At 61.8% G+C, this 56,723-nt stretch carries 57 protein-coding genes (2 of these 57 only partly in view); 37 read left to right on the top strand and 20 right to left on the bottom strand.

The genetic code is table 11. The features are described from left to right. The 5 genes in view from M1L53_RS05625 to M1L53_RS05605 are tightly spaced (at most 7 nt apart) and all read left to right on the top strand, a layout consistent with a single transcriptional unit that may run on beyond the window. Positions 1–844: the 3' portion of an acyl-CoA dehydrogenase family protein gene (locus M1L53_RS05625; RefSeq protein WP_054187922.1), read on the top strand. Its footprint begins 197 nt before the window's first position; only the last 844 of its 1,041 coding nucleotides appear in the window; its start codon lies beyond the left edge, outside the window; it ends in the stop codon at positions 842–844. Continuing rightward, on the top strand, positions 829–1,980 hold the full coding sequence (locus tag M1L53_RS05620; RefSeq protein ID WP_007734012.1) for an acyl-CoA dehydrogenase family protein: 1,152 nt from the start codon (positions 829–831) through the stop codon (positions 1,978–1,980). The genes M1L53_RS05625 and M1L53_RS05620 overlap by 16 nt, the downstream gene beginning before the upstream one ends. A 7-nt stretch (positions 1,981–1,987) precedes the next feature. Beyond that, positions 1,988–2,980 (top strand): bifunctional MaoC family dehydratase N-terminal/OB-fold nucleic acid binding domain-containing protein, encoded by a 993-nt coding sequence (locus M1L53_RS05615; protein WP_054187923.1) that lies wholly within the window; start codon positions 1,988–1,990, stop codon positions 2,978–2,980. A 2-nt stretch (positions 2,981–2,982) separates the two neighbouring features. Next, positions 2,983–3,423 (top strand): MaoC family dehydratase, encoded by a 441-nt coding sequence (locus tag M1L53_RS05610; RefSeq protein WP_007734018.1) that lies wholly within the window; start codon positions 2,983–2,985, stop codon positions 3,421–3,423. After that, on the top strand, positions 3,420–4,589 hold the full coding sequence (locus M1L53_RS05605) for a lipid-transfer protein (RefSeq protein WP_003945661.1): 1,170 nt from the start codon (positions 3,420–3,422) through the stop codon (positions 4,587–4,589). Before M1L53_RS05610 ends, M1L53_RS05605 begins: the two co-directional genes overlap by 4 nt. 111 nt (positions 4,590–4,700) lie before the next feature. On the opposite strand, the gene M1L53_RS05600 is transcribed toward M1L53_RS05605, so the two are convergent. Continuing rightward, positions 4,701–6,005 (bottom strand): HNH endonuclease signature motif containing protein, encoded by a 1,305-nt coding sequence (locus tag M1L53_RS05600; RefSeq protein ID WP_261949206.1) that lies wholly within the window; start codon positions 6,003–6,005, stop codon positions 4,701–4,703. Between the two features lie 85 nt (positions 6,006–6,090). Between M1L53_RS05600 and M1L53_RS05595 the strand changes: the two genes are divergently transcribed. The 9 genes from M1L53_RS05595 (at position 6,091) to M1L53_RS05555 (ending at position 14,617) form a co-directional block, all read left to right on the top strand. Further along, positions 6,091–6,657, top strand: a complete 567-nt coding sequence (locus tag M1L53_RS05595; protein WP_054188038.1) for a GNAT family N-acetyltransferase — start codon at positions 6,091–6,093, stop codon at positions 6,655–6,657. Between the two features lie 31 nt (positions 6,658–6,688). Next, the gene (locus M1L53_RS05590) at positions 6,689–7,690 is read left to right on the top strand and encodes an AraC family transcriptional regulator (protein WP_007734026.1); all 1,002 of its coding nucleotides are present in this window, start codon (positions 6,689–6,691) and stop codon (positions 7,688–7,690) included. Between the two features lie 134 nt (positions 7,691–7,824). Next, the gene (locus tag M1L53_RS05585; protein WP_047269632.1) at positions 7,825–8,235 is read left to right on the top strand and encodes a VOC family protein; all 411 of its coding nucleotides are present in this window, start codon (positions 7,825–7,827) and stop codon (positions 8,233–8,235) included. A 180-nt stretch (positions 8,236–8,415) separates the two neighbouring features. Next, positions 8,416–9,555, top strand: a complete 1,140-nt coding sequence (locus tag M1L53_RS05580) for a serine hydrolase (protein WP_230793179.1) — start codon at positions 8,416–8,418, stop codon at positions 9,553–9,555. Between the two features lie 103 nt (positions 9,556–9,658). Further along, a complete protein-coding gene (locus tag M1L53_RS05575; RefSeq protein ID WP_003945658.1) occupies positions 9,659–10,507 on the top strand; it encodes a mycofactocin-coupled SDR family oxidoreductase in 849 nt (282 codons plus the stop codon). Beyond that, a complete protein-coding gene (locus M1L53_RS05570) occupies positions 10,504–11,964 on the top strand; it encodes an MFS transporter (protein WP_054188039.1) in 1,461 nt (486 codons plus the stop codon). Before M1L53_RS05575 ends, M1L53_RS05570 begins: the two co-directional genes overlap by 4 nt. Before the next feature lie 239 nt (positions 11,965–12,203). Then, the gene (locus M1L53_RS05565) at positions 12,204–13,160 is read left to right on the top strand and encodes an ATP-binding cassette domain-containing protein (RefSeq protein WP_054188040.1); all 957 of its coding nucleotides are present in this window, start codon (positions 12,204–12,206) and stop codon (positions 13,158–13,160) included. Next, positions 13,157–13,957: an ABC transporter permease gene (locus M1L53_RS05560; RefSeq protein WP_003945537.1), complete on the top strand. Its 801-nt coding sequence runs from the start codon at positions 13,157–13,159 to the stop codon at positions 13,955–13,957. Before M1L53_RS05565 ends, M1L53_RS05560 begins: the two co-directional genes overlap by 4 nt. Before the next feature lie 30 nt (positions 13,958–13,987). Continuing rightward, positions 13,988–14,617: a TetR/AcrR family transcriptional regulator gene (locus M1L53_RS05555; RefSeq protein WP_007734052.1), complete on the top strand. Its 630-nt coding sequence runs from the start codon at positions 13,988–13,990 to the stop codon at positions 14,615–14,617. On the opposite strand, the gene M1L53_RS05550 is transcribed toward M1L53_RS05555, so the two are convergent. Next, positions 14,608–15,402: a putative protein N(5)-glutamine methyltransferase gene (locus tag M1L53_RS05550; protein WP_047269628.1), complete on the bottom strand. Its 795-nt coding sequence runs from the start codon at positions 15,400–15,402 to the stop codon at positions 14,608–14,610. The genes M1L53_RS05555 and M1L53_RS05550 overlap by 10 nt on opposite strands. Before the next feature lie 209 nt (positions 15,403–15,611). Here M1L53_RS05550 and M1L53_RS05545 point away from each other — a divergent pair, with 209 nt between their 5' ends. Then, the gene (locus tag M1L53_RS05545) at positions 15,612–16,772 is read left to right on the top strand and encodes a lipase family protein (RefSeq protein ID WP_047269627.1); all 1,161 of its coding nucleotides are present in this window, start codon (positions 15,612–15,614) and stop codon (positions 16,770–16,772) included. 10 nt (positions 16,773–16,782) lie between these two features. On the opposite strand, the gene M1L53_RS05540 is transcribed toward M1L53_RS05545, so the two are convergent. After that, a complete protein-coding gene (locus M1L53_RS05540) occupies positions 16,783–17,349 on the bottom strand; it encodes a TetR/AcrR family transcriptional regulator (RefSeq protein ID WP_047269626.1) in 567 nt (188 codons plus the stop codon). A gap of 127 nt (positions 17,350–17,476) precedes the next feature. Here M1L53_RS05540 and zapE point away from each other — a divergent pair, with 127 nt between their 5' ends. Further along, positions 17,477–18,424, top strand: coding sequence for a cell division protein ZapE (zapE, locus tag M1L53_RS05535; protein ID WP_054188041.1), 948 nt, complete (start codon positions 17,477–17,479; stop codon positions 18,422–18,424). 9 nt (positions 18,425–18,433) lie between these two features. Here zapE and M1L53_RS05530 read toward each other — a convergent pair whose 3' ends face one another. Beyond that, positions 18,434–19,183 (bottom strand): AraC family transcriptional regulator, encoded by a 750-nt coding sequence (locus M1L53_RS05530; RefSeq protein ID WP_054188042.1) that lies wholly within the window; start codon positions 19,181–19,183, stop codon positions 18,434–18,436. Between M1L53_RS05530 and M1L53_RS05525 the strand changes: the two genes are divergently transcribed. Beyond that, positions 19,158–20,003, top strand: a complete 846-nt coding sequence (locus tag M1L53_RS05525) for an ABC transporter ATP-binding protein (protein WP_054188043.1) — start codon at positions 19,158–19,160, stop codon at positions 20,001–20,003. The two genes, M1L53_RS05530 and M1L53_RS05525, sit on opposite strands and share 26 nt — an antisense overlap. Next, positions 20,000–21,307 (top strand): FtsX-like permease family protein, encoded by a 1,308-nt coding sequence (locus M1L53_RS05520; RefSeq protein WP_054188044.1) that lies wholly within the window; start codon positions 20,000–20,002, stop codon positions 21,305–21,307. Before M1L53_RS05525 ends, M1L53_RS05520 begins: the two co-directional genes overlap by 4 nt. A gap of 18 nt (positions 21,308–21,325) precedes the next feature. Here M1L53_RS05520 and M1L53_RS05515 read toward each other — a convergent pair whose 3' ends face one another. The 4 genes from M1L53_RS05515 to M1L53_RS05500 form a co-directional block, all read right to left on the bottom strand. Continuing rightward, the gene (locus M1L53_RS05515) at positions 21,326–22,174 is read right to left on the bottom strand and encodes a sterol desaturase family protein (protein ID WP_054188045.1); all 849 of its coding nucleotides are present in this window, start codon (positions 22,172–22,174) and stop codon (positions 21,326–21,328) included. 82 nt (positions 22,175–22,256) lie between these two features. Further along, on the bottom strand, positions 22,257–23,066 hold the full coding sequence (locus M1L53_RS05510; protein ID WP_003945630.1) for a PE-PPE domain-containing protein: 810 nt from the start codon (positions 23,064–23,066) through the stop codon (positions 22,257–22,259). A gap of 188 nt (positions 23,067–23,254) precedes the next feature. Beyond that, a complete protein-coding gene (locus M1L53_RS05505) occupies positions 23,255–24,442 on the bottom strand; it encodes a serine hydrolase (RefSeq protein ID WP_054188101.1) in 1,188 nt (395 codons plus the stop codon). Positions 24,443–24,575: 133 nt separating this feature from the next. Beyond that, positions 24,576–24,863: a MerR family transcriptional regulator gene (locus M1L53_RS05500; RefSeq protein WP_003945791.1), complete on the bottom strand. Its 288-nt coding sequence runs from the start codon at positions 24,861–24,863 to the stop codon at positions 24,576–24,578. Between the two features lie 484 nt (positions 24,864–25,347). Between M1L53_RS05500 and M1L53_RS05495 the strand changes: the two genes are divergently transcribed. Then, positions 25,348–25,584 (top strand): hypothetical protein, encoded by a 237-nt coding sequence (locus M1L53_RS05495; RefSeq protein WP_007734072.1) that lies wholly within the window; start codon positions 25,348–25,350, stop codon positions 25,582–25,584. A 135-nt stretch (positions 25,585–25,719) separates the two neighbouring features. Here M1L53_RS05495 and M1L53_RS05490 read toward each other — a convergent pair whose 3' ends face one another. The 3 genes from M1L53_RS05490 to kstD all read right to left on the bottom strand — a co-directional run bounded on the left by M1L53_RS05490 (position 25,720) and on the right by kstD (position 30,124). Then, positions 25,720–27,483 carry a cholesterol oxidase substrate-binding domain-containing protein gene (locus M1L53_RS05490; RefSeq protein WP_042449392.1) on the bottom strand — a complete coding sequence of 588 codons (1,764 nt, stop codon included), beginning with the start codon at positions 27,481–27,483 and terminating at the stop codon, positions 25,720–25,722. A 69-nt stretch (positions 27,484–27,552) separates the two neighbouring features. Continuing rightward, positions 27,553–28,410 (bottom strand): MaoC/PaaZ C-terminal domain-containing protein, encoded by an 858-nt coding sequence (locus tag M1L53_RS05485; protein WP_003945880.1) that lies wholly within the window; start codon positions 28,408–28,410, stop codon positions 27,553–27,555. Beyond that, positions 28,400–30,124 (bottom strand): 3-oxosteroid 1-dehydrogenase, encoded by a 1,725-nt coding sequence (gene kstD / locus M1L53_RS05480; RefSeq protein ID WP_198165760.1) that lies wholly within the window; start codon positions 30,122–30,124, stop codon positions 28,400–28,402. Before kstD ends, M1L53_RS05485 begins: the two co-directional genes overlap by 11 nt. Positions 30,125–30,239: 115 nt before the next feature. Between kstD and M1L53_RS05475 the strand changes: the two genes are divergently transcribed. The 6 genes from M1L53_RS05475 to M1L53_RS05450 are packed head-to-tail and all read left to right on the top strand — an operon-like array spanning position 30,240 to position 35,819. Then, positions 30,240–31,838, top strand: coding sequence for an FAD-binding protein (locus M1L53_RS05475; RefSeq protein WP_042449394.1), 1,599 nt, complete (start codon positions 30,240–30,242; stop codon positions 31,836–31,838). A gap of 3 nt (positions 31,839–31,841) precedes the next feature. Beyond that, a complete protein-coding gene (locus M1L53_RS05470) occupies positions 31,842–32,627 on the top strand; it encodes a 2-keto-4-pentenoate hydratase (RefSeq protein WP_042449395.1) in 786 nt (261 codons plus the stop codon). 8 nt (positions 32,628–32,635) lie between these two features. Beyond that, positions 32,636–33,538, top strand: a complete 903-nt coding sequence (locus M1L53_RS05465; RefSeq protein ID WP_003945771.1) for an acetaldehyde dehydrogenase (acetylating) — start codon at positions 32,636–32,638, stop codon at positions 33,536–33,538. Continuing rightward, entirely contained in the window at positions 33,535–34,578 is a 1,044-nt protein-coding gene (gene dmpG, locus M1L53_RS05460; protein ID WP_007734084.1) for a 4-hydroxy-2-oxovalerate aldolase, read from the top strand. Before M1L53_RS05465 ends, dmpG begins: the two co-directional genes overlap by 4 nt. 3 nt (positions 34,579–34,581) lie before the next feature. After that, on the top strand, positions 34,582–35,334 hold the full coding sequence (locus M1L53_RS05455) for an SDR family NAD(P)-dependent oxidoreductase (protein ID WP_019746895.1): 753 nt from the start codon (positions 34,582–34,584) through the stop codon (positions 35,332–35,334). Further along, a complete protein-coding gene (locus tag M1L53_RS05450) occupies positions 35,331–35,819 on the top strand; it encodes a VOC family protein (RefSeq protein WP_054188047.1) in 489 nt (162 codons plus the stop codon). Before M1L53_RS05455 ends, M1L53_RS05450 begins: the two co-directional genes overlap by 4 nt. Here M1L53_RS05450 and M1L53_RS05445 read toward each other — a convergent pair. Beyond that, a complete protein-coding gene (locus M1L53_RS05445) occupies positions 35,806–37,413 on the bottom strand; it encodes an FAD-dependent monooxygenase (protein ID WP_054188048.1) in 1,608 nt (535 codons plus the stop codon). The genes M1L53_RS05450 and M1L53_RS05445 overlap by 14 nt on opposite strands. 813 nt (positions 37,414–38,226) lie before the next feature. Between M1L53_RS05445 and M1L53_RS05440 the strand changes: the two genes are divergently transcribed. From M1L53_RS05440 to M1L53_RS05415, 6 genes are all read left to right on the top strand, one after another. Continuing rightward, entirely contained in the window at positions 38,227–39,402 is a 1,176-nt protein-coding gene (locus M1L53_RS05440) for an alkane 1-monooxygenase (protein ID WP_003945652.1), read from the top strand. Next, entirely contained in the window at positions 39,399–39,569 is a 171-nt protein-coding gene (locus tag M1L53_RS05435; protein WP_007734092.1) for a rubredoxin, read from the top strand. Before M1L53_RS05440 ends, M1L53_RS05435 begins: the two co-directional genes overlap by 4 nt. 30 nt (positions 39,570–39,599) lie before the next feature. Beyond that, on the top strand, positions 39,600–39,791 hold the full coding sequence (locus M1L53_RS05430) for a rubredoxin (RefSeq protein WP_050655879.1): 192 nt from the start codon (positions 39,600–39,602) through the stop codon (positions 39,789–39,791). Next, positions 39,791–41,047 carry an NAD(P)/FAD-dependent oxidoreductase gene (locus tag M1L53_RS05425; RefSeq protein ID WP_054188049.1) on the top strand — a complete coding sequence of 419 codons (1,257 nt, stop codon included), beginning with the start codon at positions 39,791–39,793 and terminating at the stop codon, positions 41,045–41,047. The genes M1L53_RS05430 and M1L53_RS05425 overlap by 1 nt, the downstream gene beginning before the upstream one ends. A 74-nt stretch (positions 41,048–41,121) precedes the next feature. Next, positions 41,122–41,748 (top strand): TetR/AcrR family transcriptional regulator, encoded by a 627-nt coding sequence (locus M1L53_RS05420; protein WP_007734097.1) that lies wholly within the window; start codon positions 41,122–41,124, stop codon positions 41,746–41,748. Between the two features lie 197 nt (positions 41,749–41,945). Next, positions 41,946–42,779, top strand: coding sequence for a hypothetical protein (locus tag M1L53_RS05415; protein ID WP_054188050.1), 834 nt, complete (start codon positions 41,946–41,948; stop codon positions 42,777–42,779). Between the two features lie 70 nt (positions 42,780–42,849). Here the strand turns inward: M1L53_RS05415 and M1L53_RS05410 are convergent, their stop codons facing one another. Both M1L53_RS05410 and M1L53_RS05405 read right to left on the bottom strand, forming a co-directional pair. Next, entirely contained in the window at positions 42,850–43,221 is a 372-nt protein-coding gene (locus M1L53_RS05410) for a hypothetical protein (RefSeq protein ID WP_054188051.1), read from the bottom strand. Positions 43,222–43,223: 2 nt separating this feature from the next. Further along, positions 43,224–44,384, bottom strand: coding sequence for a Rieske 2Fe-2S domain-containing protein (locus M1L53_RS05405; protein WP_003945847.1), 1,161 nt, complete (start codon positions 44,382–44,384; stop codon positions 43,224–43,226). Between the two features lie 195 nt (positions 44,385–44,579). Here M1L53_RS05405 and hsaA point away from each other — a divergent pair, with 195 nt between their 5' ends. The 4 genes from hsaA to hsaB are packed head-to-tail and all read left to right on the top strand — an operon-like array spanning position 44,580 to position 48,127. After that, positions 44,580–45,755 carry a 3-hydroxy-9,10-secoandrosta-1,3,5(10)-triene-9,17-dione monooxygenase oxygenase subunit gene (gene hsaA / locus M1L53_RS05400; protein WP_039973406.1) on the top strand — a complete coding sequence of 392 codons (1,176 nt, stop codon included), beginning with the start codon at positions 44,580–44,582 and terminating at the stop codon, positions 45,753–45,755. A 10-nt stretch (positions 45,756–45,765) separates the two neighbouring features. Beyond that, entirely contained in the window at positions 45,766–46,644 is an 879-nt protein-coding gene (hsaD, locus tag M1L53_RS05395; protein ID WP_003945808.1) for a 4,5:9,10-diseco-3-hydroxy-5,9,17-trioxoandrosta-1(10),2-diene-4-oate hydrolase, read from the top strand. Continuing rightward, positions 46,644–47,546 carry an iron-dependent extradiol dioxygenase HsaC gene (hsaC, locus tag M1L53_RS05390; RefSeq protein ID WP_003945585.1) on the top strand — a complete coding sequence of 301 codons (903 nt, stop codon included), beginning with the start codon at positions 46,644–46,646 and terminating at the stop codon, positions 47,544–47,546. Before hsaD ends, hsaC begins: the two co-directional genes overlap by 1 nt. Continuing rightward, on the top strand, positions 47,543–48,127 hold the full coding sequence (hsaB, locus tag M1L53_RS05385) for a 3-hydroxy-9,10-secoandrosta-1,3,5(10)-triene-9,17-dione monooxygenase reductase subunit (RefSeq protein ID WP_003945677.1): 585 nt from the start codon (positions 47,543–47,545) through the stop codon (positions 48,125–48,127). Before hsaC ends, hsaB begins: the two co-directional genes overlap by 4 nt. Before the next feature lie 68 nt (positions 48,128–48,195). Here the strand turns inward: hsaB and M1L53_RS05380 are convergent, their stop codons facing one another. After that, a complete protein-coding gene (locus tag M1L53_RS05380) occupies positions 48,196–49,020 on the bottom strand; it encodes an Abi-alpha family protein (RefSeq protein WP_054188052.1) in 825 nt (274 codons plus the stop codon). A 2-nt stretch (positions 49,021–49,022) separates the two neighbouring features. Next, on the bottom strand, positions 49,023–50,297 hold the full coding sequence (locus tag M1L53_RS05375) for a DUF445 domain-containing protein (protein WP_003945674.1): 1,275 nt from the start codon (positions 50,295–50,297) through the stop codon (positions 49,023–49,025). Positions 50,298–50,627: 330 nt separating this feature from the next. Here M1L53_RS05375 and thrS point away from each other — a divergent pair, with 330 nt between their 5' ends. Next, positions 50,628–51,848 (top strand): threonine--tRNA ligase, encoded by a 1,221-nt coding sequence (gene thrS, locus M1L53_RS05370; RefSeq protein WP_054188053.1) that lies wholly within the window; start codon positions 50,628–50,630, stop codon positions 51,846–51,848. Here the strand turns inward: thrS and M1L53_RS05365 are convergent. Further along, positions 51,845–52,291, bottom strand: coding sequence for a MarR family winged helix-turn-helix transcriptional regulator (locus M1L53_RS05365; RefSeq protein ID WP_003945852.1), 447 nt, complete (start codon positions 52,289–52,291; stop codon positions 51,845–51,847). The genes thrS and M1L53_RS05365 overlap by 4 nt on opposite strands. Positions 52,292–52,434: 143 nt before the next feature. Between M1L53_RS05365 and M1L53_RS05360 the strand changes: the two genes are divergently transcribed. Beyond that, on the top strand, positions 52,435–53,631 hold the full coding sequence (locus M1L53_RS05360) for an MFS transporter (RefSeq protein WP_054188054.1): 1,197 nt from the start codon (positions 52,435–52,437) through the stop codon (positions 53,629–53,631). An 81-nt stretch (positions 53,632–53,712) separates the two neighbouring features. On the opposite strand, the gene M1L53_RS05355 is transcribed toward M1L53_RS05360, so the two are convergent. From M1L53_RS05355 to M1L53_RS05345, 3 genes are all read right to left on the bottom strand, one after another. Continuing rightward, entirely contained in the window at positions 53,713–55,770 is a 2,058-nt protein-coding gene (locus tag M1L53_RS05355) for a neutral/alkaline ceramidase (RefSeq protein WP_042449415.1), read from the bottom strand. Between the two features lie 95 nt (positions 55,771–55,865). Continuing rightward, positions 55,866–56,594 carry an acetoacetate decarboxylase family protein gene (locus M1L53_RS05350; RefSeq protein ID WP_003945787.1) on the bottom strand — a complete coding sequence of 243 codons (729 nt, stop codon included), beginning with the start codon at positions 56,592–56,594 and terminating at the stop codon, positions 55,866–55,868. Then, positions 56,591–56,723, bottom strand: the final stretch of a protein-coding gene (locus M1L53_RS05345) for an SDR family oxidoreductase (protein ID WP_047269612.1). Its footprint extends 728 nt past the window's final position; only the last 133 of its 861 coding nucleotides appear in the window; the start codon falls outside the window, past its right edge — the gene reads right to left on this strand; the stop codon is at positions 56,591–56,593. Before M1L53_RS05345 ends, M1L53_RS05350 begins: the two co-directional genes overlap by 4 nt.

The following is a 56,723-nucleotide window of genomic DNA, read 5'->3' as shown; positions in this document are numbered from 1 at the left end:
GGCCGCCGCTCCAATTCCGGCTCTCGCAACCCTCGGCTTCGGTGTACTCCCCATAGTCGCTCTGGGGACCGACGCTCAACAGGACGAATTGCTCACCGGAGTCGGCGCCGGACGGGTGTTCACCGCGGCGCTCGGTGAGCCGGGTCAGCAGTTCCCGGCACAGCCGTCGACCACCGCCCATCAGTCGGGCGACTGGTATCGCGTCAGCGGGACGGTGCTTGCCGTGCCTTTCGCGGCGAGCGCACACAGAATCCTTGTGCCCACCGACGCCGGAGTCGTTCTCGTCGATCCGACCGCCGCCGGCGTCGCATTGACGCCGACTCCCAGTGCGTCCGGCAGTCCCGAGTTCGCAGTCACCCTGGACGAGGCCGTCGGTGAACTTCTCGGTGCCGGCGAGGAAGCCGTCCAGACGCTGTACCGGATCGCCACGGCAAGCATCGGAGCCGTTGTAGACGGTTTGGTGTCCGGCGCCGTCGATCTCACTGCGGCACATGTCGGCTCGCGTGAGCAATTCGGTAAGCCGCTCGCCACGTTCCAGGCAGTCTCACAACAGATAGCCGACGCGTACGTCACCTCCCGGACCCTTCACGTCGCGGCGTTGTCGGCGTCCTGGCGCGTGTCGGAGGGCCTGGACGCCCAGTCGGACCTCGACGTCATGGCGTACTGGATCGCCCAAGAAGTGCCTGCCACGATGCAGGTGCTTCACCACCTGCACGGCGGTCTGGGCGTCGACGTCACGTATCCACTTCATCGTTACTACTCGACTGCAAAAGACCTGGCACGCCTGCTCGGCGGTGCTTCGCAGCGACTCGACCTCGTGGGGGCCCGGTGTTCATCGATCTGACCGACAGTCAGCGCGCATTGCAAGCTGAACTTCGACGCTACTTCTCGACGCTGATCTCGCCCGAAGAGGCCAAGATCATGCGCGTGGAGCGGCATGGCCCTACCTATCGCGAGGTCATCCGTCGTATGGGCAAGGACGGCTGGCTCGGCGTCGGCTGGCCGGTGGAGTTCGGCGGACGTGGGTTCGGTGAAGTCGAGCAGCAGATTTTTGTCAACGAGGCTGTGCGGGCGGATGTCCCACTGCCTTCGGTGACGTTGCAGACCGTCGGCCCGACTCTGCAGAAGTACGGCAGTGAGGAGCAGAAGCAGAAATTCCTGCCCGCGATCCTCGCCGGTGAAGTGCATTTCGCGATCGGCTACACCGAACCGGAAGCCGGCACCGACCTTGCAGCACTGCGCACTTCGGCGGCACGAAATGGCGACGAGTACGTCGTCAACGGCCAGAAGATTTTCACCACCGGCGGGCATGACGCCGATTACGTGTGGCTCGCCGTGCGGACAGGGTCTGCCGATTCACGGCACCGCGGCATCTCCATCCTGATCATGGACACCAAAGATCCCGGCTACACCTGGACCCCGATCATCACCTGCGACGGTGCGCATCATGTCAACGCCACCTACTACGAGGACGTTCGCGTTCCGGCGAACATGCTTGTGGGTGAGGAGAATCAGGGCTGGCGCCTGATCACGACGCAGCTCAACCACGAACGCGTCATGCTCGGTCCGGCAGGTCGTGTCGCAGGGATTTACGACCACGTCTTCGATTGGGCCAAGCGTGAAAACCTGCTTGATCACGTTGACGTACGGCGCGCGCTCGGCGAAATTCATGCGACGTACCGCCTCAACGAACTGCTCAACTGGCAAGTGGCGTCGAGTGATTCGGATTCGGTGGATATCGCCGACGCTTCGGCAACCAAAGTGTTTGCGACCGAGCGTATCCAGCGGGTCGGTCGACTGGCGGAAGAGATCGTCGGGCGGTACGGAAATCCGATCGATCCCGAAACTGCTGATCTCATGGAGTGGTTGGACATGCAGATCAAGCGCAACCTGGTGATCACCTTCGGCGGTGGAGTCAACGAGGTGATGCGCGAACTGATTGCGACCGCCGGCCTGAAGCTTCCTCGCGTTCCGAGATAGGAAACAAATCGTGTCAGATCCCATTCTCACTGCTGCCGAGCGGGTTCGAGAGGACGGGCCAAGCGCTCCTCGCGCCGGCCGGGACCCCGTGAACCTGCCGATGATCCGCAACTGGGTCGAGGCGATCGGTGACGAGAACCCGATCTATGTCGACGAATCGGCCGCCCGCGCCGCCGGACACGACGGAATAGTCGCACCGCCGGCGATGGCGCAGGTATGGACGATGCGCGGTCTGGGGGCAATTCGAGAAGCCGACGATCCGTTGGGCCGGATGACGGACATCCTCGACGAGGCCGGATTCACCTCCGTCGTCGCGACCAACTGCGATCAGATCTACCACCGCTACTTGAAGCCGGGTGAAGAAGTCACCATCTCCTCGGTGTTGGAAGACGTTGTGGGACCTAAGAAGACAGGTCTTGGTGAAGGGTGGTTCTTCACTACCCGTAGCTTCTGGCGGGTCGGCGAGGAACTGGTCTCGGAGATGATGTTCCGGATCTTGAAGTTCGCGCCGCCAGTCAGCGAGAGTTCCTCCACTGACGTGCCTGCGGACCTGGACGCATCTCGGATGCTGCGCCCGACGGCGTCTCTCGACACACAGTTCTTCTGGGACGGTGTCGCCGCACACGAGTTGCGTATTCAACTGCGTGCGGATGGTTCGGTACAGCACCCGCCGGTGCCCGCGATCTGGAAAGACAAGTCGGAGCAGACCGACTACGTGGTCGCGTCAGGTCGGGGAACGGTCTTCAGCTTTGTCGTTCACCACGCCCCCAAGGTTCCTGGTCGGTCGTTGCCGTTCGTCGTGGCCCTGGTCGAACTGCCCGAGGGTGTGCGGATGCTCGGCGAATTGCGCGGTATCGATCCGTCGAGTGTGTCGATCGGGATGGAGGTGGAGGCGATCTACCTCGACTTCCCCGGAGACGACGAGACCGGGGGAACTCCCTGGACTCTGTACGCCTGGCAGCCGGTTTCTGTGTCTGCGGTTTCTGCGGTGAAGGAGTGACGATGACTTCGACGACGGATATCACTGTGGGAGAGGTTCTTCCGCAGCTTTCGATTTACGGCGACCCGACGTTTGTGGTCTCGGCGGCGCTCGCTACCCGCGATTTTCAAGATGTTCACCACGACCGCGATCTCGCACAGAAACGCGGCTCGAAAGACATTTTCGTCAACATCCTCACCGACACCGGCTTGGTGCAGCGATTCGTGACCGATTGGGCCGGACCGCGGGCTGTACTCACGTCGATCAAACTCCGCCTCGGAGTCCCCTGGTACGCCTACGACACCTTGACGCTCTCCGGAACGGTGACCTCCTACGACGAGGATCTCGTATCGCTCGCGGTGGTCGGCAAGAACAGCCTGGGAGATCACATCACCGCACAGGTCACACTGGCATTTCCGGCGTCGGGCTCGAATGGAGACATTGAAAACGGAGACATTGAATGAGCGCATTGTCCGGCAAGGCAGCGATCGTCGGAATCGGAGCCACGGATTTCTCGAAGGACTCCGGTCGCAGTGAACTGCGACTGGCCGCCGAGGCTGTTCAAGCCGCGTTGGACGACGCCGGTCTGACACCCGCCGACGTCGACGGTCTTACCTCGTTCACCATGGACACCAACACCGAAGTGGCAGTAGCTCGTTCGGTGGGGATTCCGAACCTCAAGTTCTTCAGCCGCATTCACTACGGAGGCGGTGCCGCTGCGGCGACGATTCAGCAGGCCGCCATGGCTGTTGCCACCGGCGTCGCAGACGTCGTCGTCGCTTACCGCGCGTTCAACGAGCGATCGGGTGCCCGTTTCGGGCAGGTGAACTCCGGCCTTGTGGCGCAGGTCAATTCGTCGGGCACGGATAACGCTTTTTCCTATCCTCACGGATTGGGTACTCCTGCATCGTTTGTCGCGATGGTCGCGCAGCGATACATGCACGTATACGGAGCGTCCAGCGAGGACTTCGGTCGAATCGCCGTCGCCGACCGTAAGCATGCAGCCACCAATCCGAAGGCGTTCTTCTACGGGAAACCGATTACCCTCGAGGACCATCAGAACTCGCGATTCATCGCTGAACCTTTGCATCTCCTCGATTGCTGCCAGGAATCCGACGGCGGCATCGCGATCGTCGTCACCTCGGCAGAACGAGCCAAAGATCTGAAGAACACCCCCGCCGTTATCGCTGCCGCCGCACAGGGCAGCGGGGCAGATCAATACATCATGACCAGCTATTACCGCGACGGTTTGACCGGCTTACCGGAGATGGGCCTTGTCGGCGATCAGCTCTGGTCACAAAGTGGGCTGCGCCCGTCGGACATGCAGACGGCGATCTTCTACGACCACTTCACGCCCTATGTTCTGATGCAGCTCGAGGAACTCGGTTTCTGCGGTAGGGGAGAGGCCAAGGACTTCATCGCCGGTGGCGCAATCGAACTCGGAGGCAAGCTTCCGATCAACACCCATGGTGGACAGCTCGGCGAGGCATACATTCACGGGATGAACGGTATCGCCGAGGGTGTTCGGCAGATCCGCGGTACTTCGGTCAACCAGGTCGACTCCGTCGAGAATGTACTGGTGACTGCGGGAACGGGCGTTCCGACATCGGGGCTTGTGCTGACTCGCTGATTATCGTGGGCACAGCTTCATCAAGCGTCACGGCCGGTTGGCACCGCATCGGGGTCTCCTTCGATGCGGTGCTCGGTCCGTGTTCTGTTGTCGCCAAAGAGGTTTGACCTCTCAGGTTTTGAAGGTGGTGTTCGCCGGCCTGGGTTGCTGTCCGGGGTCGATCGAGGGTGGTGGGATGAACCAGGGTTTGTTGTCGACACCGATCCGAATCGCCCACTTCCCGACGAACCCTGATTTCCGGTGCATCAACCGGTGATGTGAACGGCACAGCAGGACCAGGTTGTTCATCACCGTCGGGCCACCGTTCGCCCAGTGCCGGATATGGTGCGCATCAGTCCAGGCGGGCACGCATGTGCAGCCCGGGAAGGCGCAGCCTTTGTCTCGGGCGATCAACGCGACGCGTTGTTCGGCGGTGACCAACCTCTTTCCTAGTTTCGCATCCAAGGGCGCGCCGTGATCGTCGAGCAGGACGGTGGAGAGGAAGCAGTCACACCCGAGGAGTCTGGTCTGCGATACGGACAGTGGTCCGAGCCAGGGCATGTGCCCGACATCAAGATCCGACACAGCCATTCCGTCATCAGAAGTGGAGGGTGTTGCGGCGCAGTCCCGGTGCTCGGCCAGATCCCGAGCATTGATGTGCACATTCACGTGTGGACGCTGCCCACCATCGGTACCGGTCTTGGCGCAGTCCAGATAGCGGCGGATCAGTTCGGTGAACCCGTCCGCCGTGCGTTTCGCCGCCGACCGAGCATCCGGCGTCCCATCCGGTGCCGGGGTCGGCATCGTCAGATTCGACAACGCCGACAACAGCATTTCACCGGTGAGGGCATCGAAATCGCCGCGCACCACCACTCGACCGTTCAATGTCGAGGCGATCCGCAACTCGTTGAGATCGACATCCTCGGCGGGCGGGATCTCATCCGATTCGAACAACCGCTCCAAGGTCGCGATCACGTTCCGCACTTTCGTCGTCGTCGCTTCCACACCCGACGCAGCCGCCAACAACAAATCGATGCACTTCGGTAGCGCCTCCTCCGGCATCCCCTTCGGCGGTGACTCACAGAACGCCACGATCAACACAGCATGATCGAACGAGCAATCCCCGCCATCGAACCGAGCCGCCACCGCCGGAAACGGCCGCAAAGCTGCACCCAACGCGGCGATCTTTTTCCCGTCCCGAACCTGCAACATGGTGTTCGCCGCCAACCACGAACCGACCCCGCGGCTGGCGATCACCTGATCATCCGGGCGCATCGAGAGTTCGTCGACCACTGCCACCCGCACAGCCTCGAGACGAAGAATCTCCGCACTCGCCTCGACAGCAGCAGCACGCAACTCCGCAGCAGACAACTGCCACAGACGTCCACGTAACCCCACCGCAGAACCCGAAACCACGTCCGACAACAAGACACTCATTGAATCCCCCGATCCCCTCCCCACACAATACTCGAACATGCGTTCGAGTCAAGAGGTGCTTTTGGGCTCGCTCTAGGATCGCTGGATGTTCACGTTGACTACGGGACGCCTTGTTCTTCGAGATTTCACTGCCGCGGATGAAGGTGCCGTCCATCAGTACGCGTCCGACCCTGCCGTCTGTAGATATGTTGATTGGGGGCCGAACACCCCTGCGGTGACCAGGGCGTTCCTGGCTGACGCTGCACTAGAAGCTGCGCTCGTCGAACGTCGCACGTTCACCCTGGCCATTACGTCGAAGGCCGATGGAACGGTCATCGGTTCGGTAGCTGTGTGGGAAGTATCCGCCGCGCACCGGCGGGCGGAACTCGGTTTTGTCGTGAACCCGAAGTTCCAAGGGCGAGGCTATGCGTCGGAGGCGGGGCGCGCGGTTCTGGAATTCGCCTTTGCTCGCTTCGGAGCGCAGCGAGTGCAGGCAACGTGTCGTCCGGAGAATTCGGCGTCGGCGTCGGTGCTCACCAAAATCGGAATGGAGGAGGAGGGGCGAATGAGGGCACACATGGTGATCCGGGGGACCGCGGTGGATTCGCTGCTTTTTGCTGCAACACGACCCGCCGCCGTACAGCCAGAGATCACGTCAGCTCACTTCGCGTGACCTTCCCGGGCCCTGGTGCGATACTCGAACCATGTTCGAGGATGCCTTGCTCATCGACGCGGCCGGCCGGCCCACTATGCAGCATCACCAGGCCTTTTCTCGGGACTGGGACCGCATCAAAGAGTGGTCCGACAACATCTACATGCCGTATACGGTCACGCCGATCGGAAGTCGGTTGAAGCCGGCTTCGGACATGTACTCCGCGGCAGTCGGCAAGATCGACGTCACCAGATTCTGTTACGGGATTCCGGTCTCCGTCGGTGAATGTTCGCCTGAGGCCGGAAACATTCTGGTTCTGACGACTATCAGAGGCAACGGTCGACATGCCCTCGGCGGAGGAACTGCGGTGAATACTGCCGTGGGGGAGACCTTTGTCGCCGACTGTAGCCGGACCGACTACTTCGTCGAATTCGACGAAGATCACCTGCAGCTGAATCTCACTGTGCCGCATCAGCTTGTCGCCGATCACGCCATGCAATGGTTCGGGTCGGTTCCCGACGACCGTCTGTGGCGGCACAAGTGCACCATCGGCGGGCGGGGCTCGAGTTGGCTGGCATTGATGGACTACGTCGTTCGCGCAATTGCAGAGTCGCCTGAGGCGATGTCGAGCGAAAGGCTGGGTGCCAGGGTTCAAGAACTCATCGCGGCTCAGCTTCTCGACGAGTGGGCGACGCAGGCCGGGCTGCAACTCGGCGTCGACGTCGCCTCCGCCGAACCTGCCTACGTGCGATCGGCAGAGGAGTACATCGATACGTTTGCTCGCTCGGTGCCGACGGCATCGGAGATCGCGGCTGCGGTGGGTGTCAGTGTCCGGGCGCTCACTGCGGGATTTCGACGGTACCGAGACACCACACCGGGGCAACGATTGCGCGCGCGTCGGTTGGAGGGTGTACGCGGCGAACTGTTGCGTTCCGACGGGAGAACCGTCTCCGAAATCGCCAACGCCTGGGGCTACGTCAATCTGGGTATGTTTGCGGCCACATACCGGAAACGGTTCGGAGAGTTGCCTTCCGAGACCCGGAATCGACTCTGAGGACAGTTGTTTGAACGGTCATGACGATCGTTTTACGCACTCGATGAACTGCCGTGATCCGTTGTTTCGTGTCGGAGCGTTCTGCAAGGATTGAAATCGAACGTGACAGCAATCCCACGAGCTAGGAGTACGTCATGGCAACTCGACTCAATCCGTACATCAGCTTCAACGGCAATGCCCGTGAGGCGTTGGAGTTCTACAAAGAAATCTTTGGTGGCACGCTGGCGCTGAGCACGTTCGGTGAGTTCGGCAATCCCGGTGAAGGCGGCGACAAGATCATGCACGGAATGCTCGAAACCGATCAGGGATACACCCTGATGGGTGCCGACACTCCGCCCGGCATGCCGTACAACCCCGGCGACAACATCACGGTCAGCCTCAGCGGCGACGACGGCGATGTGCTGCGCGGGTACTGGGAGCAGTTGTCGGGAACGGGAACGGTGAGCGTTCCACTCGAGAAGCAGATGTGGGGCGACGAATTCGGCGCCTGTACAGACAAATTCGGCATTTCCTGGCTGGTGAATATCGGAGCGCCCCAGAGCTGACTCCAAGCTCTGCCCGGTTCTGCCGAAACGAGACAGTTTTCCTGCCGTTTCGAGGCAGAACCGGGTATGTGATCGCCGTTACATTCTGTTCGACAAGACAAGTTGCAAGTCGGATGGAGAAATGCAGTGACGATCGAAGATATTGCGCGGAAGCCCCTTTCGAAGCAGCGCCTCGACGACGTGCTGGCGCGAGCAACTCAGGGGGCTGATCGCGTCCCGGGTGTGGTCGCGATGATCACGGATCGAGAAGGCAACATCTACGAGGGTGCTGCGGGCGAGCGGACTCTCGGTCACGGCGAACCGATGACCCTCGATACAACCTTTGCGCTCTTCTCCACCACCAAGGCGATCACCGGTACCGCTGTCCTGCAATGTGTGGAGGAGGGATTGCTCGATCTCGATGCACCTGCAGCGACCTATGTTCCCGACATCGGTGAGCTGAAGGTCCTGGACGGTTTCGATGCCGGCGGAAACCCCGTTCTTCGGGAACCCAAGCGTGACATCACCACTCGCATGCTGCTCCTTCACACTGCAGGGTTCGGCTACGACTTCTTCAACGAGTCGTACAACCGGCTCTCGCAGGAACATGGGCAGCCCAGCGTGATCACGTGTAGCAAAGCGGCGCTCACGACACCGCTGCTCTTCGACCCGGGTGAGAAGTGGGAGTACGGCACCAACATCGACTGGGCCGGACAGGTCGTCGAGTCGATTCGAGGTCAGCGACTCGGCGATGTCATGCGTCAGCGCATCTTCGAACCTCTCGAGATGGCCGATACGGCATTCACGATGAGCCCGTCGATGAAGGATCGACTTGCGCCGATCCATCAGCGTGAGAGCGACGGAAGCCTCACTCCGCTCATCGGATTCGAGCTTCCGGCCGAACCCGAGGTGCACATGGGTGGTCACGGTTTGCACGGCACTGTCGGCGACTACATGAAGTTCATCCGTATGTGGCTCAACGACGGCGCGGGCACTTCGGGTCGCGTGTTGTCGTCGGAGACGGTAGCTGCAGCCGTTCAGAACGGGCTCGAAGGCCAGCACGTGGGGTTGTTGCCCGGAGTTCTCCCGACGCTGTCCAACGATGCGGAATTCTTCCCCGGTGTACCCAAAGGATGGGCATACTCCTTCATGACAAATGAAGAGGTGGCACCCACCGGTAGGCCGGCCGGATCGCTGGCTTGGGCGGGTCTTGCCAACCTCTATTACTGGATCGACCGGCAGACCGGCGTCGGCGGGTTCTGGGCAACGCAGATTCTGCCGTTCGCGGACGCTGGATCCATCAACGGATACCTGGAATTCGAGACCGCCGTTTACCAGTGATCGGCTGGATTCCCGCTGTCCGGGATCGACTGTTTCTTTCGGGCGGGTTCGGAGTACGCATGCAGTACAGCGCACGCTTGCATACGACGAACTAGGAGACGGCATGAACAGCCTCGAAGGCAGCTTCGAAGGAAAAGTTGCACTGATCACCGGCGCCGCACGCGGTCAGGGGCGCGCCCACGCTGTCGCATTCGCGGAGCGTGGCGCGGACATCGTGATCTGCGACCGGTGCGAGAACAGTGATGTCGTCGCCTACCCCCTCGCAAACGAGGAGGATCTGAAGGAAACCGTTCGTTTGGTGGAAGCCACCGGTCGTCGGTGCATTGCCGTCAAGGCAGACACTGCTGATCGCGACGCAATGGACGCGCTCGTTGCCCGCGCTGAAGCCGAGTTCGGCCGTGTCGACATCGCCGTCGCGAATGCCGGTGTGTCCGTGCCCGCTCCGATCACGTCGATGACGTCGGCGCAGTGGAACGAAGTCATCTCGTCGAACCTGACCGGTGTGTTCAACACCGTTGCGGCCGTGTCAGGTGGAATGGCGGAACGTGGTTACGGTCGCATCATCACGATTTCCTCGATGATGGGTCGCTCCGGTGGCACCCAGATGGCTGCGTACGGCGCCTCCAAGTGGGGCGTCATCGGTTTGACGAAGAGTGTGTCGCTCGAACTGGCAAACTCGGGTGTGACCGTGAATGCTATTGCACCGGGGAACATCTCGACGCCGATGATTCACAACGACATGATGTACGCGATGATGCGGCCTGACCTCGAATCGCCGACGGCAGACGACGTCGAACCCGTGTACGCGACTCTGCATGCGCAGCCGGTCGGTTGGCTGGATCCCTTCGAGATCACGCGAGTAGTCCTGTTCCTCGCCGCCGACGCGAGTGCCCACATGAGTGGCATCGTGGTTCCTGTCGACGCCGGAGTAGCCGCTCGCTCGAACGCTTGACGGACAAGACTGTTCGCGCGAAAGCGCGGACCGGGTGGGTCGTCGGCGTCCTGAGTCTGAGCGGTGTGGTGGTCGCGCTGCAACAGACCTTGGTGGTGCCGGTCCTGCCTGCGTTCGCGACGGCATCGGGAGTATCGTCCTCCACCGCTTCCTGGCTGGTGACCTCGACGTTGCTGACCGGTGCCATCGCAACCCCTCTCATCGGCAGACTCGCCGACATGTTCGGTAAGCGCGCGATGATGCTCGTCTGTCTTGCCGTGATGATCGTCGGCTGCATGGTTGCGGCGCTCAGCCAGAGTTTCTGGTTATTGATCCTCGGGCGCTCGTTGCAGGGGTTCGCGACGGCACTTCTGCCCGTCGGAATCAGCATCATGCGCGATGTCCTCCCTCCGGAAAAGCTCAGTGGTGCAGTAGCTCTCATGAGTGCGACGTTGGGGATCGGTGGCATGTTCGGTATGCCGATGGCTGGGGTGATCTCGGCGCACTGGGGACTACCCGCGCTTTTCTGGGTCACCGGTGGATTCGGGGTCGTACTGATAGTCGTCTTGCCGCTGGTGGTGCCGGAATCGGCTGTGAAGAGTCGCGGACGCTTCGACTTTCTGGGAGCCACAGTCCTCACGCTCGCTATGACTGCACTGCTGCTGGCCGTTTCGAAAGGAACCGAATGGGGCTGGGCAAGCCCCGAGGTTCTGGTTCTGATCGCGTCCGGCGTGGTCTTGCTCTGTGGATGGATTCCGTGGGAACTGCACACGCCGGCACCGCTGGTCGATCTGCGGACTTCCCTTCGCGCTCCGATTCTGGTTTCGAACGTCTGCGCAGTATTACTCGGTTTTGCCATGTTCATCAGCGCGTTGGCGGCAACGCAGGAACTTCAGTTGCCCCTGGCGTCGGCGGACGGTCTCGGACTCTCGGCTGCCGAAGCCGGACTGGCGATGATGCCGGGCGGAGTCCTGATGATCGGATTGGCGCCGGTGTCGTCGAAGGTGACGAGGCGATGGGGAGCGAAGGCCACGTTGGCCTCAGGAGCGATCGTCATCGCAATCGGATACGTCTTGCGTGTGCTGTTGACGCCGACGCTGGTCAATATCGTGATCGGCGCTGCCGTGGTATCGGCCGGTGTGGCATTTTCCCTGGCAGCCATGCCGACTCTGATCACCGAATCTGCGCCGATCCATCAGACTGCCTCGGCCAACGGATTCAACAGCCTGCTCCGTTCGGTCGGTACCTCCACCGGAAGCGCCGTTGCGGCAGCGGTATTGGCCAGTTCAACGGTGGTGATCGGTGCGAGCGCTGTGCCGACCCTGCATTCGTTCGCGGTTTTGTACTGGATCGGAGCGGGCGTATCAGCACTGGCCGCCGCTGTGACGTTGGCAGTGAAGGTGGAGCGGACGGGGGCGGTATCGCTGCCCGAGTTACCAATTGCAGCCGAAACCGATGGCGCAACGAAGATCGGGTGAGTCGACGGACGCACCCGATCTTCGTCGTCACCGTTATCTTCGACTGGAATCAACCAGGTACCCGAGACCGGGAGATCCTAGGTGACCCTGGGAGGTGATGTTTCTGGCAATCCGGGGGGTGGTGGTCTGTTCTGTGGTGCAGCGTTTCGGACTGTTGCGTGAAAAATCCTGGAATGTGTCGGCCTCCTGGGTCACACTGGGGAACGGACTACCGACGGATTACCGATGCGGGAGGGCTCATGACCGAAGCGATTGTGGCCGAGGGGCTGGTCAAGAAGTACGGCGACGTCACGGCATTGGACGGCATCGACCTGGAAGTGCGCGAGGGTTCGGTGATGGCTCTGTTGGGCCCCAACGGCGCCGGAAAAACCACTGCGGTAAGGATATTCACGACGCTGCTCATTCCGGACGGTGGACGCGCCAAGGTTGCCGGGCTGGACGTGGTCGAGGATGCGCGGGCGTTGCGATCCAAGATCGGTGCTTCGGGTCAGTACGCCGCGGTCGACGAGTACCTGACGGGCTACGAGAATCTGGACATGGTCGGGCGGCTGTATCACCTCGGCGCCCGAAGCAGTAAGGCCCGAGCGCGTGAACTGCTCGCGCAGTTCGATCTCGTCGAGGCTGGAGATCGGCCGGTCAAGGGCTATTCCGGTGGAATGCGGCGACGTCTCGATCTCGCTGGCGCATTGGTTGCTCGGCCACAGGTGTTGTTTCTCGACGAGCCGACCACCGGCCTCGATCCTCGGGCGCGACTCGGTCTCTGGGACGTCATCGAAGGGTTGGTGGCGCAGGGGACCACGCTGTTGCTCACGACGCAATACATGGAGGAAGCCGAGAGGTTGGCCGACCAGATCGCCGTCATCGACCGCGGCTCGGTCATCGCGCGCGGTACTGCAGACCAGTTGAAGGCGCGGGTCGGGGGTGAGCGCATTGAACTGAGTGTGCACGAGGTCGAGCATCTCGACATCGTCCGCGAGGAATTGCGCTCGCTTGCCGTGGGGGACATTCAGGTTCAAGAGAATGTCCGTCGCGTCACCGTTCCTGTCGACGACGGCACCGACGCGTTGGTCGCGGCGCTGAATCTTCTGTCGGCACGAGGCATCCGCGTATTCGACGTCGGCTTGCGCAGACCCACTCTCGACGATGTCTTCCTCACACTGACCGGGCACCAGGCTGAACTGGAGGATCAGAAATGACCGTGCAGATGGCGCTCGAAGACGGTTTGACCATCGCCAGGCGAAACTTGATCAAGATCAAGCGCGTTCCGGATCTGCTGGTGTTCACCACTTTGTCGCCGATCATGTTCGTGCTCTTGTTCGCGTATGTGTTCGGCAGTGCGATCTCCGTCCCGGGCACGTCGTATCGAGAATTCCTGATCGCCGGAATCTTCACGCAGACGGTCATATTCGGTGCTACCTGGACTGGTTTGGGGATGGTCGAAGACATTCAGAAAGGAATCATCGACAGATTTCGATCGCTGCCCATGGCTCCGTCTGCCGTGCTGACCGGCCGAACATCGAGTGACGTGTTGATCAACGTCATCAGTTTGGTGGTCATGTCGTTGACCGGTCTTCTGGTCGGGTGGCGGATTCACTCCAGTTTCCTCGAAGCGGTGGCGGGTTATGCGCTGCTTCTGTTCTTCGCGTACGCGTTGTCGTGGGTCATGGCTGTTGTCGGGCTTTGGATCCGGACACCGGAGGTATTCAACAACGCGAGCTTCATCGTCATCTTTCCGCTGTCGTTCATCGCGAACACTTTTGTCGAGACCACCAATCTTCCCGGCCCGCTCAAAGTGATCGCCGAATGGAATCCGGTGTCGGCGGTTACTCAGGCGGTGCGTGAATTGTTCGGCAATACCAATCCTGCGATGACGGTTCCGGATGCGTGGCCGCTGCAGAATCCGGTCATCGCGTCGTTGTTGTGGACTTTCGGTTTGCTGATCGTCTTCGTGCCGTTCGCTATTCGTCGGTATCAGAAGGCAGTCAGCCGCTGACCTGGTGATTCCGGCCGGTAGGGTGGGTATGTGCCGGAGCCCGAACGCATCGACAAACGCAGCCTGAGATACGCCGGGCGACGTGAGGAGTTGCTCGACGCGCTGACCCGCTACGTCATCGACAACGGTGTCGGGGAACTGACGGTGAGGCAGCTCGCCAAGGCCGTAGGTGTGTCGCATGCGTCGTTGCTCAACCATTTCGAGAGCAAGGAGAACCTGCTCTCCGAGGTCATCGAGAACATGCGTGGTGAGTCCATTCCGATTGCGGTGCCGATGAAACCGGGGGTCGATCCGGCGACAGTGCTGACTGCGTGGTGGACCGAACGTACGACGCCGGAGGTCCTGCCGCGGTTCCGGGTGATGGTCGAGATCTACGCCCTCGCGCTCGGCGACCGCGACCGCTACGGACGGTTCCTGGACCGTTTTGTGGGCGATTGGATCGAGGCACTGGAAGCCGGTCTACGACAAGCGGGTTGCCCCGAGGACGATGTTGCCTCTGTCGCTACTCTGTTGCTCTCGCAAATGCGGGGTCTGTCGATGGATCTTCTGGCCACCGGCGACCGGGCCCGCGTCGATCGCGCGTTCGGGCTTTTTGTCGACGGCTTTGCCGCCCGCGCTCGGGAGTGGTCCACGCCAGGATCCGATCGCCTTCAACGCTGACCGATCACCACGGTCGACGCGGTCTCGCTGTAGGTTGCCACCCGAGTGAGAAACCCTCCCCGAGTGAATGTTTCAACAGTCATTTCGACCTGCTCCGTACTCGTCTCGACGAGAAGACAGCCACCCGGTCGTAGCCACGGCGCGGCGTCCGCGATGATGCGACGCTGCAGGTCCAGTCCGTCGGTACCGCCGTCCAACGAGACCAGCGGTTCGTGAAGACGGGCTTCGGGCGGCATCAGCCTGATCGATTCGGTGGGGACGTAAGGTGCATTGGCAACGACGACATCCACGCGACCGAGTAATTTCGTCGGCAGTGGTTCGAATAAATCGCCTTCGAGTACACGCTCGGGCGGTGTGATGTTTCGGCGAGCGCACCGCACTGCGGCCGGTTCCACGTCTACCGCGTACAAATCGACGGCGTCGAGCGTCGACTGCAGGACAACACCGACAGCTCCTGAGCCGCAACACATGTCGACGACGACGCTTCCTGGGGTGACAAGTGAGCAGGCCTGCCGGGCGAGGAACTCGGTGCGCCGGCGTGGGACGAAGACTCCGGAGTCGATGTGAATGCGCAAGCCGCAGAACTCGGCCCATCCGAGGACGGGCTCGAGTGGTTCGCCGGCAACTCGTCGGTCGACCATCGCGTCGAGTTCATCGCGAGAGCGTGCGGTGTGAAGAAGTAGGCGAGCCTCGTCTTCGGCGAAGACGCAACCTGCTGCTCGGAGGATCGCGGCCACCGACTTCTGCTGCGAAGCAGGGAAGGTCGGGAGATCAGGTGCTGACATGAGAGAGCCTTTCGGCCTCCTGATCTCGCGGGGGACCTGCACGTATCGAACACCGCCACCCTACCCGAGCAGGCGTGTCACGACGGTCGATGCGGAGCGGAAATTTAGGTTGACCAAATGGTAAGGCTGTTCTATGGTCTGAACTCGATCAGCTGATGTGGGGCCGATCACCACATATGCACCGTCACCGCAATCGGTAGGAGAAGTACGTGAGTAAGCGACTGTGTAGGACGCTCGTCGGACTGAGTGCGAGTGCGTTGGTGGCGTTGACAGTTGCGGCGCCGGCCGGAGCGGAACCGAACGATGCTCCGGGTGCTGTCGTGAGTCAGGAGTTGCTCGGTCCCGACCGGGTGATCCCGGGTGCCGTGAGCGCAACGAAGGTGACGTACTGGTCGACGGGCCCGAAGGATGCGCCGATGACGAGTACCGGTGTGGTGTATCGCCCAGAGGGAGCTCCGCCCGAGGGTGGTTGGCCGGTCATCTCCTACGCGCACGGGACGGTGGGTGTCGCGGATCAGTGTGCGCCGAGCAGCAGTGTTCCACTCGAACGGACCGCGACGCATCTGGGTCACTGGCTGGAGCAGGGATACGCGGTCGTGACCACCGACTACGTGGGGCTCGGAACACCCGGTGTTCACCCGTATCTCGACGGTCGTTCCGCTGCACACAGCGTTGTGGACATGGTGCGTGCCGCTCGTGCGGTCGACGACGACCTGTCGAGCGCATGGGTTGCGATGGGGCAGTCGCAGGGCGGGCAGGCGACTATGTTCACCGCTTCGCTTGCCACTGCTTACGCGCCGGAGTTGGACTACCGCGGCGCTGTCGCCACTGGCGTCCCCTCGAACATCGAGAATCTTCTACCGCTCGGTGGTCCGGCTTTTCCGGCGCTTCCGCTCAAGGGTACGACGGTCTACATCGCGAACGTTCTTGACGGACTGCGTGCTTCGCGGCCGGATATCGACATCGACTCGTATCTGACCCCGCTCGGCAAGACCATCCTCGACGACGTCGAGAACAACATGTGCTACACCGAGGCGCGCACGAAGTACGGCACCGTCACGCTCGGGCAGGTGCTGACGAAGTCGCTGGACAATCCAGTATTCATGGAGGCTGCGCGTGACCTGCTCACTGTGCCGACCGCAGGATACGACCGCCCGTTTTTCATCGGTCAGGGGTTGTCGGACATCGATGTTCCGGCACCGCTGACACTGAAGTTCGCGGCCGACCTTACTGCCAACGGTGTCGACTTTGCATTCCATACCTATCCCACTGATCATCTGGGAACCGTTCCGGCTTCGGTTCCAGACAGTACCCCGTTTGTCGCGGCACTGTTCTCTGGTCAACGGCCATGCACCGGAAGCCTCTGCTGACCAACATCTTTCAGGCGGCACCAACTCCGCGCAGATAGATGTCGATCGGGATCCGAAGTTGCCGAACGGTTTCGGAGGAGCGGGGATCTCGGCTACGCGCTCCGAGGCAGTAGTCGAAGATCAAGCCCTCCAGAAGGCTCAGAAAATTTGCGGCGGCGACGTCAGGATCGTCAACGCCAACGATGTCGAAGACAGGCCTTGCCTTCTCCCGTGAAAACAGGCTGTCTTCGAGGAGTTGGTGCAATGCCGAATCTCGGGGAGTTTCCAAGAGCAGTGCATATCTCGCGATCAATTCGTGTCTGCGGTGCGAGAGAAGATCATCGAGATACTCGGCCGTCAGGGCAGCAGGATCGCTGGGCCTCTCGCGGAGTTCGTCGAATATCGAACGTGACCGGTGCACGATGTGCAATGCGGTTGCTTCGAGTAGTGCCTCGCGAGTGCGGAAATAGTACGACGTCGAACCGGCAGGAAGTTCCAGGGACTGATCAACCGCCCGATGGGTGAGTGCACGCGGGCCCTGCTCGGCGATGATCGTGACGGCGGATGCCGCGATGAGGGCTCTGCGATCAGGCTTCATGTCGTTCCTTGTTGTCGATGTTGCATGCTGCCGGAGTTGAATGTTGCTGATGGTGCGTCGTGAGGGTCACATTGACTCGATTTGCCTTCGATCACTAGCCTCGACTCTACAGACGTAGAGGAGTCTTATGCTACTGGACGAAGAGCAGTTGGCGGCACGCGAAGCCCTCGACGCACTGCAGGCCCGGATCTCGGGCGGTGAGGTCGGGGGTGGGATCTATCTCTGGGGTAGCGTCGGCCGCGGGAAGACGATGCTCATGGACGAGTTCTACGACGGGCTCCCGGTCGGCAAGCGGCGCATTCACTTTCATCGGTTCTTTGCAGATCTGCACTCTCGGGCGCATGAACTCGGCTCGATGGGCGTGGCACTGGATCACGTCGTCGATGGAATCCGTGTGCTCTGTTTCGACGAGTTCCACCTCGACGACGTCGCCGACGCCATGTTCATGGCAAGGGTTCTCGACACAATCGTCGCGAAAGGCGTGACTGTTGTCGTCACGTCCAATGTTCCGCCGACCGATCTTCTTCCCAATCCGCTTTTTCACGAGCAGTTCGTTCCGTCGATCGAGTTGATCGAACGGACTCTCGAGGTGATCGAGTTGGGTGGCTCCGTCGACTATCGGACGGCGGGACAGCCAGGTGCCGGGGACTACCGTTTTGCGACAGGAGAATTCCTCGTCGGCTCGGGAACTACGCGGCCTTCGGGCGAAAGTGTCGAATTGATAATAGGCACACGCACATTGGAGTGCTCGGCGATTCGAGACGGTGTCGTCTGGTTCGACTTCGAGGTGCTGTGCACTGGTTCGACCTCGGCTGCCGATTACCTCGCGCTCGCCGCCCGCTTCGACGACTGGGTGATCTTCGGAGTGCCGGTGCTCGCCGAGGCGTCGGAATTTGCCCTTCGCCGTTTCGCGAATGTCGTCGATGTTCTCTATGACGTCGATGCGCGGCTGACGATCTACGCCGACGCTTACGTCGAAGAAGTGGCAGGCAGCCTCCGGGACGTGCCGGGGTTGGCGCGCCTCTACAGTCGTCTGTCGCTACTGGCGAGGTCGGCGGCGGGCAGCATCAGTTGAGGGGCAGCGTCAATTCCAGGTGAGATCGCCGGTCGCGGCGCTGGGCGTGAGTCCGAACATGCTGTGGCAGATCCGGTTGAGATGGGCGCTGTCGGTGAAGCCGGCCTCGTGGGCACTGGTTGTCAGGCTTGCGCCACCGCTCATCACTTCCATGGCGCGTCGTAGCCGCAACCAACGAATGTAGGTCGAAAAACTCATCTGCAGTTGATCGTTGAAGATTCTTCCCAATCGGCCGGGTGAGATGGAGACCAGCGCGGCGGTGTCCGTCAGCGTTATCGGCCCTGAAAGTCGCTCGTGAAGTAGCGTCAGGGCATGCTCGAGCGCCGGGTGAAGAGCGCGTACGCTCGACGGCTGTCTACTTTCGGACAGTGAATCGATCAGCCTCGCTGCGTATTCCAGATCCGAATCAGCGCCGCGGTCCGTCATCGCTACTGCGGTCTGCCCACGGTCCGACCAGTCGGCCACACCACCGCGGCCCGGCTCCGGTGGCCTGATGCGCAGACCCATCCCGGTGGTGGAGTCAATGTAGATCGCCCGTCCCCGCGCACCCTCGGAGGCGGACAACGCGTGGACCGCCCCGGATGGAATGACCACGGACCGTACGACTTCACTGTGGCCGTCCCCGTCCGTGACCGTGACGTCCCCGTCGTCGATGATCATGATCTGAACAGCGGCGTGCGAATGCATGTGCGCGGATCCCACTGCGCCGGTGAACATGAGAATTCCGGGCTGCATGTGGACGGCGCCGGACCAGGTCATGTCGGAAATCATAGTGACGACCCTGACAGAGCTCGGGGTCCGGTCATCCTCCGGTAGGACCGAGCTCAGTCCGAAGATCGTGCGCTGGGCCGATGTGCTGGCGAGGGGTTCACGAGAAGGTGGAATCATGAACAACGCACAAGCACCCGCAGTCCTGTCGGTCCACGCGCTGGGCAAGTCGTACGGCGACGTTCCAGTGCTCCGAGGTGTATCGCTGGAAGTGCGCGCCGGTACTGCTACGGCCATCATGGGTCCTTCAGGGTCGGGCAAGTCGACTCTGCTGCATTGCATGTCAGGAATCGTCAAGCCCGACTCGGGAGCAATCCTGCTGAGCGGCAGGCATATCGAGAACCTCGGTGAGAACGACCGCAGCCGCCTCCGACGCGAGTCGTACGGATTCGTTTTTCAATCGGGCCAACTGTTGCCGGAGCTTCCGGCGATCGAGAACGTCGCTTTGCCCTTGGTGCTCAACGGGTTGTCCATCGCCGAAGCCAAGCGGACGGCGCACGGCTTCTTCGCGCCATTGGGACTGGACGGTCTGCAGGACCGTCGCCCGGGTCAGATGTCGGGTGGTCAGTCGCAACGTGTGGCGATTGCGCGAGCGTTGGTGACCAAACCCGCCGTTCTCTTCGCGGACGAGCCGACCGGTGCCCTCGACGCGCAGACGAGTTGGGAAGTGATGAGGGTGTTGCGTGATTCGGCTCAACAGATCGGTTCTGCGTTGGTCGTCGTCACCCACGATGCCGAAGTCGCCCGGTGGTGTGATCGCACGATGATGATGCAGGCCGGTTCGCTCGTCGGGACACAGGTGGCGGCATGAAGGCCACAGCGCGCGTTGCATTGATGACGGTGCGAGGTGAAGGCCGAAAGGCGTTGAGTACCTTTGCGCTTCCCGTAACGGCCTTCGCCGCGTCAACGACCTTGCTACTCACCGTTCTCGGCGGCTACGGTGCATTCGCGGGCAGATCGAGCGAACCCGAAGCCGAGGCGTACCTAGCACTCGCAGGGGTTGCTTCGGTGTTGATGATCGTTCCAGCCGTCACTCTCGGCCTGGCGGCGGCCCGCTTGGGCGCGCGCCGTCGCGACGAACGACTTGCCTCGCTGCGACTCATCGGATCCACCCCTCGCCAGATCGTTGCGCTGTGCGCTGCGGAATCGGGTATCCAGGGCTTGGCCGGTGCGTTGATCGGTGTGGTGGGATACCTCCTCGCGTTGCCGCTCGTAGCTCTCTTGAGATTTCAAGGTCGGACATTCGAGTGGAGTGAGCTTTGGGTAGGCGCACTTCCGCTGGTGGGCATCGTATTCGGAATGACCATCCTGGCTGCTTTGACGTCGATGCTCGGGATGCGCCAGGTGTTCGTGAGCCCGTTGGGCGTCACGGCGGGCAATCCCAGCGCCGCACCGAAGATGATCTTCGCGGTGGCTGGGGTGGGGGTTCTTGTGGGATGGAGTGCATTCGGGGGCTCCGCGGCAAGCATCGCGGCAATCCTGGTGGGCCTTGGTCTCTGCTTCGGCGTTGTTGCGTTGGTCGGTCCGTTCGTCATTTCGCTGCTTGGACGGATCATGCTCAAATGCGCCAAAGACGGTGCTTCGCTGATTGCGGCGCGTCGGGTCTTGGACAATCCGAAGGCTGTGTGGCGCACGGTCAGCGGTGTGACGATGGCCAGCTTTGTTGCCGCAGGCACATCTCTCCTCGCCGCGATCGGCAACGGGGAAGGGCAGGATTTGCAGCCAGGGCAGGAGTTCCTGTTCGCGGACATGAGAACCGGGGTGTTGTTCACTCTCGGAGCAACATTCACGTTGGCGGCAATCTCGTCTGCGCTCACCCAGGTATCCGGGATCCTCGACAACCGTGAGCTGTATCGGAGTCTGACTCTGGCCGGTACACCTGTCGAGGTGATGGACAGCGCCCGCATGCGGCACGTTCGCACTCCCGTGGTGGTGATGGCACTGGCCGGCGCCGGCGCTGCACTGCTGTTCCTCTTCCCGCTGGCAGGGGCAGCCGTATTGACCACTCCGATGGCGCTGGTTCAGTTGGGCGTCACCCTGGCTGTGGGGATCGCGTTGGTGTTGGCCAGTGCGTTTGCAGCCAAGCCCGTCATGCGACGGGTACTCGCGGGCTGAATCTCCACCGATCGTCCGTCAGTTCTGTCTCCGGAACGGTTCGGCCAACTGGCCGAGGTAGTCGTCCGGGTAGTCGGGCTTGGCCGCCATTCCGAGATCGTCACTGCTGAATCGCTTTTCCGGATCGAAAGAATAAGTGCGGAACAGGTGATCCCAGATCAGAGTGAACAAACCGAAATTGACGTCACCGATTCCCGCCCACTTGAGGTGATGGAATCGGTGGCCGGCGTTGAGGGCGAGTATCGGGCGCAGGGGGCCGATGCGGTAGTCGGAATTCGAATGCTGAAGCAGGAGTTGGACAGCGACACAAACCGCGAGCGCCGAGGCAACTGGAACGGGCATCCCGAGGAGGATCAGTGGCAGGACGCCACCGGCGGTTTCGAAAGTCTGATGTACGGGGTGCTTCATCAGTCCGTTCATACCGTAGAACCGTTCGAGGCTGTGATGAACCGCGTGGAAACGCCACAACCATCCAACCTTGTGGCTGATCAAATGCACGACGGTGATGCCGAAATCGGCAACCAACACTGCGAAGACGACCTGAACGACAAACGGAAGACCGATCGGCCACAGCCCGTCGAACGGAATCACCGCTGCCATCAACGGGATGACCGCGACGCTGACCAGGATGAGAGATTCGTTGACAAACGCATGGACCGCGTCGCGAAACCTGTCCGGTCCGGGGGCATTCCACGAAGATTCGTAGGGAAGCGCCCGTTCGGCGGCGAAAGAGCAGACCACTGCGAAGAGAATCAATGCCACCAGTGACCATTTCGGCGCGCCGGATGCCGCCAGCGCGATTGCGGCTCCGTTGATTCCCAAGAGCATGAACGGGACGTACCCGTATCTGACGATGAAGGTGAGCATGTATTCGATGGTGCACGGCGCGGGTGGTCCTCGACTTGTACGAATCGGTCGACTTTCAGTCAGCCGAACAAGCGGTGTCGCGTTACTTCGTCAGCACGGTGGCGAGTGCAGCGCTCAGATACGGAGTGATGTTCTCGACGACCCGTGTCACGATCGCAGTGGCGACGTCAGCCGGTTGCAGTGGCACCGACGGTGTCTGCGGCAGCGCCGGGGGAGCAGGCGGAGCGGGCTCGGACATCATCGGCGTGTAGGTGTTGTGCTTCGTGAAGTAGCCGAAGACCGAATCCACGAACACCTCGGGCGCATCACGCGGCTTGGGCATGTTGCAGATGCCGTCACCCTCGATGCAGACTTCCTGCACTGCGATGTCTCCGAATCCGCCGCGTGCTCCGGACATCGTCGCTCCCGGAACGACATTGGGCACTACGGTTTCGATGCCCCCGGCCGAGTTGCGAGGGTCGGCGTAGAGGACGCCTTCGACTTGCGATTGGGGAATGGATCCGTCACGTGCGATGTCACCGAGAACGTCGCCGGCAATCCGTGCTCCCTGTGAGTATCCGGTGACGACGATCTCGCTGCCCGGGCACTGAGCGTGGAAAGCGTTGACTTCAGTGCGAAGCGTCTGGGCGCCGGCGGCAACGCTCTGGTCGTACGTCTGTTCGCCGAGCGGCCAGAAGCTGGCGGGGTAGGTCACCGGCTTGGAGGCGTAACCCTGGGCGACGTAGCGGTCGGTGACGGGTTGCGTCGTTTGTCCCGTCGGATCCCACGTTCCGCCGACCGCGAATACCGCACCGGCCGGGCACGACCCACCGTCATTCGGGTCCGCTCCGGCAGGTACCGACATCACAAGAGTCACCCCCGCTGTGACTGCAACCGTGCATGCCACTGACATCGCGTATTTCCTCATCGGGCCTGTCCCCATCTATCTACGTTCTCGTTCACTGGCGAGACAACCCGCGGTCCGACGCGTTTCGTTCGGTACTGAAGAGAATGGTGATGGGGCGATAAGTCCTGGAGGTAATCCGTGCGTAAACAGGAAGTTGCCGACCGGCGCTGTTTACTACCAGCGTGTGTGGGGCGTCACGGCGTCGGTACCTGCGGCGGGTGATCCGGCTCGAGGAGGGTTCCGATCTCCTTCCCCATCGACACGGCGTTGTTGAGGTCCGCGTTGGTTGTCGGCCCGAGTGTGGCGTAGACGACGATCGTCGTCTTCGAGTCGGGGTAGTAGAGCGCGAGACCGTTGTAACCGCCGTACGACGGGTTCATCACCAGCCAGCCGTCGAGGTGCCCGGTCCCGAAGGAAAAGAACTTGTCCACCGTCATACTTCCCAAGCCCGCAGTCGTCGGCGCCATCTGCTGCTCGAAAGCCTTGTCGGAGAGTAACTCTCCCGTTCCCAGCGCGCGCACCCACTTTCCGACGTCGGCGACAGGCGCGTTCATGTTTCCGCTGTGCAGGAACGCCGTCGGATTCCAGAAAGTGGAGTCTTCGAATACTCCACGTTCATTGGTGTAACCGTGCAGGATCGGTTCGTCCATCTGCGACGTGAGTACAACGCTGCTGTGATCCATCCCGAGTGGATCGAAGACGCGCTGCTGAAGTAGTTCGCCCAGCGGTTTTCCAGTCGCTTTCTCCATGACGTCGCCGAGCAGCGTCAGGTCGCTGTGCGCGTACGCCCAACTGGTGCCGGGTTCGAACAACGGCGGGCGGGAGTTGGCAAGATCCAGGATCTCTCGAGAGGTCCAGCCCTTCATCGGGTTGTCCGTGAAGAGTTTGAGGAACTGTGGATCGGTCACGTAGTCGGAGATGCCCGACGTGCTGTTGGCCAGCATTCGCGGAGTGATGGTGTCTGCGCGCGGAAAGTTCGGTTCCCACTTCGCGATCGGTTGATCGAGGGGAAGCGTTCCCTCTTCGTCGAGTTGCAGCAGGACTGTCGAGAGCATCGGTTCCATCGGTTGGCCGACGCGCAACTGCATGTCGGTTGTCGCCGGAACTCCGACAGGGGACTCTCCGACGGCGCCGAGAGCAACTTCGTCGTCGCCTCGCCACACCCCGAACACAGCGGCACTGAGGCCCAAGTCGGCCACTTGGCGGCGGACGATGTCCGTGATCTCGGTGGATTCTCGACTGCTCGAGGTGCTGGGAGAGGCGCTGCCCGTGTTTGTTGCGGAGTCATCGTCGGAACTGCACGCAGCGGTTGCAATGGCAACGGTCAAGGCGATCGACAGAGCAGACAGCCGCACCCGAGCGCGGTGGTGGGAGGAAGTCATGCCTGCGATCCCTTCGATGTGGAAATCGAGCAACCGACGCCGAGCAATGTCCCAATTGGCCGAATTTACCGCAGTTGGAAGGAGGAGGGGTCAGATCGACCGTATAGGCGCAACTGCTGTTCCAGTGCAGTCCTCATTCGGGTGCCGCGTCCGGTTCCTCTCGCAGGTCCTGCGCTTGCTGAAGCTCGGCGTTGATGCGACGGGCTTCGGTGAGTTGGTCTTCGAGGATGATGATGCGGCAAGCAGCGTCGAGCGCCGTGCCGTTGGCTACGAGTTCGTGCGCGCGGGCTGCGATGCGCAGCTGGTAGCGGGAGTAGCGGCGATGTCCGCCCTCAGAGCGTTGTGGGGTAAGCAGTTTCGCGGCATCGAGGCTACGAAGGAAAGCTTGCCTGACACCGAGGATCTCGGCCGCATGTCCCATGCTGTACGCAGGATAGTTCTCGTCGTCGAATCTGCCGGAGGGGTCCCCCGGTGGTGTATCTGCCGGAATGGCTCGCTTCTTTCGCTGAACGGACGGGGCCCCCGGCGCGAGGAGCGCCGGGGGCCGGATGGGGTTGAACTTACTTACATAACTGCATTCTTTCGAACTTCCGGACTCGCACAAGACATCCGGTAGCCGCTTTGAAGGGGGGTGCCGGGTCCGACTACACACTCACACACGAATTCGGCCCCGGCACGTCCCTGCCCTGCGGTACTGCTTGCGGGTAGTTCATCTCTCCCGCATCTCTTGACTCGTTCCTTGCTACGAGAAAAAAGATACAACAGCCTCGCGAGAATGTCTACCCTGACCGCTGTAGATATTTTGTTGCGAACATTCTAGGTGTTGATATTCAGGAACGACCTGGTCGCCGGGGGTAAGAGCGCTCAATGTGAGTCATAGGAGATGGATCTGGGACAATGCTCCGATGCGAAATACCCCGAAGTCCGAGTCGTTGTTGCGCGCCCGCGCGGAGAGGGAAGAGCGCACCGGCTCCTCCGAGCATCCAGCTGGTGGCGCGCCGAACCCCGGAGAGGACTCGTCGTCGTCCGAGCCGGGGGCACGCAGCGACAGCGCCACGATTCGGTCGGCTCGGTCCGAGCTCTCAACTCACGCCAGGGCAGTGGAAAGTATGCACGAGGCGATCCATCCTGATCGCGATTGAGGCAGCTGCCTCGTCGGGATGCGGGGGACTCCTTCATCCCGCTCACTGCAACGCACGACGGCCGCCGCACTCCCGAAAGTAAGGGGAGTGGCGACGACCGTCGAGTTGTCAGAGTGTGCGCTCAGTACTTGAACCTCAAGGCAGCAACTGGTCCAGGAAGGTGTTGCTGAAGACCTTGTGCGGATCCAACGCGTTGAATGCGGCGTTGGCGGTGTCCCAGTTGTCGCTCGATGGGACGCCGTCGCGGTAGGTCTGGGGGAGGCCCTGGGTGATGATCGGGGTGTCGGTGTACGGCTTGTCGGGGCCGAACGCCCAGCCCTTGGACCACTCGGGGCGGAAGGTGGCGTCGTTGTTGTTGTAGTGATTACGCATCCACTGTTCCATTTCGCGGTAGAACGCGAACATGCCGGGGGTTCCGGGGACGCCGAGGACGTTGAGCCAGATGGCGGTGTCCCATTCCGGATGGTCGGGGCGCGGGCGCATGGCCGAGATGGTGGGGGCGCCTGCCGAGTCGACCTCGACCTCGGATGGTTGATCGAGGCCGCAGCAACGGATTTCGACGGGGCCGTTGAGGGGGAACTGTCCGATGGAGCGGTAGTACTCCATGCGACCGTTGAACCACTGGGTGAAGTCGTGGATGACCTGGCCGATGTTGGCGCGCGAGGTGATGACGGCTCCGCCGCCCTCGGTCAGACGAAGGGTGGTGGCCCGGATGTAGAACTGGACGTCCTTGGACCATCCCCACAGGTCGTTGGAGAACGTCGCGGCGAGTCCGGCAACGGTGGTGGCGTACATGATCTGCCCGAATGCCGGTGCGATGCCCGGGTTTCCGGAGTTGATCTGGCCGATCATGTCGGTGACCGGCTCCGGGAGGTTGTCGGAGAAGATGTAGTTGTACGGTCCGGTCACCTCACGCGAGAACGGCGGCTTGGTGGGGGCAAGTGACCACACCTTCATCCACGGGCGTTCGGTGAAGGGGTACCAGATTGCTTCTGCGCGACCGTTTTCGCGGACGAACTTCTCGAAGGTGCGTCCGGACGCTCCGCGGGCGCCGAAGAGTTCCTGCCAACCGATGTCGGTGTGGCTGACGCAGCGCATGCGGTAATTGGGGGCGGCCTGCAAGGTGACGGAGGTGAGGAAGGTGCGTCCGAGGTGAGTCAGCAGCGGCTTGATCGCCGCGTCGCTACGCGCGTACGTCTTCAGTGCGTACTCGCTGCCGTTCCAGACCACTGCGGTCAGGGAGGTGACGAGGTTGGAGAGTGAGCCGAAAGTCTGTCCGGGAACGTGTGCTTCGCCTTCGGCGGGGAGAGCTGCGCCGTGAGCGTCGACGGCGAGGCAGCCGGCAATGGTCAACACACCCGGCGCCGGCAGGTTCGCGAACCCGAGGCCCTGTGCCTGCAGTGCGGTCGTGATGGCGTCGAGGGTCGCGCCGGGTCCTGCGGTGACGGTGGCTGGGCTGCCACCGGCGTTGACGGAGACTCCGGTGAGGTGGACCGTGGTGTCGGCGAGGATGACCTTGTCGACCGGCGCACCGTTGACGATGGTCAGCGGCGTCCAGCCGTGCATGGCGCCGCGGGGACGAATGGTGTAGCCGTTGGCATGACCCCAGTTAGCGAGGCGGACTACGTCTTCGGGCGTCTTGGGCGAACAGGTCCAGATCGCGTCGAGCATGATCTCCTTGGACCAGTTCTGATATGCCTGCTGGTACAGCGCGATGCCTTCGGGGAAGGCAGGCGGCGGCGTGAGGGTGGACACGGGACCACCCGCGGAGCCGGAAGAGCCGGCGGGGACGGCGTAGGCCGGCGTCCAGCCGGCGAATGCGGTCGCTGCCACGGCGCCGGCTCCAGCGGCCATGAAACCTCGTCGGGACAGTCGGAACTTTTCGTCTTGTGCCGTCATCTTCGGGCTACTCCATCGGGTTCGAGAACTACGGTGAGTTCTAACAGGTGGGTATCAGACAGGTTGGTATCAGACAAGAGTGAGAACTACGTCAGCCAGGGCAGGAGCTTCGCGCTCCAGTACAGAAGCTGAGATCAGGAGTCGCCCATTGTCTTTCCAGATCTGGATACTCAAGTTCTCGCCGGGAAATACGACCCCGGCAAAGCGGGCCCGAAATCCGGCTACCCGACTGCTGTCGCCGTCGAGCATGGTATCCACTGCGGTCTTGCAGACCATTCCGTAAGTACACAGTCCATGCAGGATAGGCGCTGGAAAGCCTGCCGCGGAGGCGAATTGCGGATCCGAGTGCAACGGATTCCGATCACCACACATCCGGTACAGCAAAGCCTGCTGTGGAAGCACAGGCGTCACCACTGTCTCATCTGCTTCGCGATCCGGAAGCGTAATCGACTCCGACGGACCACGTTCACCCCCGAAACCACCCTCGCCGCGGGCGAAAATGGACGAGCGAGCTGTCCACAGCGGGTTGCCCTCGGCGTCAACCGTGACGGATTCCTGCACGATCACCGCGGCCTTGCCCTTGTCCCAGACCTCGGCGATTCGAGTTGTAGTGCGGCCACTTCCACTTGCCGGGATCGGCTGATGGACAGTGACTTCCTGGCTCCCGTGGACTACCTTCGCCAGATCGATTTCGACGCCGGGGAACGACACCTTCGGTGCTTCGGTGGCGTGGAAGTTGGCGGCGACGGTGGCAAAGGTGGGTAGTACCTGAGGCTTTTCGTCGTCGAGGTATCGAAGCTCGTTCGGATCAAGCGGACGAGCACCTGCCCCCAGTGCCAAGTGGTAGTGCTGCACGTCCGACGGGGTCCACGAGAACTCTTGTGGCGCAAGCTCGGCGCCGAGTGCGATCTTCGGATCAATTGGCATGGTCGACCGCCGTCTTTTCAGCTGCCGGTGCTTCGGTTGTCTCGGCCTTCTTCGCACGCTCGACGATGTCGAGTACGGCCAGGTAGCCGAAAGTCATTGCGGGACCGATGGTCGCGCCTGGTCCGGCGTAGGTGTGGCCCATGACCGGAGCGCTCGCGTTGCCAGCCGCGTAGAGGCCGTCGATGACGCTTCCGTCTTCGCGTAGTGCTCGGCCGTTGACGTCGGTGCAGATTCCGCCCTTGGTGCCGAGGTCACCCGGAACCATCTTGATGGCGTAGAACGGAGCCTTGCTGATTTCGGCGAGGCTGGGGTTCTTCAGTCGGGGATCGCCGTAGTACGCGTCGTAACCACTGTCACCGCGTCCGAAGTCCTCGTCCTTGCCGTTGCGTGCGAAGCCGTTGAACCGGTCGACGGTTTCGGTCAGCGATGCGACGGGAAGCCCTGTCTTCTCGGCCAATTCGGCGATGGTTCCCGCCTTGACCACGATGCCGGCCTTGAGCCAGCGGCCGGGGAAGGGGGAGCGGGGAGTGATACCGGCAAACGTGTAGCGGTTGCGGTAGCGCTGATCGAGAATCATCCACGTCGGGATGTTCTCGCCGGGGCCCTCGCCCTGACCGAACTCACCGCCATACATCGCATGGGTTGCCTCGACGTACGGAGCCGCCTCGTTGCCGAAGCGCTTGCCCGACATGTTGACCATCATGCAGCCCGGGAGGGTGCGCTCGGAGAGAGCGAACCACGGTCCGCCGGTCAGCGGAATGGACGGGCCCCACCAGGCGTCGTCCATGAAATCGACTGCAGCGCCCACTTCTTGGCCTGCGCGGATACCGTCGCCGGTGTTTGCCTTCGCGCCGACGGTCCATTCGGTGCCGATAGGTGCGCGCTGGTACTTCTCACGCATTTCCTTGTTGTGCTCGAATCCGCCGGATCCCAACACGACTCCGTGGCGAGCGCGGATGACCTGCTCCTCGCCGTCGACGATGACGTTGACGCCGCGAACTGCGCCGTCTTCGGTGTACAGGGAGGTCAGCGGGGTGTTCAGCAGGATGGGTACTCCGGCGGACTGAAGTCCGAGTCGAATACCGGCGACCAGTGCCTGGCCGCGAACCAGCAGATCCTTCTTGGTGGCCTTCGCTGCGAGGAATCGCATGCCGACCTTCATGGCGCGCAGGGGTCCGCGAGGATTGCGCATCAGCAGGTTGAGCCACTTGTAGTCGGCCTGGGTGATGACGAAGTTCTTGGGGGCCTTGACGTAGTCGGGCTCGAGGTTCTTGCGGTCGGCGCCCAACTTGTTGCCGTCGAACGGGGTGGGCTCGACACTGCGGCCACCGAGGCGTCCGCCGGGTGCTTCCGGGTAGTAGTCGGAGTAGCCGGGAACCCACTGCAGCTCGAGCGGGCTGTTCTTCAACACGAACGAGAGCATCTCGGGACCGCGCTCGAGATAGGTGTCGATGCGTTCGGGAGCGACAACGTCGCCGATGATGCTGTGCAGGTAGGAACGTGCGGCCTCCGGTGTATCGGTGACACCGTCCGCTTGAAGTGCCTCGTTGTTGGGGATCCAGACCCCACCACCGGAACGGGCGGTCGATCCGCCGTAGTGGGCGGCTTTCTCCACGATGACCACACTCAAGCCCTGGTGGGCTGCGGTCAAGGCCGCTGTCATACCTGCGGCACCACTGCCGACGACGACGATGTCGTATTCCTGCTTGCTCATGTAGAACACGTTATAGAATGATGGGGGTGTCAGTCCATGCTTTCTGCCAGGAAGTATTTCCGGACGTTGTCATTGATAACGAAACACGTTGCAGTGAGATTGAGGATGGTGCGGTGTGACCTGGGATACTTCGGTTGACGTCCTTGTGGTCGGGTTCGGTGTGGCGGGCGCCAGTGCGGCGCTCGAAGCTGTAGCGGCCGGTTCGTCGGTTTTGGCAATCGACCGAGCACTCGGTGGTGGTGCCAGCACGATTTCCGGAGGAATCTACTACGCCGGCGGCGGCACCGTGATTCAAAAGGAAGCCGGTGTCGAGGACAGTCCCGAAGCCATGCTCGCCTACCTGAACCGCGAGGTCGGTGACGCGGTGACGCCGCAGACTCTGCGCCGGTTCGTCGACGAGAGCCCGGCGTCGATCGACTGGCTGCGCAGTCACGGCGTGCCGTTCGAGGCCTCACTCTGTCCGTACAAGACGTCGTACCCGAGCAACAAGCACTACCTCTACTTCTCGGGTAGCGAATCGGCCGGCGGGTTCCGTGACATCGCAAAACCTGCTCCGCGTGGTCATCGCGCCAAGGGGCGTGGCACGTCGGGAAAGATGCTGTACGGCCCGCTCGCGAAGTCCGCGGAGGCGAAGGGCGTCCAGTTGCTCGGCCAGACGCGAGCGGACCGGCTGATCATCGAGGACGGCCGGGTGATCGGCGTCGAAGCACTGACGCTGCGTGACGCACCCGCCGGAGTTCGTCGCCGTCACGCGACGCTCGGGTCCTTGTCCTCCAAGCCCGGCGTCTACGCACCGCAGTTGCGCACGATTCTCGACGCACTCATCGCGAAGATCGAGAAGAAGCACGCCAAGCGGATTCGTATCCAGGCACGCGGCGGCGTGATCCTCAGCGCCGGCGGCTTCGTGTCCAATCGCGAGATGATGCGTACCCATGCTCCCGCCTACAAGGGCGGTATCCCGCTCGGCACCTCCGGGGACGATGGCAAAGGCATCAACCTCGGTGTCGAAGCCGGGGGAGCCACCGACAAGCTCGGCAATGTGTCCGCCTGGCGATTCATCGTCCCGCCGAGTGCTTTTCTCGGTTCCATTTTGGTGGGTGAATCCGGTGCGCGAATCGTCGACGAGTCCCGTTACGGTGCCGCTCTCGGTCAGGCGATGGCGGAGAAGAGCAGCGGAATCGGTTGGCTGCTGGCAGATTCCGAACTCGTTCGCGAAGCGAAATCGCAGATAAGTGACCAGTCGATGTGGTTCCAGCGGGTACAGACCACCGGAATGATGCGTACTGCAGTGCGTGGCAACACCATTGCCGAGGTCGCCCGCAAAGCGGGGATAGACGTCGCCGGCCTTCAAGCCACCGTCGACGCGCACAACTCCGCTGCCGCTGCCGGACAACCTGATCCGATGGGTAAACCGTCGGACTTCGTCAGGCCGATACTGTCTGCGCCGTTCACGATGTACGACGTCTCGATCAAGCCCAACATGATGAATCCGTGCCCGATGCTCACGCTCGGTGGATTGGTGGTCGACGAATCGTCCGGCATGGTGAAAAACGAGGCCGGGGAGGGTATCCCTGGTCTGTACGCCGCCGGCCGTACCGCGGTCGGTATCTGTTCCAACTCGTATGTGAGCGGCTTGTCGCTCGCCGACTGCGTATTCTCCGGACGACGAGCCGGTCAGCACGCAGCCGCATTCTCCACAGTCGGAAAGGCCTGAACGATGCTCTCGACGCAGATCCGCGGCGAACTTGCCGACCATCTTGATTCGGCGGAACGGGATCGCGCTCCGATCAGCCCGCTGATCGCCACGTATCCGGACATCGACGTCGTCGACGCCTACGAGATCCAGCTCATCAACATCCGGCGTCGTGTTGCCGGTGGCGCAAAGGTGGTCGGACACAAGGTCGGACTCTCGTCACTGGCGATGCAGCAGATGATGGGCGTAGACGAGCCAGATTACGGTCACCTGCTCGCCGAGATGGAAGAGTTCGAGAACCGTCCGGTCGACACGTCGCGCTTCTGCTTCCCGCGCGTCGAGGTGGAGGTCGCCTTCATTCTGGGAGCAGATCTGCCGGGCGCCGGGTGCACCGAACAAGACGTCATCGACGCTACTGTCGCCTATGCGCCGTCCATCGAGTTGATCGACAGCCGGATCAAGGACTGGAAGATCGGCCTCTCGGACACCATCGCGGACAACGCGTCCTCCGCCGGGTTCATCCTCGGCAAGGAACGAGTTCGCCCGTCGGACATCGACATCAAGGCCATCGACGCGGTGCTGACCTGCAACGGGGAGCGGATTGCGGAGGGGCGCAGCGATGCGGTTCTCGGTAACCCGGTCACCGCTGTCGCGTGGTTGGCGCAGAAGGTCGACACGTTCGGAGTTCGGCTCAAGGCCGGCGACATCGTTCTGCCGGGTTCGTGCACGCGAGCGATCGACGCTCATCCAGGCGACAACTTCCGAGCCGAGTTCAGCGGCCTCGGTTCCGTCTCTCTTCAGTTCACGTAGGAGTAGTCATGACCAAGGCAAGTGTGGCGATCGTCGGATCGGGAAACATCAGTACCGATCTGTTGTACAAACTGCAGCGTTCCGAGTGGCTCGAACCGCGATGGATGATCGGAATCGATCCCGAGAGTGAAGGATTGGCGCGCGCCCGCAAGATGGGACTCGAGACCTCCGCCGAGGGCGTCGACTGGTTGCTGAACCAGGCGGAGAAACCGGACCTGGTCTTCGAGGCGACGTCGGCATACGTGCACCGCGAGGCAGCACCACGCTACGAGGCCGCCGGTATCCGTGCCGTCGACCTGACTCCGGCCGCGGTCGGCCCGGCTGTGGTTCCGCCCGCGAACCTGCGTGAGCACCTGGACGCGCCCAACGTCAACATGATCACTTGCGGTGGGCAGGCAACCATTCCGATCGTCTACGCGGTGTCGCGTGTCGTCGACGTGGCGTACGCCGAGATCGTCGCCTCCGTTGCATCATTGTCCGCCGGCCCGGGAACTCGCGCGAACATCGATGAGTTCACCAAGACCACCAGCCGCGGTATCGAGACCATCGGCGGCGCACAGCGCGGCAAGGCGATCATCATCCTCAACCCCGCGGACCCGCCGATGATCATGCGCGACACAATCTTCTGCGCTATCCCCGAAGACGCCGATCAGGCCGCGATCACCGACTCCATTCACCGCGTCGTCAAGGACATCCAGCAGTACGTGCCCGGCTACCGGTTGCTCAACGAACCGCAGTTCGACAAACCGAGCGTCGTTTCCGGTGGCTATGCAACGGTCACCACGTTCGTCGAGGTCGAAGGCGCAGGCGATTTCCTGCCGCCGTACGCGGGCAACCTCGACATCATGACGGCAGCAGCCACCAAGGTGGGCGAGGAAATCGCCCAGAAGCTTCTGAGTGTGAAGGCATGAGCGACATGATTCATTTCGATTCGAGCTGGGACATCCGCGTCACCGACACATCGCTGCGCGACGGCTCCCACCACAAGCGTCATCAGTTCACCGTCGACGAAGTACGAGCCATCGTCGGTGCCCTCGACGGAGCCGGAGTGCCGGTCATCGAGGTCACTCACGGCGACGGTCTCGGCGGATCCTCCTTCAATTACGGCTTCTCGAAGACTCCCGAGCAGGAACTCATCAAAGCTGCCGTCGAGACGGCGACAAACGCGAAGATCGCCTTCCTGATGCTGCCCGGACTGGGCATCAAGGACGACATCGTCATCGCGCAGGACAACGGTGCGTCCATCTGCCGTATCGCAACTCACTGCACCGAGGCCGACGTATCCATCCAGCACTTCGGCCTCGCGCGTGAGCGTGGACTCGAAACAGTCGGATTCCTCATGATGGCTCACTCGATTCCGCCGGAGAAGCTGGCCAAGCAGGCTCGCATCATGGCCGACGCGGGTTGCCAGTGTGTGTACGTGGTCGACTCGGCCGGCGCGCTGGTACTCGAGCAGGTATCCGATCGCGTCGAGGCGCTGGTTCAGGAACTCGGCAACGACGCTCAGGTCGGCTTCCACGGCCACGAGAACCTGGGCCTGGGCGTCGCCAATTCCATTGCGGCAGTTCGTGCGGGAGCCAAGCAGATCGACGGTAGTACCCGTCGGTTCGGTGCCGGCGCCGGCAACGCCCCGGTCGAGGCCTTCGTCGGTGTTTGCGACAAGATCGGCGTCAAGACCGGTATCGACTTCTTCGCCATCGCCGATGCAGCCGAAGATGTTGTGCGCCCGGCAATGCCGCAGGAATGCCTGCTCGATCGTCAAGCACTGATGATGGGCTACGCCGGCGTGTACTCGAGCTTCCTCAAGCATGCCGAGCGTCAGGCCGAGCGGTACGGAGTGTCGTCCGCGGAACTGTTGGTGCGCGCAGGTAAGCGCAAGTTGGTCGGCGGACAGGAAGATCAGTTGATCGACATTGCGCTGGAACTCCAGCGCGAAGCAGCGGCTTCCTAGCCCATGGCAGACGTACTGGCCGGAAAAGTGGCCTTGGTAACCGGCGCGTCCTCAGGGTTGGGGCGCGCCGTCACCGAGATTCTCCACCGCAGGGGCGCACAGGTTTTCGGTATCGCCCGCGACAAGGAAAAGCTGCGACAGTCGATGGTCGAGGTGGTTGGCGCGGATGGAGAGCGTCGTTTCGCGGCGACGGACGTCTCGGATTCCGCTCAGTGTGATGCGGCCGTGCAAGCGTGTGTCGACGAACTCGGTGGTATCGACATCCTCGTCAACGTGGCGGGATCGCACTCGCTTCGTCATACGGCGGATATTGCGGATTCCGAATGGGCACATGACCTTGCGGTCAATCTGAACGGACCGTTCTTCCTTTCCCGAGCAGCGCTGCCGCACTTGCTGGAACGGGGCGGCAACATCGTGAACGTCTCCTCGATCGCGGGGCTGGAAGGGCAGGCGTACTCGGCTGGATACTGCGCTGCCAAGCACGGACTCATCGGACTGACCCGAGCGATGGCGATGGAGTTCACCGGAAAGTCTCTGCGTGTCAACGCAATCTGCCCCGGCGGCATGATGACTCCTCAAGTCACCGGATTCACCTTCCCCGACGGAGTCGACTTCGACCTCGTCATGAAGGTTGCCTCGCCGCGTGGCTTGATGGAAGCCGAGGACGTTGCGAAGATGGTGGCTTTCGTTGCCTCCGACGACGCCTCGGCGATACACGGGGCCGTCTACTCGGTGGACAACGGAAAAATGGCATGACCCCGTTGGTCTCGGGACCGATCTTCCAAATCTGCTGGGTGGTCGAGGACATCGAGGCCGCCGAACAGGAGTTCACTCGGCAGTGGGGAGTGGAGCGATGGCTACGTATGCCAGACATCGCCTTTGGTCCCGAGACCACAACGTATCGAGGTGAGCCCGCGGACTATGTCGTTCACGTGTCGATCGGATATGCGGGCAGCCAACAGCTCGAGTTGATCCAATCAGTGTCCGGACGCAACCTGTACACGGAGTTCCTGGAGACTCACGGCGTCGGAGTTCATCACCTGGCCTGGGTTCCAGGCGATTACGAGGCGACGTTGCTCGAGGCCGAGCGTCGCGGAATGTCGGTGGTGCAACAAGGTCGGGTAGAGGGCGTCGGCATGGAGTTCTCCTACCTCGATGCCGGGCCGTTGGGTGGATACGTCGAGTTGATGAAGCTCTCGCCCGAGATTCGGTTGATGTTCGCTTCGCTCATTCCTGATTGACGGCAAACAATTTCGTGAAGTAATCGGAAACGTTCTCCGGGTGACCACGGAATCCGAGGTAGCCGTCGGGGCGAATGACCAGCGCCGCCGTACCTTCGACCCCATACGCGGCGCACAGTTGCGAGGCGTTGTCCTCGATGATCGGCACCAGCGAGTCGACGGTCACGGTTCCCGGTGGCACTATCGCGTAGACGTCCAGCAAGCCGTGCGCTGATCGAATTGCGGCGTCGGCGACCTTCTCCAAGCTGTTGATGCTCTCCGCGGATCCGTCCGAAGTCAGCAGTAACGTGTGGTCGACTCCTGACAGCAAGTCGAACAACCGAATTGGGTACTGAACACCGTCTCGGCGCAAACCGCGCGCATCGGGTGCGCGTTCGCCCGGTTGGACATGCGGACTCGAAGAATCACGCCCGCTGTTCAGCGGACTCTCCGAGTAGTCGATCAACAATTGAGCCTGGCGCCGCATTGCCGTGTCGATCGAGGACTCTCCCGAACCGATTCCTTCTCGAGCATTTCGGACGGTCATCCCGACGACTTCTTCACCAACCGGTCGTCTTTCGGCGTCGTAGGTCTCGAGAAGATCTGCTGTTGCAACACCTTTGACTGCGAGCGCTATCTTCCATGCGAGATTGTGGGCATCTTGGATCCCGGTGTTCATACCCTGAGCACCAGTCGGGGGATGAATATGCGCGGCGTCGCCGGCGACAAAAACCCGTCCGCGGCTGTAAGCGTCGACGATGCGGTGGCTGATGCGAAATACCGAGGACCATCGCAGCATCGAGGCGGTTGTCGGCTCTGGGGAGAGTCTGTCGAGCACGGCCTGGATGTGATGTAGTTCAGGTGTCTTGCCGGTTGAAAAACCGTGTTGTACAGCGGCTTTGTTCGACGATTCGTCCGGCATCAACTCGTCCGGAACGAGCATCGACATGCGGTACCGCTTGTGTCCGGGAAGTGGGATGCAGACGAGTAGATCGTCGGTGGTTCCGTCGTCGCTGGTGTGGTTGGCGCGGACGGAGTAGCCGCTGGGTATCGACCAGTCGACTTCGACGTCACCGAGCATGTAGCTCTCGGCAAATGCGCCGCCCTCGAAGCTCAGGCCCAGCCCTTTGCGGACCACGCTGTGCGCGCCGTCGGAACCCACCAGGTACTGAGCCGTCACGGTACTGCCGTCGCTGAGGGTGCAGGTGACGGCGTCGTCGGATTGTTCGAATGCAGTGAGGCCGACTCCGCGTTCGACGGTTGTTCCCAACTCGGTGAGGCGCTCGGTGAGGATGCGCTCCGTCGAGTACTGAGGCAGACAGAGAAACCAGTAAGGAACGTCCTCGGGGAGGGTGAGGTCGACGCGGCCGACCTCGACGCCGTTCGTGTACATGATCTGACCGCGCATCAATGTCGAGGCGTCGAGTGCCTGGCGGAGCACCCCCATGTTCTCGAAGAGTTCGAGAGTGCGTGGCTGAATCCCGACGGCTTTCGCGTATTGCCGCGGTTCGTCGAGCGGGTCGACTATTCGGCATGAGATACCGCGTCTGCGCAGCTCGATCGCGGTGGTCAAGCCGATCGGGCCGGCGCCCGCTACCAATACGTCGGTATCCATGAGGACCCACTCACGTCGGGGACAGTCGGTCATTTCAGTATGGGTACGCGAACTTTCGTTTTGGGGAAATTCGCGCAAATCGGACATCGAGAGGTTGTGTCTCGCGCCGACTGTCCGTCCGCGCACCGACTGTTTTGCGCTATTGCTCGTCTTCGAAGCCGAGCGCGATTCTCCTGCACAGAAGCGTGAGCTCGACCTCGTCGACGCGTGGCGCGTCGTCCCATGAATCGACGTCGTTCCAACTCACTGAACTCGGAGCGCCGAAAGGCCTGACGAAAACGTGCTGATGAAAGTGGGGGACGCTTAGCCCAGCGATCGCGGAGAACACGAATTCCGGAGTCAATTCCGAGTCGAGGGCACGTGAGACGCACCAGACCGCGTGTGCGATGGCGAGTGCTTCAGGTTCGGATAGTGAAGGCAACCCGGACACGTGTCGACGGGTCTCGACGAACACATATCCAGGAACCGAACGTCCGTGTGGTGGAGGGGGCCGATGGGAGACAACGACGAAGTCGTCCTCGAATATTCGAGGGCTGACGAGCGGGCCTGTTCCTCGGTGTTTGGCGCATATTGCGCACGTTGACGTCCCCATTCCACTTTTGTAGCGAGTGTGGCGCGGTGGCGGAAGATTTGCGATCAGCCCGAACGGAGGGTTCATCTAGATGTACAAATTGACATGTTTGTAAAAGTTTTACCTTGAAAATCGTTGACAAAACGCCATCATTTGTCCACTCTCTATACATAGATGTTGTTCGTGTCGCGGATTACCGCGCAGGACGCACTCACTGATCCGAACGAGAACTGGAGAATTCGATGGCGGCGTTGGTGTACACCGAGCCAGATGGTCGGCTCGCAACTTGGAGAGACCGGAAACGCTACTTGTGGCTGTTGGCGCTGATTCCGTCATCGGCAACTTTCATCGCCGTGGGGCTTGTTACCGCCACCGGATGGAATGTCTTCTGGTGGACCGGCCCACTGATCGCGTTTGCTCTCATTCCCGTCATCGACATCCTGGCGGGTGAGGACGGGAAGAATCCGCCCGACGAGGTGATCGACGAACTCGAGAACGACCGCTTCTACCGGTGGTGCACCTACGCCTATCTGCCGCTGCAGTACACGGCCTTCTTCCTGTCCTGCTACATCTGGGCGCGTTGGGATTTGAGCGTTCTCTCCAATATCGGACTCGCAGTGACGATCGGTGTGACGGCCGGAATCGGCATCAACACAGCCCATGAACTCGGGCACAAGAAGGAGAGCGTCGAGCGCTGGTTGTCCAAAATCGTTCTCGCACAGAGTGCTTACGGTCACTTCTACCTCGAGCACAACCGTGGCCACCATGTGCGAGTGTCGACTCCGGAAGATCCGGCGACCTCGCGCTTCGGTGAGACCCTCTACGGTTTCTGGCCGCGCAGCGTCGGCGGGGGATTGAAGTCGGCGTGGCATCTCGAGAAGACCCGCTTCGAGCGTTTGGGCACCACGCACTGGAGCATCAAGAACGACGTGCTCAACGCCTGGCTCATGTCGGTTGTTCTGTTCGGTGTCGCGCTTGCAGTATTCGGGATCGGCATCGCGCCGTACCTCGTGATCCAGGCGTTCATCGGGTTTTCGCTGCTCGAAGCGATCAACTACCTCGAGCACTACGGACTCCTGCGTCAGAAAACCGCAAGCGGACGGTACGAGCGATGCACGCCGGCGCACAGCTGGAACAGTGATCGCATCTGCACCAACGTCTTCCTTTATCACTTGCAGCGGCACAGCGATCATCATGCGAATCCGACACGGCGCTACCAGGCGCTTCGCAGTATGGAAGAGGCCCCTCAGCTCCCGAGCGGCTACGCCAGCATGATCATGCTCGCCACAGTTCCGCCCCTGTGGCGCAAGGTGATGGACCACCGCGTTCTCGAGCACTACCGAGGTGACATCACCCAGGTCAACATCGCGCCGAAGAAGCGGGCCAAGATCCTCGCAGCCTACGGGGTGAACGCATGAACGCCTACATCTGCCCGATCTGCGACTACACGTACACCGAATCGACAGGTGCTGCGCGAGAAGGCTTTCCGCCCGGCACGCCGTGGTCGAGTATCCCGGACGACTGGTGCTGCCCCGACTGCGGCGTCCGCGAGAAGGTCGACTTCACTCTCGTCACGCAATCCTGATCGAAATACCCACCGGTGAAAGGAAAACCGATGTCCGAGACTGCCACTGCTTACAAATTGTTCCGCTGCCTCCAGTGCGGGTTCGAGTACGACGAAGCGATCGGCTGGCCCGACGACGGTATCGAGCCGGGTACTCGCTGGGACGAGATTCCCGAAGACTGGTCCTGCCCTGATTGTGGTGCCGCCAAAGTCGATTTCGAAATGGTGGAGGTGAACCGCTGATGACAGCGGTCCGCGAGCCCGACACACGCACCGTCGTGATCGTGGGCACGGGCATCGCCGGTTCCGGTGCCGCGCAGGCCCTGCGCAAGGAAGGGTTCGGCGGCAGCATCATCCTGATCGGCAGCGAACCTGAGGAGCCGTACCGCCGCCCGGCGCTGTCGAAGGAGCTACTGTCCGGGAAAGCGTCGATCGATCGGGCTCGGTTGCGGCCGTCGACTTTCTGGACCGAGCAGGGTATCGATCTTCGGATCGGCGCAACTGTCACGAGTATCGACACAGATTCCCGCACAGTACTTTTAGCCGACGGTGACAGCATCGACTACGACGTTCTGATTCTTGCCACGGGTGGACGGTCCCGACGGTTGGAGAACGAAGATTCCGAGCGCGTTCACTATCTTCGGGATATCGCAGACATGCGACGCTTGCAATCCCAGCTGATCGAAGGATCCTCGCTACTGGTGGTCGGCGGTGGCTTGATCGGATCGGAGGTGGCGTCAACGGCACGCGACTTGGGTTGCAGTGTGCAGGTTCTCGAAGCGCAACCGGTGCCCCTGTCCAGGCTGCTTCCACCGTCGATAGCGGAGAAGATCGCCGCGCTGCACGCCTCGGCGGGCGTCGCCTTGCAGACGGGAGTCGACCTCGAGACGCTCACGACGGGTGCCGACGGCGTCACCGCACGTGCGCGTGACGGACGCGAGTGGACAGCGGAGTTGGCCGTCGTCGCAATCGGATCCTTGCCCGATACCGATGTGGCTGCTGCTGCGGGTATTGCGGTGGACAACGGGATTTCGGTAGACGGATACCTCAGGACGTCTGTCGATAATGTGTACGCGATCGGCGATGTGGCCAACGTGCCCAACGGTTTTCTCGGCGGCATGCACCGTGGTGAGCACTGGAACACTGCGCAGGACCACGCAGTTGCAGTTGCCAAGACCATCGTCGGGAAGGAAGAACCCTTCGAATCCGTCCCTTGGAGTTGGTCGAACCAATTCGGCCGCAACATTCAAGTAGCGGGTTGGCCAGGCGCGGACGACACCGTGATTGTTCGAGGAGACTTGGACTCCTATGACTTCACTGCGATCTGCATGCGCGACGGAAATATCGTCGGTGCTGTGAGCGTGGGCCGGCCGAAGGACATTCGTGCCGTCCGAACCCTTATCGAACGCTCCCCGGACATCAGCGCCGACGTACTCGCCGATACAAACAGGGATCTGACCGAACTTGCGGCGGGTCTTGTCGCCTCACCGGTGCTCTGAGTGCACTCGTGACTTCTGTGGCTTGCGTGTCCACCGTTTTGACACCGAGCACGGGCGATGGAAATCTTCCCGATATGTCCACCGCTCGTGCCCGTGTCCCGTACCACGAGGCAGCTCGTCAACTCCTCCGTGCGTCAGCGCTCGACGCCACACGCGAACTCTTGACCGAGAAATCGTGGAACGACATCACGATGGCGCATATCGCGGAAGCTGCGGGCATGAGCCGGCAGACGTTGTACAAGGAGTTCACGTCCCGCCAGGGATTGGCGTCCGGATACCTCATCCGTTTCGTTGACGAGTTCCTCGAAGAGGTGGAACGCGAAGTAACGCTCCATCATTCGGATCCGCGGGGCGCGGTCTCGGCAGCCTTCCGTGCCTTCTTCGACGCCGGTGCCCGGGATCCGATGGTGGTCAGCATTGTCGGTCCCCGGCCGCAGCACGACCTGCTGAGCTTGGTCACCACTGACGGGACTCCGCTGCTCGAACATGCGAGCGCGAGGTTGGCCGAGATCTTCATGACCAGTTGGGCGAACGTCGACCGCATCCATGCCGAGATGTTCGGCAGCACGATAGTGCGTCTGGCGATCAGTCACGTGACGTTGTCTTTCGGTACCCCCGATCAGATCGCCGAGAACCTGGGGGAGATGTTCGGGCCGTTCCTCGATCAGGTCATCGGTTCGGGCACAGTCGAACCGAACTGAGCCGACAGGATCGATACGGTTTCCGGGCTAGGACGGAAGTTCGATCGAGCGTGATCGCCGTAGTTCTTTGGTGGGAAATATCGTCGTTATGTGTGAATCCGCGTCTCACTTCTCGGTAGCGTGCCGGGCGTAGATCGAGGTGCGATCCGCAGGGGGTGGCTCTCGTGAATTTCCGTCAACGGTGGAGGAATTCGAAGATGAAGAGCCGCAACAAATCTCGAGTGATGTCGACAGTCGCGCTAGTTGCAACATTTGTCATGGCCGGTGCAGGTGTGGCACTTGCCGACGAATCATCGTCAGGGTCTTCCGGCAGCGGATCGCTCGGTTCCTCCGGTGCGGCAGCGGTTGATCCGTTGACCTTCGACGGTTGGGGCACGTGCCCGATCGAGGATCTCGAGGTGACGACGTGCGCCAGCGTCGTAGTTCGCGGAGGGACCATGAAATTGGGCGCACTTTCGGTGCCGATCCCGGACGGAAGCCTCAAGGTTGCGGGCGGAGTGAAATACGCGACCCAGCCGGACAACAGTTTCATCGAGACGTTCGTCGCCAAGCAGGACGGGTCCAACGGGGTCTATTCCAATCCGATTTCGGTACCCGGAGGTGCTCTCGGGATCGATACTCCGCTGGGACTGACTCAGATCAGCGCGACGGTGGAATCGGTGGGAGTCCCGGATCTGAAGGTTCTCGAGCAGGAACTCACCATGCCTGTTCGATTGAAGCTGTCTAATCCCTTGCTCGGTGACGATTGCTACATCGGTTCGGTTTCGAATCCGATCAACCTTCACCTGACCACAACCGGAAACCCTCCGTCGGAACCTATCGGTGAGTTCCCCGGTGCAGTGTTCCCGGCAGTCCCACATTCGGATGCGGTGTTTGCGGCGCCGGGAGCCAGCGGGTGTGGACCGCTGGGTGCGCTCAACTGGGCCGTGAATCTACGCGGGGGAGTGCCGGCGGCCAGCGGAAAGAACTCTCTCACCACGTCGAGCGACGTCTACGCGGTGGCTGCACGAAAGGTACGACCGCCTGCCTGACGGACACGCGGGCGCTGGAACGTAAAACGAGGGCCGACCCGTGGGTCGGCCCTCGTTCTACACAATCAGGTCAGCTGACCTCGGGATCACGCACCGTGATGGTGCCGTCCCTAACCGCGTCGGCGATGCTGTCGTGCAGTTTCGGGCATCCGTCTTTCAATGCCGACGACTGCCCGGAAGCAATTGCCTCTTTGAAGGTGTGGCAACGCAGCGCCGGGTCGGAAGTCCACTGAACGCTGGTGTGTTTGTACGTGTTCTTGCGAACCAGTACGCACGCGCCGCATGCCTTGCAGTCGACTTCCTGCAGACCCGAGTCGAGGTATTCGTGCTTGTCCTCGATCGTCTGGGCCGCGATCGCCTCGAGCCGTTCCGTTTGCCCGGCAAAGTCCGGTGCCTTGGCCCAACGAGCCCACCGTGCGTTGGTTCCGATCGAGGCGCTCACGACTAGACCTCTGCTTCCTTCTTTGCCGCTTCTGCTGCAGCTTCCTTCTCGGCCTTCTGGCGTGCGAGGTTTTCCTCGACCTCGGCGTGCCAGGCTTCGTTTGCCTTGGTGGTGTCCACCTCGAACTCGAAGCGCTGCGTCATCTTCTCGGTGACGTCGGCCTTGTCCACGTAGAACTGCTCGTACCAGCGTCGTAGCTGGTAGACGGGGCCGTCTTCTTCGCAGAGAAGGGGATTCTCGATCTTGGTCTTGTTCTTCCAGATCGCGACGTCCTGCAGGAATCCCTCGCTGATGCCCTCGGTGAACTTGCCGGCCAACTTGTCGGCCATCTCGTCGGAGACACCCGTCGGCTTCTTCACCGTCACGCCCCACTGCAGCACGAACGAGTCCGGGCTGATCGGGTAGTGGCAGTTGATCAGAACACTCTCGACCTCGTATCCGCTGTAGCTGTTCCACAGGGGATTGACCATGTACGACGGTCCGTAATACGCAGCTTCGGAGCGAAGCAGCGTGTCGCCGCCGTACTGGGAGGCCATTCCGATGTCGGGACGGCCCGTGGTGTTGAGGTACTGAGTGGCGATCTCACCTTCGAAGACGTTCTTGAAGTACGTCGGGAAGGCGTAGTGGATGTAGTAGAAGTGCGCCATGTCGACCACGTTGTCGATGATCTCGCGGCAGTTGGACCCCTCGATGACCATGGAGTTCCAGGTCCAGTCGGTCCATTCGTCGCTGTACGCGCCCTCGATACGAGGAATCACGATCTCTTCGGGCGGCGGATTGCCCTCGGGGTCGTTCCAGACGAAGAGCTGACCGTTCTGCTCGAGGGTCGTCCACGCGCGGGTGCGTGCGAGCGGAGGCACGCGGCGGGCATAAGGAATGCCGGTGCACTTGCCGTTGCCGCCCCAGCGCCAGTCGTGGAAGGGGCAGGCGATGGAATCGCCCTTGACCTCGCCTTGTGTGAGGTCACCACCCATATGACGGCAGTATCCGTCGAGAACTTTGATGTCGCCCTTGCTGTCGGCGAACACCACGAGCTTCGTACCGAAAGCCTCGATCGCGTGCGGTTTGCCGTCCTTGAAGGTCTTCAGTAGACCCAGGCAGTGCCAACCGCGGGCGAAACGAGTTTGCACCGTTCCGACGTCGATCTCGCGAATCTGCGCCATTGTGACCTCACATCCCTTCTAGCTGTTAGTAGAACACGTTATAGAACTCGATCCGGTTCCGCCAGATTTTGGGGGCACTTGTTACAGCATTGCGGCCACAAACGGGACCTTTGTCAGCGTCTCGACAGAAAAGAGAACGTGTTCTAGTCTCAAGAGTAAGTGAACCAACCGATCGAGGAAGACGGGAGCGTCGAAGTGGGTAACCATGACAGCCACGAGGTGATGCAGAGGCTCGACGCACTACTGCCGGCACTGCGCGAGCGCGCACAGGAGACCGAGGATCTGCGTCGTATCCCCGACGAGTCCATCAAGGCTCTTCAGGAAACAGGCTTCTTCCGCTTGCTGCAGCCAAAGCAGTGGGGCGGATACGAAGCCGATCCGGTGCTGTTCTACTCCGCGGTCAAGAAGATCGCCAGCGCGTGTGGTTCCACAGGGTGGGTCTCCTCGATCATCGGGGTACACAACTGGCACCTCGCCCTCTTCTCTCAGCAGGCGCAGGAAGACGTGTGGGGCAACGACACTGACGTTCGCATCTCGTCCTCTTACGCCCCGATGGGTATGGGTGAAGTAGTCGAGGGCGGATACAAGGTCAACGGTGCGTGGGCGTGGTCTTCGGGTTGTGACCACGCCAGCTGGGCCGTTCTCGGTGGTCCGGTGTTCAAGGACGGCCGCGCAGTCGATTTCGTGAGCTACCTGATTCCTCGCGAGGACTACCAGATCGACGACGTGTGGAATGTGGTCGGTCTGCGTGGAACCGGCTCCAATACCGTTGTGGTCAAGGATGTTTTTGTTCCCAAGCATCGCGTTCTGAGCTTCCGGGCGATGAGCGAACTGACCGCCCCGGGCCTCGAGAACAACACCGCGCCGGTCTACAAGATGCCGTGGGGAACCATTCACCCCACGACGATCTCGGCACCGATCGTCGGAATGGCTTACGGAGCTTACGAAGCGCACGTCGAGCACCAGGGCAAGCGTGTGCGCGCTGCGTTCGCCGGCGAGAAGTCGAAGGACGATCCGTTTGCCAAGGTGCGCATCGCCGAGGCGTCCAGCGACATCGACGCCGCGTGGCGTCAGCTCTCCGGCAACGTCGCCGACGAGTACGCGTTGATCCTTGCGGGCGAAGAGGTTCCGATGGAACTGCGGCTGCGCGCTCGACGTGACCAGGTGCGCGCCACGGGCCGCGCGATCGCCTCGATCGACAAGCTCTTCGAGAACTCCGGCGCCACGGCGCTGCAGAACGGCACTCCTATCCAGCGTTTCTGGCGCGATGCTCACGCTGGTCGCGTCCACGCCGCCAACGATCCCGAACGCGCCTACGTCATGTTCGGAACCGGCGAATTCGGTCTGCCGATCACCGACACGATGGTCTAGAGGAGGCTCAGTGACAACCACCGAAGAAGCCCTCACCTACGAGTCCACTTCACGGTTCGCGCAAGTGCGCCCCGATCTGAAACTGCACTTCCACGAGGCGGGCGTCGGAAACGACAAGACCATCGTGCTGCTGCACGGCGGTGGCCCAGGCGCGTCGTCGTGGTCTAACTTCGCCCGCAACATTCCGGTGTTGGCGAAGAGCTTTCACGTCATCGCGGTCGATCAGCCCGGTTACGGGCAGTCCGACAAGCCGACGGAGCATCCGCAGTACTTCGTGCACAGTGCGTCGGCGCTCAACGATCTCCTGGACACGCTCGAGATCACCGGTCGCGTTGATCTGCTGGGCAATTCGCTCGGTGGTGGCGCTGCTGTTCGCTTTGCGCTCGACTACCCGGACCGTGCGGGTCGCCTCGTTCTGATGGGCCCCGGCGGTCTGAGTGTCAACCTGTTTGCGCCGGACCCCACCGAGGGCGTCAAGAACCTCGGAAAGTTCAGCTACCAGCCCACCCGAGAAAACCTCGAAGCATTCCTGCGGATCATGGTCTTCGATCAGAAGCTGATCACGCCGGAACTCGTCGACGAACGTTTTGCTGCCGCCAGCACTCCCGAGTCGCTGGCTGCGGCCAAGGCGATGGGTAAGTCCTTCTCCAGCGGTGACTTCGAGCTCGGCATGCTCTGGCGCGAGGCGTACAAGCTTCGTCAGCGTGTGTTGCTGATCTGGGGCCGTGAGGATCGGGTCAACCCTCTCGACGGCGCACTGGTCGCGCTCAAGATGATCCCGCGCGCGCAGCTCCACGTCTTCGGCGGTTGCGGTCACTGGGCGCAGCTCGAGAAGTTCGACGAATTCAACCGGCTCGCAACCGACTTCCTGCTCGACGGAGGTAAATGATGGGTATTCGATCTCTGGCGTACATGCGCATCGGGGCCACCGACATGGCTGCGTGGCGCGAATACGGACTCAAGATCCTCGGAATGATCGAGGGCAAGGGCGTCGACGCGGAATCGCTGTATCTGCGTATGGACGACTTCCCGGCGCGTCTTGTCATCGTTCCGAACGACACGGACCGTCTGCTCGTCTCGGGTTGGGAAACCGCGAATGCCGCTGAGCTGCAGGATATCCGTGACAGGTTGTCGGCAGCCGGTGTTCCGTTCAAGGAAGGCACGGCGGAGCAGCTCAAGGACCGTCGCGTCGTCGAGATGATCGCGTTCGAGGACACCTCGGGCAACTCCCTCGAGGTGTTCCACGGAGCTGCTCTCGAACACCGCCGGATCGTGAGCCCGTACGGGCACAGGTTCGTGACGGGTGAGCAGGGCCTCGGCCACGTCGTGCTCACCACCGATGACGACGATGCTTCGCTGCGGTTCTACCGCGACGTACTCGGATTCAAGCTTCGCGACTCGATGCGTCTGCCTCCGCAGATGGTCGGCCGGCCCGCGGACGGCGACCCGGCGTGGCTGAGGTTCCTCGGCTGCAACCCGCGTCACCACAGCTTGGCGTTCCTGCCGTTGCCCAACCCGACGGGCATCGTGCACCTGATGCTCGAAGTGGAGAACTCCGACGACGTCGGACTGTGCCTCGACCGGGCACTGCGCAAGAAGGTCAAGATGTCGGCGACTCTCGGTCGCCACGTCAACGACGAGATGCTCTCGTTCTACATGAAGACTCCAGGTGGGTTCGACATCGAATTCGGTTGTGAGGGGCTAGAGGTCGAGGACGAAAACTGGATCGCGAGGGAAAGCACGGCCGTGAGCCTGTGGGGTCACGACTTCACGGTGGGAATGAAGCCGTGAGTTCGCCCGACGCGTCGGTGAGTGCGGAGCAGGCGATCGATCCACGCCAGTTCCGCACGGTTCTCGGGCAATTCTGCACGGGTATCACCATCATCACGACAGTCGACGACGGTGAGCCTGTCGGGTTCGCATGTCAGTCTTTCGCGGCCCTGTCACTCGACCCGCCTTTGGTGTTGTTCTGCCCCACCAAGGGTTCTCGGTCGTGGGCGGCAATCGAGCGGACCGGTAAGTTCGCCGTCAACGTGTTGGCGGAGGAACAGCAGGCGGTGTGTGCTCGTTTCGGGTCACGTGAGCCGGACAAGTTCGCCGGCATCGATTGGACGCCATCGCCTCTGGGCTCGCCGATCATCGACAAGTCCCTTGCACACATCGACTGCACGGTGGAAACCGTCCACGACGGCGGCGATCACTACGTCGTCTTCGGTCGGGTTTCGTCGATGAGTGAGATCAAGACCGAACGCCCGCTGCTCTTCTATCGCGGGCAGTACACGGGCATCGAGCCGGACAAGACTGTTCCGGCTACCTGGCGTGACGATCTGGAAGCGTTCCTGACGACCACGACAGAAGATACCTGGCTGTAGGGGGCAAGCCCCCCTGTGCGCCTTTTTGGTAGTGGTAACTACCAAAAAGGCGCACAGGGCCGGAGGCCCTACAGAGAAAAACAGGTATGACAGAAGTCGTCACCGAACGGCGTCAGCAGGATGCTACGACGCACTATCTTGTTGGATCGTCCGGCTCGCTTGACCGCCTCGATCACCGACGGCTGTACCTCGACGACCTGGTACCGGTCGGCCTCGACGGGCTCGCGTGAGAACGCCACCAAACCGAGCCGATGCAGGTTGTTCAGGTACGCGCTGATGCGGTCCAGATGACGACAGCCTGCCAGTTCTCCGATCATCGACAGACCCTCGTCGATCATCTCCGAGCCGACACCGAACGGCCGCGCCGTGCGTACGTCCACGCTCGGTTGCGCACCGGAGGTGGCCAACAGCCGAAGAATTCGAGCTTCGTCGGGTGCGATCTCGTCGAGGATCCGGTCGTAGGCCGGGTGCAGATCGTCGCGATCGGTCACGTCCGCGGAACGATCCAGCAACCTGTCACCACGTGCCCGCAGCGCCGCGAGAGTGGCCTCGACGCTCTGTTTGCGATTGGTACGAGTAGCCATTGCCGCCCGCAGGTTCTCCGTCCGCGAGCCGTCTCCGTTGGTGTTCTCGGCCCGACGTTCGGATTGCACGTTGGCGGATTCTGCAGCCTCTGCCGCGGCTTCGGCGGCGGCCTGAACGATTTGCCGCGTCGCCTCCTTCGCCGTTCCGAAAGCCCAACCCGTCAGCTTGATCGACGTGAGCGTCGTCGTGGCGGTCAGCCCGACGAGGCTACGGATCAGACGCTTTTCGACGGATTCGACCGGCGTGATGTCCGCAGCCCAGTCGTACGATTCCGCTTCGACGATCATGCGATGGTCGTGCTCACTCATGCTCATACTCCGAATATTGCGAGGTGTAGGAAACCGGCAAACGAGCCCAGCACGGCCCCGTGTACGAACAACAGCCACTCGTCCTGCTTGACGGCTGAGCGTAGTAGTTCGCTGAAATCTTCCGGTGAAAGGATGCTCATGCGTTCGGTGACGAAGACACGAATCTTCTCCGACTGGTTCTCGGCGAACTCCGCGTCCTCGAAGACCCTTGGGTACAGGTCGAGCACTTCGGTGGTGGCCAGGCCGGGCAGACGCTTGTAGCTCTGCGAACCAACGGTCATCTTGACCACCGACTTTGCCCAGCCGGCTGCGTCGTCGACGGATTCGCGCAGTACCTGATCGAGCATCCGCCGCGTTCGGTCCGAGCGGGGACCTTCGAGGAGTTCGGTGCCGATGTTCTCGAGCGTCACGACGTGATCGGCGAGGGTTTTTGCGTACCCGGCGATGATCTCGGTGCGTCGCTTCAGGAAGAGCCCCTGCCTCCACGGCACCCAACGGTTGGGGGTGATCGGCTCGAAGATCATCGTGATGCCGAGGTAGTTCACGATGTATCCGATGATCACACCGCCGATGGGAAGCACCCACCACTGCGGAACCAGATGGAGGATTCCGACGAGCACGAAGCCCATCGGGAATCCGAAGTAGAAGCCGAAGTTCTGCATGAACCTGAGCTCTTTGTTGCCCATCGTGCGGAAGATGTCGTTGAGCAGTTTGGGGTGCGAAGAGAGGTAGCGGATCACCATCAGCTTCGCGTCGATGAACTCGTCGATGTCCTCTTCGATGCGGTCGGTGATCATGCGCACGCTGGCCGGCAGATCGTCCTCCACTTTGCGGAAGACGGCTTCCTTCACCGACGTCGGAAGGTTGTGCCAGAGCTGAGGATTCTCGGCCGTCATGATTCTGGTGACCACGCCGCGCACTTCACTGCGAGAAATGTTCACCAAGTGCTCGGCGATGCTGTCCGGGTCCAGGACGCGATAGAAATCGGCGATGCTGCCGACTTTCGCGAGGGATTTGTCGACGGCGATCGACGCCATCTTCTCCGCCCGCGAGGGGACGATGCCTTGCCAACCGAATCTGCCGTCGCTGGTGATCGCGGGGATCACCTGAACGCGCCGGGGGAGGAACGGGAAGAGCAGTTTGAGTCCGGGCACTTTGATCCCGTGGAAGTTGATCGGCGCAAAAAGCATCAGGACGCCCGACCAATTGGTGATGTACCCGATGATTCCCGTGAACAAAGGAATGGTGATCAACTGTTCGAGCAAGTGGTCCGGCACCGTCGCACATCCTCCTCATATCCGAGAACCTCACGTTCGGACATGATTGCCGAAACTTCGCTCTTCGTGGGTGTTTCGTTGGCTACTGCTGCGCCTTCCCAGTTGCGTCAGCATAGAGGCCCGACAATTCGGGCTGTAGGTGGGTAGGAAGTTGATGTAACCTCACGTACATGGTCAGTATTGCGCACAACACGACGACGCCGGTTCTCTTCCGGCGCATCGTTTAGCAACTGCTGACCGAACCCTTTCAGCCCCGGGAGTTATCGCCCCGGGGCTTTCCTGTTTCGTCGCTCCGTGTGCGTCTCCCCTTGAACGATTCGGAGAGCTCTCATGAGCGTTGACCACCGCGAACTCGGGCGCGACCTGGAGTTTTTCGCCACCACCCCCACCGTCGGGGCCGGCCTCCCACTCTGGTTACCGGACGGCGCGATCATCAGGAACGAACTCGAAAAGCTCGCCGCCGAACAAGCAGCGCGATCCGGATGCCGGGGTGTCTATACCCCCGTTATGGCGAAGAAAGAGTTGTACGAGAGATCTGGGCATTGGTCCAAGTTCTCGGACGACATGTTTCCCGAAATGAAGATAGGCGGAGAGTCATTTCTCCTTCGTCCGGCTAACTGTCCCCATCACGCTCAGGTATTCGCCGCTCGCGGTCGTAGTTATCGCGAGCTACCTTTCCGGGTTCGTGAACTCGGCTCGATGTTCCGTAGCGAACTCTCCGGAGTTCTCAGCGGATTGAGTCGAGTCAGACAGATCAATCTCGACGACGCACATGTCTTCTGTAGTCGCGAACAAGTGCAAGCGGAAGTGATCGTCGCGCTCGACGCGATCGAGCGCTGCTACTCGACTCTGGGGATTGCCGAACGGAAGTACCGCCTCTCGATCAGAGGGGGAGAGGGGCAGTACCTCGGCACCGACGAGCAGTGGGCGGACGCCGAGGATCACCTTCGCGGGGCGCTGAATGCACGCTCGATCGAGTACGTGGAAGCGAAGGGGGAGGCAGCGTTCTACGGTCCCAAGATCGACGTCCAGGTGCGAGACGCGCACGGCCGCGAGGAAACACTCTCGACCGTGCAACTCGACTTCAATCAACCGGAGCGGTTCGACCTCGAGTACACCGCTGAGGACGGATCCAAGGCTCGCCCCGTCATGATCCATCGGGGCTTGCTCGGGTCGATGGAACGCATGACTGCGCTTTTGATCGAAAGGTTCGAAGGGCGGATGCCGCCGTGGCTGGCACCCAACCAAGTCTCGATTCTGCCCGTCGGCGACCGGCACCAGGTTGAGGCCGAGCGTTTGCGGGCCGATCTCGAGGCTCGCGATGTTCGAGTGGCGATCGCGCCTGACGGATCGTTGGGACGTCGCATCCGCGAGGCACGCACTCACCGTGACCCGTACATCGCGGTGATCGGGGACAACGAGGTGCACGGCGGCACCGTCGACGTTCTGGTCCCCGCGCGTGGTGGGCGGGTGGTCGTCGATGCGAGTGTGTTTGTCGCTCAGGTGGTCTCGGGCATCAAAGAGCGTGCCCTGCTTCCGGCAGACTTCTAGCCGACGGGAAGCTCGTGGAGGGCGCGCACCAGTGGCGCGAGTTCGGGTGTCTTGCATGCCTCGTCGAGCGCCGCCTCGAGGGTGGCGTCGTGCGTCGGCCGTGCGCTTTCGAGAAGCTCGCGGCCGGCCGGCGTCAGTTCGGTGTAGATGCCTCGACGGTCGTCGGCGCACAGGATGCGCGTCAATAGTCCTCGATCTTCGAGTCGATTGACCAAGCGCGTCGTGGCGCTGCTGCTCAGTGCGGCAGCGCGAGCCAGCTGGGCCATACGCATGTGCCAGCCGTCCTGGCGGCTCAGTGCGTCGAGCACGGTGTATTCGACGACGGACAGTTTGTGCTCACGCTGGAGTGCGCGTTCCAGTTCGGTGTCGAGGGCGCCGTGCAGTGCTGCGAGCGTGCGCCACCCTTGCGAACGGATTTCGACGGCGTCGTCGGCGATCCCCATGTGATTCTCCTTGTCCGTTTCCTGCAACTCCAGGTTACCAGCTTGCGCATGTAGCGCGCGCGTGCAACTATTTATAGCGCGCATGCAACTACTGCACACGCCCGCTAACGGCTTACGCGTAAATCTGTGAAAGGAACATCGAGATGCCATTGGGTCTCATTGCCCTCGCTATGGGCGGGTTCGGGATCGGCCTCACCGAATTTGTCATCATGGGCCTCCTGCCCGAGGTCTCGGCTGATTTCGAGGTCACCGAGTCCGTCGCGGGCTACCTGATCTCGGGCTACGCACTGTCGGTGGCGATCGGCGCGATCCTCCTGACCGCTGCCGTCACCCGCTTCGAGCGCAAGAAGGTCCTTCTCTCGCTCATGGTGCTGTTCATCATCGGCAACCTGATGTCCGCGCTCGCTCCCTCCTACGAGGTCATGATGGGCGGACGCATCGTCGCGGCGCTGTGCCACGGTGCGTTCTTCGGAATCGGCTCGGTGGTTGCCGCCGACATGGTCGCGCCCAACAAGCGCGCCGGCGCCATCGCGATGATGTTCGCGGGCCTGACCATCGCCAACGTTCTCGGCGTTCCGTTCGGCACGCTGCTGGGCCAGCAACTCGGATGGCGCTCGACGTTCTGGGCCATCACCGTTATCGGCGTCATCGCCCTGATCGGAATTGCAGCACTCGTCCCGACGACGCCCGCCAGCACGACCGGTGGCGGATTGCGCGGAGAGTTGGGGGCATTCCGCAACAAGCAGGTATGGCTCTCGATCGCCATCACCATCCTCGGCTACGGCGGAATGTTCGGAGCCTTCACCTACATCGCCTTCACCCTCACCGAGGTCACCGGCTTCGCGACGTCCAGCGTTCCGTGGCTGCTCATCCTCTTCGGCTCGGGCCTGTTCGTCGGTAACTTCCTCGGCGCCAAGGCGGCCGACCGTTCGCTCACGAAGGCGCTGGTCTGGATTCTCGCGATCCTGACCGTCGTTCTGATCGTGTTCGCCGCCACCGCGGAGAGCAAGGTCATGACAGTGATCTCACTGTTCTTCATGGGCGCCTTCGGTTTTGCGACGGTACCCGGGTTGCAGATGCGGATCATGAACTACGCGTCGGCAGCACCGACCATGGCATCGGGTGCCAACATCGCCGCCTTCAACGTCGGCAACGCACTCGGGGCATGGCTGGGCGGAATCACCATCGCCGCGGGACTCGGCTTCACCTCCCCGATCTGGATGGGAGCGGCAGTCACTGTCGCCGGTCTGCTGGTCTTGCTCGTCGCGGCGAAGATCGACCGCCCGGCAGCGTCAGAGCCGTCGACGCCGACCACCTCGCTGCACCCGACCGCCGCCTGAACCTGTCCATTGCGCTCTGACCCCATCGCGTGAACGTATCGCTCCCCTTGTCCAACAAGGGGAGCGATACGTTCACGCGGGTCAGGTGAGGCGGAATTCGGCGGTCACCCCGGAGAAAGGCGTGATCGCGCCGCTACCCCGAGCCTTCGACGCACCGAAGTGTTGGACTCGATACGTACCCGCCGGAGTATCGGCCGGAACATCCCACGTGATGCGCACGACGGAACCGTTGCTCCCGACCCGGCGCCAGTGCAGTTTGGTGGACCAGTCGTTGTCGTCGGCGACCCGTGTCCAGGATCCGCCGGTATTGCGCTGGATCTCGTAGAAGGTCCCGTTTCGGTGAGTGTCGTTCTTGGGGTGGCCGGTGACGAACTCGACGGCAACCTGCCCACCCGGTGAGGTGTCGCCGGGCTGGACGGTCGCATCGCCGAATTGTGTTCCCGGCAAGGGCTCGTCGAAGTCGACGCCAGGTCCGAAGCTGGGTTGGAACCCGGACAGGTCGGCCGGAGCGGGGCCGCGAGGAGGTTCGGTGCCGTCGCGCATCGCGGCTGCAAGGGCGGCATACCCCTGCTGATAGGCCGGCAGTGTGTAACGACCGAACATCGTCGAACCGCCCTCGTACTGCTGCGAATCGTATTCCTGTGGCGTGGTGCAGTAGCTCGAGTACGAGTTCGCGTAGCCCTGGAAGATGACGTTCTCGAGCGGAACTCCAAGCTCCTCGGCGACGGTTCGACGCACTCGTAATCCGGAGACGATGGTGAATTCCGCAGGGCCACCGACGATGTAGAACTGACCGATCCGCAGGATCTGGATCTTGAGTACGTTCGGCACCCATCCTCCCGGTGGCAGCAGGCCGACCGGAACGACTACGAGTTTGGGCGCCTGTGCATCCTGAAGCCATTGAGGCACAGGAGCATCCATACCGCCCAGGGCGTCGATCATGGGGTTTCGGGTGCCCTCGGGGAAGATCGGGATTGCCGGTCCGTCCTCGACGCTTCCGGCGCTCATTGCCGCGCCGATCGCGGCCGGAGCGGTGCGGTGCTCGCGTCCGTCGGGGGTGAATCTTCCGCTCACCACCTGATTTGCCATGTCCAGGTACATGATCCGACTGTCGACGCCACCGGTGACGGTGTCGGACGCCGCGTCGAAGGCAGTTCGAGCTGCCGCTACCTGGCGCAGCCCGATGATGCGTGCGTTCTCGAATTCGTCTTCGGTCGGTCCGCGTCCGGGCTCGAGGAAGAGGTTCGGTGACATGTCGCCGCTGTTGGTCTGCGGAAACGCAGCAATGAAGCTGGTGTCGCCGTCGAGGTAGCGCACGCCCTGGTCGTCGTGCTCCCAGAAGTACGCCGCGGCGCCCTTGTTGTCCCCGGAGATGAGATGGTTCTCGTTCGTGAGCGAGGCGCAGTGGGTGGCGAACCAGTTGATCGCTCCGATGTCCTTGCTGCCCCGACTGATCCGCATGACACGCATGTGGTGGTCGTTGCCACCGGGGTAGTAGGCCTTGTCCTCTTCGGGGTTGAGGTCGAACGCCACTCGCGATCGGTTGACGCTGGCGTCGGTGAGATCGGACCGCCCGAAACGGACCGTGCCTGGCGCCAGGTTCTCGTGCGCAGCGCTGATCGCCTCGACCATGCCGTTGACCTCGGCTTCGAACACCTGCAGTTCGAAGCCGAGAACTGCGAGGTTGTACGCGTAGTTGTGCGAGGCCCCACCACATGCCGCGTGTGAATGGATGGCCGTCAACATGACGTTGCGTTCGGTGTAGATGTCACCGAACCTCCCGGCCAGTCGGCGCAGGACCTCGTCGTGAACGGACTGGAAGATCATGCAGTTGTCGACGCACACGTAGGCGACCCGCGACCCGCCGGACTCGAAGATGAAGGCGCGTGCGCGCATTCGCTGGTGCAGGCCTTCGGCGCGTTGATCGAAGCTCGAGTAGCCCATCATGCCGACTTCGGCGACCGGTCCGGTCACGTCGGAAATTCCGACGCCCACCTGCAGTGACGCCGACGACTTGTCGGTGCGTGCGGGTGAAACGGTGCGTGCCGGCGAAGCTGCGACGGCCTGGTTCGTCGACAGAGCGGCGAGCGCAGGTGCGGCGGCAGCGCCTGCCAGTACGGTGCGTCGGGTGATCTGCACGAGTGTCCTTTCGGGCGGTCTGACGCGAGTTGGTCAACCGTCCAGGAGTGTAGCCCGAGTCACACGTGACCGAAAGGGGTGCCGTCGGCCGACACTCAGATTGTTGTGGCCTCCCCGAACGTCATCGCCAGGTTCTTGATGGTCGTGGTCATCAGGGCCCGGCGGGGGAGTCCCAGTTTCCGAAGCTCCGCCGCCATCGGGTGACTGCCCAGTTGAACCTCGGCTCCACCAGGGCGCGATTTGACGCCGGTCGGTGCCATGTCCCACGACGTGCACCTGGTGGCGCCGTCGAGATGTGAGTACGCGGCCAACGACATGTTGGCTCCGCCGCCCGGCACGCTGACGCCGGATTTCACACTCAACTGTGTGATGAGTTTGCCGTCGCGAGAGACCGATCCGCGCTTTACCGAGCCGACGTGCTCGGTGTCGAACTCGGCGAGCACCTTCGGGAATCCCCAGATTTCCCGGCCGGCGGCCTTGGTGAACTCGCCGTCCACCGGCAACTCGTGAATGAGTGCCCCTGCAGTTCCGGCAGCGAGCGAACGTAGATCTCCCAGCACCGAGGTTTCGGGAGGCGCAGTGTGGCTGCGCACCATGTACGTCACTCCGAATTCGTTGTACGGCCCCAGATCCCCGTCGATGTAGTCGACAAAAACCAGGCCGCACAGCGCCCGGCCGGGACGGTACTGGAGCACGGTCAAGCCGGTGTAATCGATGATCGACTGCGCGGTTGTGCTGGGTACCGAGTACAACGCCATGAAGGCAGACGCGGTGCGAACTTCGACGGGCATCTCGACCTTCTTGCCCAGAATCGTGTAGCTCATGGCGCCACCACCCCGCGGAGTCCGTCGGAGCCGTAGACGGGTTCGAGCATCGAGCGGAAATCCGGTCCGCGGCGCAGCATTTGGCCTCCGTCGACGTTGATGATCTGCCCGGTGATCCAGGTGGAGTGC

It is taken from the genome of Rhodococcus sp. T9N (assembly GCF_024436645.1).
Taxonomy (GTDB): Bacteria; Actinomycetota; Actinomycetes; order Mycobacteriales; family Mycobacteriaceae; genus Rhodococcus_F; species Rhodococcus_F qingshengii.
Note: the sequence above shows the minus strand (reverse complement) of the source record. Positions and strands in the feature narration are given on the sequence as shown.

Coding starts and splice junctions, on each gene's coding strand:
- M1L53_RS05550 (WP_047269628.1), bottom strand. CDS start 15,402: ATGTCAGCACCTGATCTCCCGACCTTCCCTGCTTCGCAGCAGAAGTCG.
- M1L53_RS05590 (WP_007734026.1), top strand. CDS start 6,689: ATGTTCGAGGATGCCTTGCTCATCGACGCGGCCGGCCGGCCCACTATG.
- M1L53_RS05440 (WP_003945652.1), top strand. CDS start 38,227: ATGGCGGCGTTGGTGTACACCGAGCCAGATGGTCGGCTCGCAACTTGG.
- M1L53_RS05610 (WP_007734018.1), top strand. CDS start 2,983: ATGACTTCGACGACGGATATCACTGTGGGAGAGGTTCTTCCGCAGCTT.
- zapE (WP_054188041.1), top strand. CDS start 17,477: ATGCTACTGGACGAAGAGCAGTTGGCGGCACGCGAAGCCCTCGACGCA.
- M1L53_RS05450 (WP_054188047.1), top strand. CDS start 35,331: ATGACCCCGTTGGTCTCGGGACCGATCTTCCAAATCTGCTGGGTGGTC.
- thrS (WP_054188053.1), top strand. CDS start 50,628: ATGAGCGTTGACCACCGCGAACTCGGGCGCGACCTGGAGTTTTTCGCC.
- M1L53_RS05510 (WP_003945630.1), bottom strand. CDS start 23,066: ATGTCAGTGGCATGCACGGTTGCAGTCACAGCGGGGGTGACTCTTGTG.
- M1L53_RS05485 (WP_003945880.1), bottom strand. CDS start 28,410: ATGCCAATTGATCCGAAGATCGCACTCGGCGCCGAGCTTGCGCCACAA.
- M1L53_RS05575 (WP_003945658.1), top strand. CDS start 9,659: ATGAACAGCCTCGAAGGCAGCTTCGAAGGAAAAGTTGCACTGATCACC.
- M1L53_RS05415 (WP_054188050.1), top strand. CDS start 41,946: ATGAAGAGCCGCAACAAATCTCGAGTGATGTCGACAGTCGCGCTAGTT.
- M1L53_RS05380 (WP_054188052.1), bottom strand. CDS start 49,020: ATGAGTGAGCACGACCATCGCATGATCGTCGAAGCGGAATCGTACGAC.
- M1L53_RS05505 (WP_054188101.1), bottom strand. CDS start 24,442: ATGACTTCCTCCCACCACCGCGCTCGGGTGCGGCTGTCTGCTCTGTCG.
- M1L53_RS05470 (WP_042449395.1), top strand. CDS start 31,842: ATGCTCTCGACGCAGATCCGCGGCGAACTTGCCGACCATCTTGATTCG.
- M1L53_RS05565 (WP_054188040.1), top strand. CDS start 12,204: ATGACCGAAGCGATTGTGGCCGAGGGGCTGGTCAAGAAGTACGGCGAC.
- kstD (WP_198165760.1), bottom strand. CDS start 30,124: ATGAGCAAGCAGGAATACGACATCGTCGTCGTCGGCAGTGGTGCCGCA.
- M1L53_RS05540 (WP_047269626.1), bottom strand. CDS start 17,349: ATGAAGCCTGATCGCAGAGCCCTCATCGCGGCATCCGCCGTCACGATC.
- M1L53_RS05445 (WP_054188048.1), bottom strand. CDS start 37,413: ATGGATACCGACGTATTGGTAGCGGGCGCCGGCCCGATCGGCTTGACC.
- M1L53_RS05520 (WP_054188044.1), top strand. CDS start 20,000: ATGAAGGCCACAGCGCGCGTTGCATTGATGACGGTGCGAGGTGAAGGC.
- M1L53_RS05465 (WP_003945771.1), top strand. CDS start 32,636: ATGACCAAGGCAAGTGTGGCGATCGTCGGATCGGGAAACATCAGTACC.
- M1L53_RS05585 (WP_047269632.1), top strand. CDS start 7,825: ATGGCAACTCGACTCAATCCGTACATCAGCTTCAACGGCAATGCCCGT.
- M1L53_RS05595 (WP_054188038.1), top strand. CDS start 6,091: ATGTTCACGTTGACTACGGGACGCCTTGTTCTTCGAGATTTCACTGCC.
- M1L53_RS05515 (WP_054188045.1), bottom strand. CDS start 22,174: ATGCTCACCTTCATCGTCAGATACGGGTACGTCCCGTTCATGCTCTTG.
- M1L53_RS05365 (WP_003945852.1), bottom strand. CDS start 52,291: ATGGGGATCGCCGACGACGCCGTCGAAATCCGTTCGCAAGGGTGGCGC.
- M1L53_RS05435 (WP_007734092.1), top strand. CDS start 39,399: ATGAACGCCTACATCTGCCCGATCTGCGACTACACGTACACCGAATCG.
- M1L53_RS05560 (WP_003945537.1), top strand. CDS start 13,157: ATGACCGTGCAGATGGCGCTCGAAGACGGTTTGACCATCGCCAGGCGA.
- M1L53_RS05360 (WP_054188054.1), top strand. CDS start 52,435: ATGCCATTGGGTCTCATTGCCCTCGCTATGGGCGGGTTCGGGATCGGC.
- M1L53_RS05405 (WP_003945847.1), bottom strand. CDS start 44,384: ATGGCGCAGATTCGCGAGATCGACGTCGGAACGGTGCAAACTCGTTTC.
- M1L53_RS05605 (WP_003945661.1), top strand. CDS start 3,420: ATGAGCGCATTGTCCGGCAAGGCAGCGATCGTCGGAATCGGAGCCACG.
- M1L53_RS05600 (WP_261949206.1), bottom strand. CDS start 6,005: ATGAGTGTCTTGTTGTCGGACGTGGTTTCGGGTTCTGCGGTGGGGTTA.
- M1L53_RS05350 (WP_003945787.1), bottom strand. CDS start 56,594: ATGAGCTACACGATTCTGGGCAAGAAGGTCGAGATGCCCGTCGAAGTT.
- M1L53_RS05430 (WP_050655879.1), top strand. CDS start 39,600: ATGTCCGAGACTGCCACTGCTTACAAATTGTTCCGCTGCCTCCAGTGC.
- M1L53_RS05455 (WP_019746895.1), top strand. CDS start 34,582: ATGGCAGACGTACTGGCCGGAAAAGTGGCCTTGGTAACCGGCGCGTCC.
- M1L53_RS05420 (WP_007734097.1), top strand. CDS start 41,122: ATGTCCACCGCTCGTGCCCGTGTCCCGTACCACGAGGCAGCTCGTCAA.
- dmpG (WP_007734084.1), top strand. CDS start 33,535: ATGAGCGACATGATTCATTTCGATTCGAGCTGGGACATCCGCGTCACC.
- M1L53_RS05425 (WP_054188049.1), top strand. CDS start 39,791: ATGACAGCGGTCCGCGAGCCCGACACACGCACCGTCGTGATCGTGGGC.
- M1L53_RS05500 (WP_003945791.1), bottom strand. CDS start 24,863: ATGGGACATGCGGCCGAGATCCTCGGTGTCAGGCAAGCTTTCCTTCGT.
- M1L53_RS05495 (WP_007734072.1), top strand. CDS start 25,348: ATGCGAAATACCCCGAAGTCCGAGTCGTTGTTGCGCGCCCGCGCGGAG.
- M1L53_RS05525 (WP_054188043.1), top strand. CDS start 19,158: ATGTGGACGGCGCCGGACCAGGTCATGTCGGAAATCATAGTGACGACC.
- M1L53_RS05490 (WP_042449392.1), bottom strand. CDS start 27,483: ATGACGGCACAAGACGAAAAGTTCCGACTGTCCCGACGAGGTTTCATG.
- M1L53_RS05530 (WP_054188042.1), bottom strand. CDS start 19,183: ATGACCTGGTCCGGCGCCGTCCACATGCAGCCCGGAATTCTCATGTTC.
- hsaC (WP_003945585.1), top strand. CDS start 46,644: ATGGGTATTCGATCTCTGGCGTACATGCGCATCGGGGCCACCGACATG.